Consider the following 42,886-nt stretch of genomic DNA (forward strand, 5'->3'; position numbering starts at 1 on the left):
TGCCGTAAGGCATGGAGCTGACTGTTACTAATCGGTCGAGGGCTTGACCTGAATGGTTGTGTTCACAGAAATGGAATGATAGATGTGTAGTGTATGCGGTTTTGAAGGTATATCGGAAAGGCCATCGGAGAGATCCGATGGCTTTTTGCTGTTAAAAAATAAAAGAAAGAGTGCTGTTAATGAGAAAAAATACTCATTAACAGCACTTTTCATTTCACAGAAAAAGCAGTATTATGAGGTTAGAAGAGTCTAACACAAAACAGACTCTTACACACTCAGGAAAAAAGATGCAGGGAGGAAAGTTATGTTTCTTGAGATTAATAACCTGAAGAAGAGTTTTGGAACCGGTGAAAGCCGTGTGGAGGTCTTAAAGGGAATCCAGTTTTCTGTGGAAAAAGGTGAAATCTGTGTTCTCCTCGGTCCATCTGGTTCCGGTAAATCGACACTGTTGAATATTATCGGCGGAATCGACGAGGCGGACAGCGGTTCGATCGTGATTGAAGGCGAAAAAATTGAGGATATGAATGAAAAAACGCTGACACGGTACAGACGAAAACATTTAGGATACGTTTTCCAGATGTACAATCTGATTCCAAATCTGACGGTGAAAGAAAATATGGAAGTCGGCGCATACTTAAGCGATCATCCGCTCGACATCAACGATCTGTTAAAGACACTGGGGCTCTATGACCACCGCGACAAGCTGCCGAACCAGCTCTCTGGCGGTCAGCAGCAGCGTACTTCAATCGGAAGAGCTATCATCAAAAATCCAAGCATTCTGCTCTGTGATGAGCCGACAGGTGCACTCGATTACCATACTTCAAAAGAAATTTTGAAGCTGATCGAGGACGTCAATCAGAAGTACGGCAACACCGTCATCATGGTAACACACAATGATGCGATCAAAAACATGGCAGACCGCGTGATTCGTCTGCGCGACGGCCAGATCCGTAAAAACTACGTCAATGAGACCAAAATCGCCGCCGGCGATCTGGACTGGTAAAGCGGGGTGGAAGTATGAAAAATCCATTACGAAAACGCCTGCTGCGGGAACTGAAGAACGATAGTGGAAAATATCTCGTTATTTTTCTGTTTATGACGGCGACGATTGGCTTTGTGTCCGGTTTTCTCGTTGCGGATGAGAGCATGCTGTATGCTTACGATGAAAGCTTTGAAAAATACAACGTGGAAAACGGAAATTTTACAACAGAACAGAAGCTCACCGACAACCAGAGAACACGGCTGGAAAAAGAGAAGGTAACGATTTACGAGAATTTCTATAAAGACGAAGATGCCGACACGGATCTGGATTCGGAACCAGAGAGCACGATCCGTCTTTTTAAAACCAGAACAGAGGTCAATCTGGTCTGCCTGATGAAAGGCGAAATGCCGCAGCAGAAGGATGAAATTGCAATTGACCGTATGTATGCGGACAATAATGACCTACAGGTCGGTGATGTGATCTCGGTTGATAAAAAAGAACTGACGGTTACCGGTCTTGTGGCACTTTCGGATTACAGTGCGCTGTTCAGCAATTCGAGTGACATGATGTTCGATGCGGTTAAATTCGGCGTGGGAATCATGACCAAAGAAGGGTATGATGCCATTACCGATGACCATATCAAATACTGCTATTCCTGGAAATATGATACGGAACCGAAAGATGAAAACGAGGAAAAAGAATGGTCCGATGATTTCGTCGAGGTTCTGGCGGCTCATTCCTCGCTGACGGGTTATCTGCCGCGCTACGGCAATCAGGCAATCAAATTTACCGGCGACGATATGGGCGGTGACAAGGTGATGGTGGAGGTACTGCTGTACATCCTGATTGCCATCATGGCGTTCATTTTTGCAGTTACGACAAACAATACGATTGTAAAAGAAGCGTCGGTGATCGGAACGCTGCGCGCATCCGGCTATACGAGACGGGAACTTCTGCTGCATTATCTGTCCCTGCCGGTACTGATTACGATTTTGTCGGCGGTGATTGGAAATATTCTGGGATACACCGTGTTTAAAGATATCTGCGCCGGTATGTATTATGGAAGCTACAGTCTGCCGACATATCAGACGCGGTGGAATGCCAATGCATTTCTGCTCACGACCGTAATTCCGGCAATTCTGATGTTTGTGATCAACGCGGTGCTGATTTCCGGCCGTCTGCGTCTGTCACCGCTGCGTTTTCTGCGCCACGATTTTGCAAAGAAAGGAAAAAGCCATGCGGTGCGTCTTCCGAACTTCCGGTTCTTCTCGCGGTTTCGTCTGCGGATCCTGCTGCAGAACAAATCGAGTTACTTTACCCTGTTTCTCGGTATCGTATTTGCCAATATTCTGTTGCTGTTCGGTATGATGATGAAACCGCTGCTGTCACATTACCAGACGGAGGCGGTGGAAAATATGCTGGCAGATTACCAGTATATTTTAAATGTCCCGGATCCGATCGATGAGGATGATGAGTACACGCTGATGGGAATTGTGCAGAAATTTCTGACGCCATCGCTGAAGACAAATACGGAAGGCGTGGAAACGTTTGCTCTTACATCGCTGAAAAATATTCCGAAAAACCGGGAGGGCGAGAGCATTTCGGTATATGGAATTCAGAAAGACAGCAAATATGTTTCCGCTGAACTGTTTGAGGACGGCGTGACGATTTCCGACGGTTATGCCGAAAAATATGGAATGAAAGTCGGCGATACACTGGAACTGAAAGAGCCGTATGAGGACAAAACGTACAGCTTTGAAGTAAAAAGCATTTATGCCTACCCGGGAGCCCTTGCAGTATTTCTGCCGATGGATGTCTTCTGCGAGGAATTCGATCATCCAGAGGACTACTTTAACGGCTATTTCTCCAACGAGCCGATCACGGACCTGGAGGAATCGTATATCGCGACGAAAATTACGGAAGATGATATGACAAAGATTTCACGGCAGCTCAATGTGTCGATGGGAGAAATGTTCCAGCTGATCAATGTTTTCTCGATTGTACTGTTCATGCTGCTGATTTATCTGCTGACGAAGCTGATCATCGAGAAGAATACGACTTCGATTTCGATGGTAAAGATTCTCGGCTACGAGAACAGGGAAATTTGGAGTCTGTATTTGACGGCGACAACCTGGGTTGTGATCGTCTCAATCGGTGTCAGCCTGATCATTGCCTCCGCGCTGATCCGCCAGATTTATGTCATTATGCTTTCCGAGTACAGCGGCTGGCTGACATACTATATTGATCCGGCAATTTACGGAAAAATGTATCTGATGGGCCTTGCGGCGTATGCTGTTATCGCTGTGCTGCAGTTCCGCCACATCCAAAAGATTCCGATGGACGAGGCACTGAAAAATGTAGAATAAAAAAAGTTACAGGAGAAATCTTGACAAGCCCGGGCAAAGTGTGGTATATTGCTCTCAAACTTGGTGTGGATTTTTCAACTTGTAATAAAGTTCTTTTCGCCACGCAATTATCGAAAGCAGATAATTGCGTGGCTTTTTTTGTGGCAATGGAGCAAAGTCCGTGCCTGCACGTAAGCCCACCAACAGAAAAGATCACAAATGGAGGTAATAATGAACGAAAACTTTATGAAAGAAAAGCCAGTATTTCCACTGCTGGTTTCGATGGCGCTTCCAATGGTAATCTCGATGCTGGTCAATTCCTTATATAACATTGTGGACAGCTTCTTTGTCGCACAGATCAGCGAAGATGCCATGACGGCGCTCTCCCTGGTTTATCCGGTACAGAATTTTGTAAATGCTGTTGCCATCGGTTTTGGAATCGGACTGAATGCGGTGATTTCGTATTATCTGGGAGCGGGTGACAAAAAGGCAGCCGGCTGTGCTGCAACACAGGGCCTTGCCCTTACCATGCTGCATGCGGTTATTTTAACGATCGGAAGCCTTCTGGTCATCGAGCGTTTCCTGCGGATGTTTTCTTCTTCCGAAACTGTCATCGATCTTGGTGTCCGGTATTCACGGATTATCTTTCTGTTTACCATAGCAATCATGGCAAACCTTTACTTTGAAAAGGTTTTTCAGGCAGTCGGCCGGATGAAAGTGACAATGACCGGTATGATGATCGGCTGTATTGTCAACATCATTCTGGATCCGCTCATTATTTTCGGAATCGGACCGTTTCCGCGTCTTGGAATTGAGGGTGCGGCGCTTGCAACCGGCATCGGTCAGGTGACACCGGTCGTGATTTACTGGATCATTTACAAGATCCGCCCGATTTCGGTCAAAATCCGTCCGGAATATTTAAAAGAAGGAAAAAATCTGGTCGGAAGACTGTACGCGATCGGCGTCCCGGCGATCCTGAACCTGGCGCTGCCGTCTCTTCTGATTTCCGCACTGAATGGAATCCTAGCCGTGTATTCCCAGAGCTACGTTGTCGTGCTCGGCATTTACTACAAGCTGCAGACGTTCATCTATCTGACAGCAAACGGCATTGTACAGGGCATGCGCCCGATTATCGGCTTCAACTACGGCGCAGGCGAGCATAAGCGTGTGCGGAAGATTTATGAGATCACCCTGATTATGTGTGCGGTGATCATGCTTATTGGAACCGGCATCTGCCTTGCCATTCCGGAACAGCTGATCGGACTGTTCAGCAGCAATCCGGAGACCATCCGTCTTGGCGGACAGGCGCTGACACGCATCAGCGTGGGCTTTTTGATTTCGGCAGTTTCCATCACATCCTCCGGTGCGCTGGAGGGACTCGGAAAAGGCGGATCTTCCCTGATCATTTCCCTCTGCCGAAATGTCATTGTCATTCTCCCGGCAGCTTACCTGCTGTCCCATCTGGGAGGCGGCGTTTTCGTATGGCATGCCTTCTGGATCACAGAGGTCATTTCCGCAGCGGTTTCTCTTGTGGTATACCGCCGCGCAGTACGAAGATAAAAAATATAAGAAGAAAAGAAAAGCGGCCTCTTGTGGAAGGAGGCTTTTCTTTTTATAATAGATAATACAGACGTAAGAATTAAGTAAAGATTTTTTTGAATATTCATGGTACCATTACGGTAGTTAAAAACAGAGAGGATGGAAACGACGTGGAAGAAACAAATATTTTAGTTGTGGATGATGAAAAAGAAATCGCGGATCTGCTGGAAATTTATCTGATCAGCGATGGATTTCAGGTATTAAAAGCGTACAGTGCAAAAGAGGGACTCCGCATTCTGGAGGAGAAAAAAATCGACCTGGTGCTGCTCGATGTGATGATGCCGGATATGGACGGTATTGCGATGTGCCGCCGCATCCGGGAGACGAACAACATTCCGATCATCATGGTAAGTGCCAAAACGCAGGATATCGACAAGATCGTCGGTCTGTCAACGGGAGCAGACGATTACGTGGCAAAACCGTTCAATCCGCTGGAGCTGATGGCGCGTGTAAAATCCCAGCTCCGCCGCTACCGCGAACTGAATCCGTCGAAGCCGCACGAGCGCCAGGAAGTGATTTCCTTAAAGCATCTGGAAATCAACAAGGTAACCCATCAGGTTGTCTGCTACGGAGAAAGCATCAAGCTGACACCGATTGAATTTGATATTCTGTATCTGCTGGCCTCCAACCCGGGCCGCGTGTTCGGTACAGACGAAATTTTCGAGCGCGTCTGGCATGAAAAATTCTATGAGGCGAACAACACGGTTATGGTACATATCCGCCGTCTGCGCGGAAAAATGAAAGACGACACAAGAGAAGATAAGATTATTACAACAGTCTGGGGAGTGGGATACAAAATTGAAGCCTGATTTTATAAAAAACTTCAGCCAGAGGATGGTCTTTGATCTGATTGTAAGTGCACTTGTCACGGTGCTTGTAGTGACGCTTACCGACGGGATTCTGACCTTTTTCGGCAATGGACTGATGAACATCGGTTACCGGAGCGCCTGGATCGGACCGGGAGGCCTCCGCCCATCGGTGCGGACGATGATTCTGACGGCGGCTGCGCTGCTTTCGTTCTGCCTGACCTTTTATTTCCTGATGCGCGAAACCATCCGATACATTGGGAAGATTCTGGAAAAGGTAAAGGAGATATCAGCAGGGGATTTTGATCATCCGATCGAGGTAAAGGGAAATGACGAGTTTTCTGTGATGGCGGAGAACTTAAATACGATGCAGCAGAATATCAAGGAAATTATGGAACGGGAACGGATCGCGGAGCATACGAAAAACGATCTTGTCTCATCCGTGGCACATGACCTCCGTACGCCGCTGACTTCGATTATCGGCTATCTCGGCTGGGTGCGCACGCGGACGGATCTGGATGAGGAGACGAGAAATCATTATATCGATATTGCCTATCAGAAAGCACTCCGTCTGGAGCAGCTCACGAACGAGCTGTTTGGATTCGTCAAGCTGGAGCACAAAGAGATGCAGCTGCATCTCGGAAAACTTGATCTGGTGCAGCTGATGGAGCAGATGCTCGACGAGATGACGCCGTCTTTTGTGAAAAATGAGCTTCAGGTGGAATTTCTGCATGCGGAACATGCGATTTTTCTCGAGGCGGACGGTGAGCTGCTGGCACGGCTCTTTGGAAATCTGCTGAACAATGCTGTCAAATACGGAAAAGAAGGAAAACAGATCCGCGTCTCAATGGAAAAAGAGGGCGAATATGTGGTCACGCGTGTCATTAACTACGGACGGATCATTCCAAAACAGGAACTGGATCATATTTTCCAGAAATTTTACCGGACAGAGCAGTCGAGGAGCCGCGATACCGGCGGGACGGGACTTGGACTTGCGATTGTACAGCAGATTGCGGAACTGCATCATGGACAGGTGCGGGTAAAAAGTGATCTGCAGGGAACCGTCTTTGAGGTGGAACTGCCGGTCGGAATGCCAAAGGGGAAGAAAGAGGACGAAAAGCGATGAACAGGAAAAGAAGAAGCAAAATCTGCTGTCTGTCCGGTATTTTGCTGCTGATTCTGCTTCTGGCGGGAGTTCAGAGGGTGTCTGCGATGACAACGCGGACAGAACTTTATCAGAACACGCCGTCGGATGGCGGAAGAAGCGGCGGGAAAGAAAAGCAGTTTCTTGCCAACAGCTACGCAGGGGAATACCAGATTGATTTTTCTTATGGATTCGAAGGAAACTATCAGGATGGGAATCACGTACCGATTCGTGTGACAATCACAAATGAGAGCGCTGTTGAATTTGAAGGATACTTTGTTTTTCAGATAAAAAACGCCGCGGAATCGATTTACCGCAGAAACAGTGGAGAAGGCATTCTCTCAAAACTGTTTTTGGGGGTCAAGCGGTCGGGCGACGGAAGAAACAGCCTTTTTACGTACCGTTTTCCAATCTATATTCCGGCGAACGGAACCGTTACAAAGACTTTTTCGGCAGGGCTTCTGGTGGAAAATACGTCTTTTTGTGTCCTGTGCCTGGAGAACAGCCAGAGGGACACGGTGTACAGTCGGGAAGAAACGATTTCGAGTGAAGGCTTCTTCCAGTCCAAGGTGGAAGTCTGCGTTGTGGAAGAAGAAACTAATTACGGGCAGCAGCTGAATGGAGTTACGCTGAACGACGGGATTTATGAGGTGGAAGCTGCATCTGTCCGGGCAGAGGAGCTTGTCGGGCTTGCGGAGTCGTATTCGCCGGATGTGCTGATCCTTCTGGAGCAGTCAAAAGAAGAACTGGATGAGACACTCCAGAAAGAAATTGATCTCTGGCAGGCAGAGGGAGGCCTTCTGATTACCTTTTCGGGAAACGAGACATTTGCGGAAAGCCAGCGCAGTGCGTTTAAAGAAGCGCCGGTAGATTTTCTGAAAAATATTCTGGACGAAGAGACCACCAGCCGCCTTCTGGCAAAACGAAATACGAATTATCAGAAATACTATACGATTTCCGATCTTCTGGAAAACACTAGGATCCGGAACCGTCCGAATACGGTGCTGTACGGCGGCCTGATTCTGGTCTATCTGGTTCTGGCAGGGCCGGGATTGTATTTCTTTTTGAAAAAAACAGGAAAACGTCAGTATCTCTGGGGGGCGATCTGTGCCTGCTCGGCCGTCTTTGTTATGCTGATCAGTCTGTTTGGCCAGAGCACGAGGCTCAAGGCCCCGGTGCTGACGTATGTAAGAGAAATCTGGCAGTACGATACATACCAGAAAGATTACATTAATTTCTGTGCACAGGCGCCGTACAATGCTTCCTATGAGCTGTATCTGGATCCGTCCTACGATCTGGTGACGTACAACCGTATGGACTATATGTCCAACAGCACGGCACAGCCGGAAACGGAGGATGCGGAATATGAAAAGACGGAGATCAGTTTCGGAGAACAGAAAAACAGGGCAGAAATTTCCAATCAGGCTGCATTTGCCCTGAATGAGTTCGGCATGCAGCGGATGGAAACGCTGGACGAAGGCGAAGGACTGAAAGGCACGTTTCATTTCTGGGATCAGAAGATCAGCGGAACCGTGGAAAATAAGACAGGCTATGATCTGGAGAGCTGTGTGATCGCCGTTCCAGGTTACTGTGCCCTCATTGGAGACATCAAAAACGGGGAGACGATCACGCTGGATGGAATAGAAGCGGACAGCGTGCGGGATTTCGGAAATTGGAGTGCGGCAGAAGATCTGCCGGAGATAGAGAAAAATTATCTGGACGGCGTCATCTATAATCACATGCCGAACCGGAGTGACAACTGCCTTTTCTTTGGAAAGCTGGCAGGCAATGACGATACGTTCCAGCTTGACAGCGGATACGAAGCGTATGGAATCTCGTATTACTATCAGGAAGTGTTTGTGGACATGAAAGAGGCCGGCGTTGTGTACTGTCCGTATGCGCAGGAGTACAGCGGATGGGACGGCGGAAACACGGTAAGCTTTGAAATGGGACCGAATTCCGGCGGAATCTCGGAAGAGGAAACAGAAGTAACGTATTATCTGAACGGTGTCTTTGAAAACAACAACATCTGGTGTCTGTATGGAATGTATGCTAAAGGCGTGATGCAGCCGGATTCCGAGGGAATCTATGATCCTGCATTCTGGCCGTATGCGATGACGGCGTTAGAAGATAAGATCCAGGCGGCAGAAACCGGCGGGGGAGGAAAACGGGGAACCATTCTTTCGCTTGCTTTCGAGAAAGCCCGCACGGAGGATGGGACCAAGATCCGGAATTTCAATGGAATCATTGATCTGTACAATTTTCAGACGGGAACGTATGATAAAATTTCCGACTGGGAGATCGATTTTGCGAGTGATCCGGCACTGGAGGCGCAGTATGTGAATGCGGACAACCAGATCCGTGTGCGGTACCGTCTTTCCGAAGAGGAAAAGGGAGAAGAGTATCATGAAAATTATGGATACTATGAGGCACCGAATCTGATCGTAAAGGCGAAAGAGATCCCACCGGAGCAATATCTGGAGAATCTGTTAACGGAGGAGCCAAATGCCGATACTGAAAATTGAGAAACTGACCAAAAAATACGGAAAAACATATGCCCTGAACGGTCTTGATATGGAAGTAAAAAAAGGCGATATTTACGGCTTTGTCGGACCGAATGGTGCGGGAAAAACAACGACGCTGCGCATTATTTCAGGGCTTTTAAAGAGCGACGGCGGCGATCTGTGGCTGGACGGCGTGCGGACGACAAAAAATATTCTGAAGCAGAAAAGCCTGATCGGCTTTGTGCCTGATTTCTTTGGCGTTTATGAAAACTTAAGCGTGATAGAGTATCTGGAATTTTTTGCCGCATCGTATGGAATTTACGGGCGGGCAGGAACCGTCCGTGCGCGGGAAGTGCTGGAGATGGTCGAACTATCGGGAAAAGAGGAGCAGATGGTGGATTCGCTCTCAAGGGGCATACAGCAGCGGCTCTGTCTGGCGCGCGCGATGATCCATAAACCGAAGCTTCTGGTGCTGGACGAACCGAATTCCGGTCTGGATCCGCGTTCGAGAAAGGATTTTCAGCTTCTCCTGCAGCGATTGGCGCGGGAGGATTATACGATTCTGATCAGCTCCCATATTCTTTCGGAATTAGCAGATCTGTGCACCAGCATCGGTGTCATCAACGGAGGTGTCATGGTACAGCAGGGAAAGCTGGAAAACATTATGCTTGCGATCGACAGCTCCAATCCGCTGCGCATCACTGTGCTGAACCAGGTGCCAAAGGCGCTGGAACTATTGCGGCAGGATCCGCAGGTCAGCCGCCTTTCTGTGGATGAAAACAAGATTGCGGCCTGGTTTTCGGGAAGCCGGGAGGAGGAGGCGTATCTGCTGCAGAAACTGGTGGATGCCGGAATCCTTGTGGTTTCGTTTGCACGGGAACACAACAGCCTGGAGTCCCTGTTCTTCCATCTGACCGGGGAAACGGAACAGAAGAGCCGAAACACAGAAACGTTCGGAAACACGATCGGATAAGGAGGGAACGAAACGTGCGGTTAAATCCTGTATTTGAAAAAGAAATGAAGCGGAACTCGCGGTCATCGCGGATTTCCTGGATTATTTTTGTCTGCAATCTGCTGCTTGCCGTGGTTGCGTTTGTCTGCTATTTCGGGGAGAGCAGCCAGCTTGGCTATCTGGCACCGGTCAGCTACAGCGTTCCGATGAACTGCTATATTCTGATGACGTATCTTCTGTTTATTCTCGTCGTTCTTTCAGTTCCGGCGGTTGCGGGAGGAAGCATTTCGCTGGAGCGTGAGAAAAAAACGCTGGATGTGCTGCTGACGACGAACCTGAACCCGTGGAGAATCATTACGGGAAAGCTGGAGGCATCGCTTGGCGTTGTTCTGATACTGACGGTTTCGGCACTGCCGGTGCTGTCCCTTGTTGTGGTGTTCGGCGGTATCGGCCTTGGCGGACTGCTTCTGATGGCGGGAGGCCTTCTTCTGACCGGAATTTTTGTCGGCAGTATCGGCATTTTCTGTTCGGTTGTTTTTAAGCGGACCACACTGGCGACCGTTCTTTCCTATGTCATTGTCGTTTTTCTGGTCGTAGGAATATGCGCCTGCACGGGGCTTGCCTACTACGCAGGACTGCTGCAGCAGGAGATGACGGCAGCTTATCAGCAGATCGATGTAGGAGGTGTAATTTACCTTCTTCTTTTCAATCCGTTTACCTCGTTTGCGGGGATCATCAGCCGCCAGCTTGGGAATGGAAGAGAGATGGAACAGCTCTGCTATCTGCTTGGAAATTACGGACAGAATCCGCTGATCCATTATCTGCCGGAGGCGAGTGCCGTTCTGCAGCTTCTGATATCAGCCGTTCTTCTTGTGACGGCGGGAAGAAAGCTGAATCCATTAAATAAATAACAGGAGTAAAAGAGAAGATGAAACCATTTTGTTTTAGCCTTTCCGGAATTTATGAGTCCGAAGGATATGCCTGGGAGCAGGCGGGAAAGATCTGGGATCTGAGAGAGCTCCGGGGAACTGACGGTTATCTCGATCCGGAGACGGAGCAGTTTCTGGAAGCGGAACTTGGCCGAAAAAAAGAAACGAAAGAGCTGCCGCGGATCCGCCTTCTGGATTCCGGCAATTATCACTATATGAGCAAATTGCTGCTGGGACTGGAAAAAGAAGATTTGTTTTTAGCCGTATTCGACCACCATACCGATATGCAGCCGCCGGCGCTTCTTCCGGTGCTCTCCTGCGGTTCCTGGATCCGGGATGCTGCCGGGGCGTATCAAAACATCAAAGGAATCTGTGTAATCGGCCCGCCGGAGGCGTTGGTGCGGGAAACGGAAGCGATGGAGCATGTCTGGTTTGTGACACAGGAAGAGCTCGACGACGGAAGCGGAGCGGCGAAGATCAAAGAGGTTTTTGCATCCCATGCGGGAACATTTCCGGTATATCTGTCGGTCGATAAGGACATTCTGTCAAAGGAGGAGCTTGATACGAACTGGGATCAGGGAAATGTGCGTGTGGATGAGCTGCTGTCCCTTGCAAAGGACTGTCTTGCGGGGAGAAAGGTGCTCGCGGTCGATCTCTGCGGAGAGCCGTCGGCGAACGCGCCGGAGGCGGAGTGCAGCGCGGCAAGTCTGGTAAACCAGAAGCTGTACGGCGCGCTTGCGGCAAAAATCGAAGATTGACAAAGCCTGGGCAAAAGAGTATCATAAATTCATACCCAGACGGGGTATATAGAGTGACGGAACACAAGGAGGAAACCTCATGGGTGAATGTTGTACACACTGCAGTGAATGCGACCGGAAAAAAGTGCGGGACGAAAAAGAATACAAAGATCTGATCCACCGTCTTTCGAGAATTGAAGGCCAGGTGCGCGGAATACGGGAAATGGTGGAGAGCGACCGCTACTGCGTCGATATCCTGACCCAGGTATCCGCGATCCAGTCTGCATTAAACAGCTTCAACAAGGTACTGCTTTCCAGCCACATCAAATCCTGCGTTGTGGAGGATATCCGGCAGGGAAAAGAAGGCGCCGTGGATGAGCTCTGCAAAACCATCCAGAAGCTGATGAAATAAGAAGGAGAAGAAGAAAATGAAAGCATATGAAAGATTACTGAATTATGTTAAAGTGCCGACACCGAGCGATGAAAGAAGCGGAACACATCCGTCTTCCGCGTGCCAGAGAGTCCTGGCGGAGCAGCTGGTAAAAGAAATGAAGAAGCTTGGCGTGTCGGATGTCCGCATAGATGAAAAATGCTATGTATATGGAAAGATTCCTGCAACGAAGGGATATGAGAGCAAAACAAAGCTGGGTTTTATCGCCCATATGGATACCGTATCGGATTTTGCGGACCATGCTGTAAACCCGGTGGTTCATGAAAATTATGACGGAAAGGATCTGAAACTGTCTGAAAGCGGCAGAACGCTGGAGACTGCGGTATTTCCGCATCTTGCATCCCTGGCCGGTAAAACGCTGATTACAAGCGATGGAACGACGGTACTCGGTGCAGATGATAAGGCAGGAGTAGCAGAGATTATGACGCTGGCAGAAGCGCTTCTTGCCGGAGAATTTCCACATGGGCAGATTTCCATCGCCTTTACACCGGATGAAGAGATTGGAGAAGGTGCTGACTTCTTCGATGTTCCGGGATTCGATGCAGAATTTGCTTATACCGTAGACGGTGGGGCAGAGGGAGAGATCGAGTTCGAAAACTTTAATGCAGCCGGTGCAAAATTTACCGTGACCGGATTTAATGTTCACCCGGGCAGTGCGAAAGATACGATGATTAATGCGATTGCTGTAGCGAGCGAGATTCAGTCTCTCCTGCCGGAAGCAGAGTCTCCGAGAAACACAGACGGATACGAAGGCTTCTATCACCTGACCGGAATGAGCGGTGATGTAGCACATGCCGAGTCGGAATATATCATCCGTGATCACGATGCAGAGAAGTTTGCAGCAAAAGAAGAGAATCTGCGCCGGATTGAAAAAGAGATGAATGAAAAATACGGGGCAGGAACCGTAAAGCTGGAGATCAAAGAGCAGTACCGCAATATGTCCGAGAAGATTCGTCCCTGCTACCATCTGATTGAAAATGCAGAAGAGGCAGCCAGAAGAGCCGGCATGGAGCCGATCATTCTTCCGATCCGCGGCGGTACAGACGGTGCGCGCTTAAGCTTCATGGGTCTGCCGTGCCCGAACCTTGGAACCGGTGGATATGCGTATCATGGACCGTATGAGCACATTACCGTCGAGGGAATGGAACTGGCGGTGGCAATGCTGAAAGAGCTGGTTAAGATTTACGCAGAGTGAAGCTGAAAAGAATAGAGAATGATAAAATAAAAAGTCCGACAGGAAAGCTGCCGGGCTTTTTCAAATAGACAGAATGCAAAGCAACAAAAAACGGAGCCGCACAGGCTCCGCTTCAAAACAGTTCGTAGGGGAATCGAACCCCTGTTTTCGCCGTGAGAGGGCGACGTCTTAGCCTCTTGACCAACGAACCATATGATATAGAACAGAATTTTTAAAAGAGAAGGAACTCTGTGAAACCTTCAACAGTTCGTAGGGGAATCGAACCCCTGTTTTCGCCGTGAGAGGGCGACGTCTTAGCCTCTTGACCAACGAACCGTATGATATAGAACAGAATTTTTAAAGAGAAGGGATTCTGCAAAACCTTCAGCAGTTCGTAGGGGAATCGAACCCCTGTTTTCGCCGTGAGAGGGCGACGTCTTAGCCTCTTGACCAACGAACCATGTCGCTTAAAACAGGATTTTTAAGAGAGAAGGCATCCTGCGAACCTTCAGCAGTTCGTAGGGGAATCGAACCCCTGTTTTCGCCGTGAGAGGGCGACGTCTTAGCCTCTTGACCAACGAACCGTACTCGCTTATAATACACGATGTCTGGAGAAAATGCAAGTGTTTTTTTGAAAAAAATTTAAAAAATTTCAAAAAGTAGCGAAATTCGCATTTTACTTGCATTTTTTGCCAGTTATGGTATGATAAAACAAACAAATGTTCTAAGAAAAACAGAAATACGTTCTAAAAAGAAAGAAAAAAGATTAGAATAGAGAAGGAGAAGACAAATGAAACAGTACAAAGGAGCCATTTTTGATCTGGACGGAACACTGCTCGACTCGATGTGGGTCTGGGATGACATCGATGTTGCATTTTTAAAGAAGAGAGGACTTGAGGTTCCGCCGGATTATCAGGAGGCGATTACACCGCTCGGCTTTCTGGAGGCTGCCCGCTACACGATCAGACGGTTCGGCTTTCCGGAAACGCCGGAAGAGCTGATTCAGGAGTGGCATCAGATGGCGGTCGACGCCTATACGTATGAAGTGGAGTTAAAAGACGGGGCAGCAGAATATCTCCGCTATTTAAAAGAAAAAGGAATCCGCATGGCGGTTGCTACCTCATCGAGCCCGGAGCTGTATGAGCCGGCCTTAAAGAGAAATGGGATTTATGAGTGTTTTAAAGCATTTGTCACCGTCTCGGAAGTAAAGCGCGGCAAGGGCTTTCCGGATATCTACGAGAAAGCGGCTGAAAAGCTGTCTCTTCCGCCGGAAACGTGTGTGGTATATGAAGATATCCTAGCGGGAATCCGCGGCGCCAAAATGGGCGGATTTGCGGCTGTGGGCGTGTATGACAGAAGCGGGGAAGGAAACCGCGCAAAGATGGAGCAGGAAGCAGACCGCTACGTGACTTCTTTTAAGGAGCTGATGAACGGAGGAGATTCTTTCTTCTAAAGAAAATCTTGCTATTCCGGGAAGAAAAATGATATAATAAAATACTGTGCCCCAAAAGGGGACAGACAGAAGTATTTTTAAGAGAAAAAGACAGTAACACATAAGTGAGGATAGAACAGTTATGCCAAAAAAAGAAACGTATGATGCCAGCAGTATTTCCGTGCTGGAAGGTCTCGAAGCAGTGCGTAAGCGCCCTGGTATGTATATCGGAAGTACCTCGCGGAAAGGCCTGAATCATCTGATTTATGAAATTGTAGACAATGCGGTGGACGAGCATCTTGCGGGCTACTGCGACACCATTCACGTAACACTTGAAGCAGACGGCTCGGCGACCGTGACCGACAACGGCCGCGGAATCCCGGTCGGCATGCATGAAAAAGGCGTTCCGGCGGAGCGTCTCGTTTTTACAACCCTGCACGCCGGCGGTAAATTCGACAACAATGCGTACAAGACAAGCGGCGGTCTGCACGGTGTCGGTTCTTCGGTTGTCAATGCGCTTTCCACCTATCTTGACGTACAGGTCAGCCTCGGCGGCTGGGTTTACCACGACCGCTACGAACGAGGTGTTGCCGTACAGGAACTCGATGAGGATGGGCTGCTGCCGAAGATCGGAAAAACGAAGAACAGCGGAACCCGCATCAACTTCCTGCCGGATCCGGAAATCTTTGAGAAAACGCGTTTTTCCGCAACAGAGGTCAAAAGCCGTCTCCATGAGACTGCATATCTGAACCCGGCGCTTACCATTTATTTTTCCGATCTGCGCGATGGAAAAGAGGAGCACCTGACGTATCACGAGCCGGATGGCATTGTTGGTTTTGTGCGCGATCTGAATAAGAACAAAGAGGCAATCCACGATCCGATTTATTTCAAAGGGGAATCTGAGGGCATTACCGTAGAATGTGCGTTCCAGTATATCAACGAATTCCAGGAAAACGTGCTCGGCTTCTGTAATAATATCTACAACGCTGAGGGCGGTACCCATATTTCCGGTTTCAAATCGACCTTTACGACGATTATGAACAGCTATGCCAGAGAGATCGGTGTCTTAAAAGAAAAAGACAATAACTTTACGGGATCGGATATCCGAAACGGTATGACCGCTGTTATTTCGATCAAGCACCCGGATCCGCGGTTCGAGGGCCAGACAAAAACGAAGCTGGACAACCCGGATGCGGCAAAGGCCGCCGGAAAAGTAACGGGCGAGGAGATTCCGCTGTATTTCGACCGCAATCTCGAAGTGCTGAAAAATGTTCTTGCCTGCGCTGAGCGATCTGCCAAAATCCGCAGAAGCGAAGAAAAAGCCAAGACAAATATGCTGACCAAGCAGAAATATTCGTTTGATACGAACGGCAAACTGGCAAACTGCGAGAAAAAGGATCCGTCGCTGTGCGAGATCTTTATCGTCGAGGGAGATTCTGCGGGTGGTTCCGCAAAGACGGCGCGTGACCGTAATTTCCAGGCGATTCTGCCGATCCGCGGTAAGATTCTGAACGTAGAGAAGGCTTCTATTGATAAAGTTCTGGCAAATGCCGAGATCAAATCCATGATCAATGCATTCGGCTGCGGCTTTTCCGAGGGTTACGGCAACGACTTCGATATCACAAAGCTCCGTTACGATAAAATTATCATCATGGCAGATGCCGATGTCGACGGTGCGCATATTTCAACGCTGCTGCTGACACTGTTCTACCGTTTCATGCCGGAGCTGATCTACGAGGGACATGTCTATATCGCGATGCCGCCTCTTTACAAGGCAATGCCGTCCCGCGGAAAAGAAGAGTATCTGTACGACGACAAAGCACTGGAAAAATACAGAAAGACACACAAAGAAAAATTTACGCTGCAGCGCTACAAAGGTCTTGGCGAGATGGACCCGGAGCAGCTCTGGGAGACGACACTGAATCCGGAGACGAGACTTTTGAAGCGTGTGGAGATCGAGGATGCCCGTATGGCCTCCGATGTGACGGAAGTACTGATGGGAACCGAGGTTCCGCCGCGGAAAGCATTTATTTATGAGCATGCAACCGATGCAGAGCTGGATATTTAACAGGAAGGACAAAGGAAGATGAAAGAAAAATCAGAAGATCAGATTATACGGACCGAATATTCTGAGGTCATGCAGAAATCTTATATTGATTATGCGATGAGCGTCATCATTTCCCGAGCGCTTCCGGACGTGCGGGACGGTTTAAAGCCGGTACAGCGCCGTACTCTGTATGACATGTATGAGCTCGGCATCCAGTACGACAAGCCGTTCCGAAAGTGCGCGCGTATCGTCGGCGATACGATGGGTAAATACCATCCGCACGGCGACAGTTCCATTTACGATGCTCTTGTCGTAATGGCACAGGATTTCAAAAAAGGGCAGCCGCTTGTGGACGGTCACGGAAACTTCGGGTCGATTGAGGGTGACGGTGCCGCTGCAATGCGATATACCGAGGCGAGACTGCAGAAAATTACACAGGAGGTCTATTTAAAGGATCTCGACAAAGACGTTGTCGATTTCGTACCGAACTTCGACGAGACGGAAAAAGAGCCGTCTGTTCTGCCGGTGCGCGTGCCGAACCTTCTGTTGAATGGCGCAGACGGTATCGCTGTCGGTATGGCAACAAGCATTCCGCCGCACAACCTGTGTGAGATTGTGGATGCGGTCAAGGCCTACATGAAAAACAACGACATCACCGTTAAAGGTCTGATGAAATACATCAAAGGACCGGATTTCCCGACCGGCGGTATTGTCGTCAATCAGGATGACCTGCTGTCGATCTACGAAAAAGGTGTCGGAAAGATTAAAATCCGCGGAAAAGTGGAAGTGGAGAAAGGCAGAAACGGAAAGCAGTATCTTGTGATCACCGAAATTCCGTACCCGATGATCGGTGCGAACATCGGAAAGTTCCTGAACGATGTGGCGGGGCTTGTGGAGAGCAAGAAAGCGCCGGAAATCGTCGACATTTCCAACCAGTCCTCGAAAGAAGGAACACGCATCGTGCTCGAACTGAAAAAAGGCGCGGATGTGGAGCGGATCACGAATCTGCTGTACAAGAAAACACGTCTGGAAGATACGTTCGGTGTCAACATGCTCGCCGTGGCAGATGGAAGACCGGAGACGTTAAGCCTTAAACAGGTGATCGAGCATCACGTTGATTTCCAGTTTGAAGTGGCAACCCGCAAATACCAGAACCTTCTCCGCAAAGAGATGGAGCGCCGCGAGGTGCAGGAAGGTCTGATCAAGGCATGCGATGTGATCGATCTGATCATTGAGATCCTGCGCGGAAGCAAGACACAGAAGCAGGTCAAAGAGTGTCTGATTATGGGAGTGACCGATGGTATCCGCTTCAAATCAAAGTCAAGTGAGCGTATGGCAGCACAGCTCTGCTTTACGGAACGCCAGGCAACGGCGATTCTGGAGATGCGTCTGCAGAAACTGATCGGACTGGAAGTGGAAGCACTCTTAAAAGATCATGAGGCGACTGTGGCGAAGATTACAAAGTACGAGGATATCTTAAATCATTACGACTCGATGTCGGAAGTTATTATGGAAGATCTGACGCAGATAAAAAAAGAGTACGGCCACAAGCGGAAAACGGCGATTGAAAATGCTGAGGCGATTGTTCTTGAGGAGCCGAAGGTCGAGGAGATGGATGTTGTCTTCCTGATGGACCGCTTCGGTTATGCGAAGACGATCGATACGTCTGCTTACGAGCGGAACAAAGAGGCTGTGCACAACGAGAACAAATATGTGTTCCAGTGCAAAAACACCGATAAGATCTGCGTCTTTACGGATCTTGGCATGATGCACAGCATCAAAGTAATGGACATCCCGTATGGAAGATTCCGTGACAAGGGAACGCCGATCGACAACCTTGGAAATTACAGCAGCCAGAAGGAGCAGATGATTTACGTCGATGCACTGGAAAATATCAAGAACAATAAGCTGCTGTTCGTCAGCGCGGCCGGTATGGTAAAACTTGTCGATGGATCCGAGTTTGATGTCGTAAAACGAACGATCGCGGCGACGAAGCTTTCATCCGAGGAGGACCGTCTGATTCTTGCCGAGGTCTGCCAGGAGCAGGAGTATGTGGTTCTGCAGACGAAAAACGGTGTCTTCCTGCGCTTCCTTACGAGTGAAGTGCCGGAGAAGAAAAAAGCAGCCGTTGGTGTGCGTGGTATCCGTATGGCAGAGGACGACGCGGTAGAGCATGCGTATCTGCTGGCAAGCCGGATGGATTACACGATCACGTATCACGACAAAGAGATTTCTCTGACAGCGAAGATTAAGCTGGCAAAACGAGATACCAAGGGAACAAAGATCCGGGTATAACGCAGAGTTTTGTTTATAACCATGAGAAGCACGCTCCGCGGGTTTTTCGAGAGATCACTTGGCAATAAAAGGACACCTGCCCGATACCAGAACGGTACGGGCAGATGTCCTTTTTGCATAATTTTTTAGTTATTTGAAAAACTGTGGGAAGTCTTTCTTGGGGTTCTTCTTTCAATGGCAACGTACGGACGATGATGACCGACATATTTATAAGCCGGACGGATGATCTTTCCTTCGTTGACAAGCTCTTCGATCCGGTGTGCGGACCAGCCGGAGATACGGGAGATAGCAAAGATCGGGGTGTAGAGCTCTTTTGGAAGGCCAAGCATTGTGTAGACGAAACCGCTGTAGAAATCAACATTTGCACAGACTGGTTTGAGCAGACGGCGCTTTTTGGCGATACACTCGCCGGCAATGCGTTCTACAGACTCATAGCGAGCAAATTCTTTCTCGCGGTGCTTCTCAGCGGAAAGCTTCTTTGCATATTCTTTCAGAATCACACAACGTGGATCGGACAGGGTATAAACAGCATGGCCCATACCATAGATAAGACCAGTTCCATCGAATGTTTCACGATCAAGCATTTTGGTCAGGTAGGTGCGCAGTTCGTTTTCGTCTTCCCAGTTTGTAACATTCTCTTCAATATTTTCAAACATCTCCATAACCTTCAAGTTGGCACCGCCGTGGCGCGGTCCTTTTAAGGAACTTAAAGAAGCCGCAACAGCAGAGTAGGTATCGGTTCCGGAGGAGGAGACAACGTGTGTCGTAAATGTTGAGTTATTTCCGCCGCCGTGGTCTGCGTGAAGAATTAACGCAACATCGAGAACCTTTGCCTCCAGAGCAGTGTATTCTCCATCCGGGTGAAGCATCTGCAGAATGTTTTCAGCCATCGACAGCTCCGGTTTCGGATTTCGGATGATCAGGTTCTGGTTTTCGTGGTAGTGGCGGTATGCATGGTAGCCGTAAACGGCGATCAGCGGCATTTTGGCGATCAAACTCAAAGCCTGGCGGAGGACGTTCGGAATGGAAATGTCATCCGGCTTTTCGTCGTAGGAATACAGGGTCAGCACACAGCGCTGCAGAGTATTCATCATGTTTTTGCTGGTGGCCTTCATGACAACGTCGCGGACAAAAGTGTCCGGCAGCTCGCGGTAGATACTTAAAATTTCGTTGAAATCATTTAACTGCGGTTCTGTCGGAAGAGAACCGAACAGAAGAAGATAGGTAATCTCTTCAAAACCGAAGCGTCGTCCTTCCATACCTTTGATCAGATCTGCGACGTTATAGCCCTGAAAATAGAGACGGCCATCGGTCGGAACTTTTTCGCCGGTGCGCTCATCAATATCGAAGCCGATAACATCGGAAATTTCGGTCAGGCCGGTGAGAACACCTTTACCGGTGGAATCACGCAGTCCCCGTTTTACATCGTACTCAGTGTATAAAGATAAATCAATCTTTCCGGAATCTTTCGTATACTCTACAAGCTGACTGAGCTTGTCTTCCAGATTATCGTATTGCATGGTCATGACAACAGCCCCTTTCTTCCTTTAGTTAAAAACTATACTTACTTTTTTGGCGGTTGTCAATGCTTTTCTTTCAAAATACATTAATTTTTATAAGGAAAAGTGATGGTTTTCCTTAATTTTTGAAAGCAAGGACAAAGTTTATGCATAAAATTTGCGTCAGGGATGTGAAAACAACAAGGATGAAAACGGCAGGAAATCAGTGGGGCGGAACAAATTCTAGAAAAAGATTCATAAATTTCAAAAAAATGCTTGCAATTTCAAAAAAATACGGTATAATAATGATTGTGTCATTCAGAAAATGAATTTCACAGGCCGAAATAGCTCAGCCGGTAGAGCACTTCACTCGTAATGAAGGGGTCGTCAGTTCGAATCTGATTTTCGGCTTATTCTTTAGAAACCCGCAGGACGTAAGGTTCTGCGGGTTTTCTGGTATCATGAGAAATATGACAGAAATACGAACGCCCTTTGCAGGAAAAAGATCTGCTGCAAAGGGCGTTTGCTGTTACAAGTTTCAGGAAAATCAGTTCGTACAGCATATCCTGACGGAGCTTTTGGCCGGACACTTCAAAGAGCACATCAGCTGTTGCCATTTTCCTGTGCTGCCACCCGTGCGTCGCGTTCCTGGCGGGAAAAGACGCAGCCGCAGTAGTCCTGGCGGTAGAGACCGTATTCATGGGAAAGTTCGATGGAACGCTGGTAGCCGCCCCGTTTCTTGAAATCTGAATTGAGATATGGGATCCCGTATTCGGCGGCAAGCCGTTCTCCGATTTCATTCAGCTTTTCCGCGTTTTTCAGCGGGCTGATGGAGAGGGTTGTTGTAAAATAGTCGAGTTTGAGCTGCTTTGCCATTTCGGCCGCTTCGCGGAGCCGCATTTCATAGCAGACAAAACAGCGCTCGCCGCCCTCCGGCACATTTTCCATCCCGCGTGTCAGCTCATAGAACCGGTCAGAATCGTACGGGCCGGGGCAGAAGGAAATCGGATGCACGGCGGGAAGAGAATGGATCAGACGCTGCTGTTCCTCCACGCGGTGCTCGTACTCCGTCGGCGGATAGATGTTGGGATTATAGTAAAAGAGCGTAATGGAAAAATACTGCGACAGATATTCCAGCACGTAACTGCTGCACGGCGCACAGCAGCTGTGCAGCAGCAAGGTCGGAACTTCACCGTGAAGTCCTGCAATCTTCGCATCCAGCTCCTTCTGGTAATTTCTTTTATTGGCCATAATGTATCTTCAAACCTCCTGGTATCTTTCAATCCTTTCTATTATAGCCTCAGCGCGGCTGGGATGCAAGCTGCATATGATATCTTATAGATAGAGGAGGATGCAAAAAAATGGATGATCAAATCCTGTCATTAGAGCATATATCACTGTCCTATCACACCATGAAAGGAGAAACACCGGCGCTGTGCGATCTGACCTTTTCGGTAAAAACGGGGGAATTTGTTGCTCTTGTCGGACCGAGCGGCTGCGGAAAGAGCACGATCCTGAACTTGATTTCCGGTCTTTTAAAGCCGGAGGCGGGAACTCTGCTGAGCCGCGGACGGCCGATCACGGAGGCGGATCTCCATATCGGCTACATGCTGCAGAGAGACCACCTGTTTGAATGGCGGACCATCTACAGCAACGTTCTGCTGGGCCTTGAGATTTCGCGCACGCTGACACCCGAGCGGAAAGAAAAAGTCGGGGAGATGATGGAGACATACGGCCTGAAATCCTTTTCCAATGCCCGTCCGTCCGAACTTTCCGGCGGTATGCGGCAGAGGGCGGCACTGATCCGTACACTGGCGATGGAGCCGGATCTTCTGCTGCTTGACGAGCCGTTCTCCGCTCTCGACTACCAGACGAGGCTGAACGTCTGTGATGATATCGGAAAGATCATCAAAAAAGAGGGAAAGACAGCAATTCTCGTGACACACGATATTTCGGAGGCCATCAGCATGGCGGACCGTGTGATTGTTCTGGCGGCACGGCCGGCATATGTGAAAAAAAAGATTCCGATCCGGTTTGCGATGGAGGAGCGCACGCCGATGAAAGCGCGCAGTGCGCCGGAATTTAAAACGTATTTCAATGCCATCTGGAAGGAGCTGAATGAAAATGCGTGAGCAGGCAAAAACGCCGGAGAGCAGCTTTCAGAGGGCGTATCTCCGGCAGAAAAAAAGAGAACGGGAGCGGGTGCGGGTGTTTCGGGCTTTGCTTCTCGTCAGTTTTCTGGTATTATGGGAGGTGGCGGCGGATCTGAGATGGATCGATCCGTTTATCTTTTCCAGCCCTGTGCGGGTGGGAAAAACGTTCGTGACCCTGCTGACGGAGCAGAACCTTCTGCGCCATATCGGGATCACGGTGTATGAGACGGGAATCAGCTTTCTGCTCGTCTCGGCACTTGGCATGGCGTTCGCTGTGCTTTTGTGGCTCTTTCCGCGCTTTTCTGCGGTGATGGAGCCGTACCTGGTAGTCCTGAACAGCCTGCCGAAATCGGCGCTCGCCCCGCTTCTCATTGTGTGGATGGGGGCAAACGTGAAAACGATCATCACGGCCGGCATTTCCGTTGCGATATTCGGCTCGGTGATCAGCATTTACAGCAGCTTTCAGAGTGTGGAGCCGGATATGCTCCGCCTGATTGCAACACTCGGCGGAACGAAGAAGGATATGCTGTTCCGCGTCGTGCTGCCGTGGTCGTTTCCGGGGCTGCTCGCCGTGTGGAAGGTCAACATCGGCCTGTGCCTCGTCGGTGTTGTAATCGGAGAGTTTATCGGGGCAAGAGAGGGGCTTGGCTATCTGATTATCTACGGCAGTCAGGTGTTCAGATATGCACACGCAAGAGAAGGGAGGATGACAGATGATTGGAATCGTATGTCTGGAAGAACGAAGAGGAATGCAGTTTGGCGGACGACGCGTTTCGCGGGACCGCGTGGTAACGGAAAAAATCTGCGAACTGTGTGAGGGGAAAACGCTCTGGATGAATCCGGCTTCGGAAAAGCTGTTCGCGGAGCAGAAGGAGAGTGGGAAGGTAACACTTCAGGCGGCGGCAGATTTTCTGGAGCAGGCAGGCGAAGGAGAATACTGCTTTGTGGAGAATACGGGACTGCAGGCTGTGGAAGCGAAGATAGAGAAAATCATCGTTTTCTGGTGGAACCGGCATTATCCGTCTGACCGGAAATTCGACCTGGATCTTTCCAAATGGAATAAAGTGTCCGAGGAGGAGTTTGCAGGCTATTCCCATGAGAAAATAACGAAAGAGGTATATGAGAAATGAAAAAACTAAGAAAACAGCTTCTGCTGCTGGCGGCGCTTCTTGCTCTGACACTGACCGGCTGTGAGGCGCAGGATCTTCTCTCGACGGAGAGAGCAGATTCCGGTTCGGAGGTTACGGCCGCTTATACGATGACGGAATCCCAGATTACCGATCAGGCACCGACGGCCGTTTCAGTTCTTGATGTTCCGGAGTTTTCCGGTGAACCGTATGTCGTTTTAAACGGAAATGAGCCGGATTTTACCGATGAGGAAAAGACGACCGAGTCGTACGAGCATTACAGCGATCTGGACAGCCTGGGACGGTGCGGCGTGGCAGAGGCGAATATTGGCCAGGATCTGATGCCGACGGAGAAGCGCGGCGCGATCGGCCAGGTAAAGCCGACGGGCTGGCATACGGTAAAATACGATCAGGTGGAAGGTAAATATCTGTACAACCGCTGCCATCTGATCGGATACCAGCTGACCGGTGAGAATGCAAACGAGAAGAATCTGATCACTGGAACACGTTATCTGAATGTCGAGGGCATGCTGCCGTTTGAAAACATGGTTGCCGACTACGTCAAAGAGACCGGAAACCATGTGCTGTACCGCGTTACACCAATTTTTACCGGGGACAACCTTGTAGCGGACGGTGTGGAGATGGAGGCACTTTCCATGGAAGATGACGGCGAGGGCATTTCCTTCCATATCTTCGCATACAACAATCAGCCGGGCATCTCAATTAATTATGCAACGGGAGACAGCACGTTAAGCGAAAGCAGCGGAACGATGACGGATCAGCAGGAATATGTCATGAACACATCCAGCATGAAATTCCACCTGCCGTCATGCTCCAGCGTCAGCTCGATTAAGGATGAAAACAAGGCGACATATCAGGGACCGCGCGAGGACCTGATCGCCGAAGGCTATGAGCCGTGCGGACGGTGCAATCCGTAAAAGAAATTACAAAAAGAGGGTCGGAACTTTCCGGTCCTTTTTTCTATATAGTAAAGAGAAGCATCTGGAAAGTGAGACAGGAGATGGAAGAGGAGAAGCTGCGTGCGGTTTATTATGCAAGGTGCAGCACCGAGGAGGAAAATCAGAAGGATGCGCTGGTAAGACAGGCGGCGGAGGCGGAAGAGGCAATCCGGGCAAGAGGATGGAGGCTTGTGGATGCCTACGTGGAGAGCCGCTCCGGTACGAGCCGGAAGGGCAGATGGGAATATAACCGCCTGTACGAGGATCTCGAGCAGAACCGGTTTGATGTCGTCGTAATCAAGTCGCAGGACCGCCTGATGCGGAACACGCGGGACTGGTATCTGTTCGCAGACCGCTTAAACTGCGCCGGAAAGCGGCTGTATTTTTATCTGGAGAACACATTCTATTCGCCGGAAGACGCGCTTCTGACCGGCATTAAGGCGATTCTGGCGGAGGAGTACAGCCGGGAGCTGAGCAAGAAGATGAATCTGGCGCACCAGAAACGGCAGCAGAATAATGGAAAGCCGGTGCTGACCTCAAAAAGTTATGGTTACCGGCGGACGGCAGACGGAGCGATTGAGATCATCCCGGAGGAGGCCGCAGTGAAGCGCCGTATGTACGAACTCTGTGCAGACGGTCTCGGCGGACGGAAAATTGCGGCGGTTCTGGCAGCGGAGGGCGTCCGCAGCCGCGCCGGAAAACCATTCTCTGGAACAGACATTATCCGCATGGTGCGGAATCCCATGAATAAAGGCACCGTAGTCATGAACAAGAAGCATTACGATTTTAACACCGGAAAAACGCTCCCTACACCGCCGGGCGGGCAGTACGTCTATGCGGGGAAAATTCCTGCTATCGTCTCTGAAGAGCTCTGGATAGCGGCAAATCGGGCGGCTGACGAGCGTCTCTGCCGCAAAAAGGTGGGCAAATCTGTTCAGACTTGACTGGGTAATCCTGTCCATCCTGATCCTCTGCCTCGTTGCGGCAGGATTGTACGGCATCTTGGGCTGGCTGGAAAAAAACTACACAAAACGCCGAAATTCGGGAAAGTAGGTGATTTGACTTGCAAAGGAAGGTTGGATGCTTGTATAATAATGCATGATAATTTAAAAAACTTACAGGAAAAGAGGAATGAAAATGGCACAGTTATGGGGCGGACGGTTCACAAAAGAGACCGACAAGTTAGTGTATAATTTTAATGCATCCATCAGCTTTGATCAGAAATTCTATAAACAGGACATCAAAGGCAGCATGGCACATGTAAAGATGCTGGCAAAACAGGGCATCCTGACAGAAGAGGAGAGAGACCAGATTCTTGCAGGACTGGAGGGGATTCTTGCCGATGTAGAGAGCGGAAAACTGGAAATCACCAGCGAATATGAGGATATCCACAGCTTCGTGGAGGCAAACCTGATCGACCGCATCGGAGACGCCGGAAAGAAGCTGCACACCGGAAGAAGCCGCAATGACCAGGTAGCCCTCGATATGAAACTTTATGTCCGCGATGAGATCACCGAGATTGATGCACTCGTCAAAGAGGTGCTGGTAACACTCGAAAAAATCATGGAAGAGAACATTCACACCTATATGCCGGGATTCACCCATCTGCAGAAAGCACAGCCGATCACACTGGCACATCACATGGGCGCATATTTTGAAATGTTCCGCCGCGACAGAGGCCGCCTTGCAGACATCTACAAGAGAATGAATTACTGTCCGCTCGGTTCCGGTGCGCTGGCTGGAACGACGTATCCGTTGGACCGCGCTTACACAGCAGAGCTGCTCGGCTTTGACGGCCCGACCTTAAACAGCATGGATTCCGTATCCGACCGTGACTATGTCATTGAGCTCCTCAGTGCTCTTTCTACGATTATGATGCATCTTTCCCGCTTCTCCGAGGAGATCATCATCTGGAATACCAATGAGTACCAGTTTGTGGACATCGACGACGCATACAGCACCGGAAGCAGTATCATGCCGCAGAAAAAGAATCCGGATATCGCAGAGCTTGTTCGAGGAAAAACAGGCCGCGTTTACGCAGCTCTGATGTCAATGCTCACCACTATGAAGGGAATCCCGCTGGCGTACAACAAAGATATGCAGGAGGATAAAGAGCTGACCTTCGATGCCATCGACACCGTAAAAGGATGCCTGGCTCTGTTCAATGGCATGCTTTCTACCATGCACTTCAAAAAAGACCGCATGGAGAACAGTGCAAAGAACGGTTTCACGAATGCAACGGACGCAGCTGATTACCTTGTTGGAAAAGGCGTTCCGTTCCGCGATGCACATGGCATTGTCGGCCGTCTCGTTCTGTACTGCATTGACAAAGGAATCTCCCTTGATGATATGAAACTCGAAGAGTACAAAGCGATCAGCCCGGTCTTCGAGGATGATATTTATGATGCCATCAGCATGAAGAACTGCGTAGAACGACGCAACACGATCGGTGCGCCGGGAGCAGATGCGATGCAGGCTGTCATCGAGCAGAATAAAAAATATTTACAGGAAAATTGAAAAAACAGTTGCAATTTTGAAAAAATTGGTATAGTATGACATGAGACGCACAAATGTACGCCACAGAAGAACAAGGAGATGAAACCAATGGAGCAGAAATTGAGAGTAGGAATTTTAGGAGCAACCGGTATGGTAGGACAGAGATTTATTTCTCTGCTGGAGAACCATCCGTGGTTTGAAGTTGTGACCCTGGCAGCAAGTCCGAGAAGTGCCGGAAAAACATATGAGGAAGCAGTCGGCGGACGCTGGAAAATGGATACTCCAATGCCGGAAGCAGTGAAAAAGCTCGTTGTGATGAATGTAAATGATGTAGAGCATGTGGCATCTACCGTAGATTTTGTATTTTCCGCTGTTGATATGTCGAAAGATGAGATCAAAGCGATTGAAGAAGCATATGCAAAGACCGAGACACCGGTTGTTTCCAACAACAGCGCACACCGCTGGACACCGGATGTTCCGATGGTAGTTCCGGAAATCAACCCGGAGCACTTCGATGTTATCGAGTTTCAGAAAAAACGTCTGGGAACCAAGAGAGGCTTTATCGCTGTAAAACCGAACTGTTCAATCCAGAGCTATGCACCGGTATTAACGGCATGGAAAGAGTTCGAGCCATATGAAGTGGTTGCAACCACATACCAGGCAATTTCCGGAGCAGGAAAAACCTTCAAAGACTGGCCGGAGATGGAAGGAAACATCATCCCGTTCATCGGCGGAGAAGAAGAGAAGAGCGAGCAGGAGCCGCTTCGTATCTGGGGTAAAATTGAAAACGGCGTGATCGTAAAAGCAACTGAGCCGAAGATCACCTGTCAGTGTATCCGTGTTCCGGTATTAAACGGACACACCGCAGCTGTTTTCGTAAAATTCCGCAAGAAACCGACGAAAGAGCAGCTGATCGAAAAACTGGAGAACTTCAAAGGCCTTCCGCAGGAGCTGAATCTGCCAAGCGCACCGAAACAGTTCATCCGTTACATGACAGAAGATAACCGTCCGCAGGTAACACTGGATGTCAACTACGAGAACGGTATGGGAATCAACGTAGGCCGTTTAAGAGAGGATTCCATCTACGACTGGAAATTCGTAGGTCTGTCCCACAACACGGTCCGCGGCGCAGCAGGCGGAGCAGTACTTTGTGCAGAGACATTGGTTGCAAAGAAGTTTATCGCTGCAAAATAATGCTTAGAATGATATAAAAAACGCCTCTGAAACGTTTTGTGTTCAGAGGCGTTTTTTGTGCATGGATCAAAAGAATATAGTTTGCAGGATATCGAAAGCAGCAAAAAAGAAGCGCCATACGGAAAATCCCGCGGCGCTTCTTTTCTGCTCAAATAATTCTATTTACGCAAGGTTTGGCTAATCTTAGAATTTGCCAGCTTTTGCTGCCTCTTCAACAGCAACAGCTACAGCAACAGTCATACCAACCATTGGGTTGTTTCCTGCGCCGATGAGACCCATCATTTCTACGTGAGCCGGTACAGAAGAAGAACCTGCAAACTGAGCGTCAGAATGCATACGTCCCATAGTATCGGTCATACCGTAGGAAGCAGGACCTGCTGCCATGTTGTCCGGGTGAAGAGTACGTCCTGTACCACCGCCGGAAGCAACGGAGAAGTATTTTTTACCAGCTTCGATACGCTCTTTTTTGTAGGTACCTGCAACTGGATGCTGGAAACGAGTCGGGTTGGTGGAGTTTCCGGTGATGGAAACGTCAACGTTCTCTTTCCACATGATAGCAACGCCTTCGCGAACGTCGTTAGCGCCGTAGCAGTTAACTTTCGCACGCGGTCCATCGGAGTATGCTTTTCTGAATACTTCTTTCAGTTCTCCGGTGTAGTAGTCATATTCAGTCTCTACATAAGTAAAGCCGTTGATACGAGCGATGATCTGAGCAGCGTCTTTTCCAAGACCGTTCAGGATAACACGCAGAGGTTTCTGACGTACTTTGTTTGCTTTTTCAGCGATACCGATAGCACCCTCAGCAGCTGCGAAGGACTCATGTCCAGCCAGGAATGCGAAGCACTCGGTGTCCTCTTCCAGAAGCATTTTACCAAGGTTACCATGGCCAAGACCAACTTTACGCTGATCTGCTACAGAACCCGGGATACAGAAGGACTGAAGTCCCTCACCGATTGCTGCAGCAGCTTCAGAAGCTTTGCGGCATCCTTTTTTGATTGCGATTGCTGCGCCTACAGTGTAAGCCCATTTTGCATTCTCGAAGCAGATTGGCTGAATGCCTTCGATCATTTTGTATACATCAAGGCCAGCAGCTTTTGTAACTTCTGCAGCTTCTTCGATGGAGTTGATTCCGTACTCAGCAAGCTTAGCCAGAATCTGTTTCTCTCTTCTTTCATATGATTCAAATAAAGCCATTTTCCTATCCTCCTAAATTATCTGATTACTCTTTTCTCGGGTCAACGATCTTAACAGCATCAGCAACACGTCCGTACTGTCCGCTTGCTTTTTCGAAAGCTGTGTTTGCATCATCGCCGGCTTTGATGAAGTCCATCATCTTTCCGAAGTTGATGAATTTGTAACCGATAATCTCATCATCTGCATCCAGAGCGATACCTGTTACATAACCGTCGGTCATCTCCAGGTAACGAGGTCCTTTTGCAAGAGTTCCGTACATGGTACCAACCTGGGAACGAAGTCCTTTACCAAGGTCTTCCAGGCCTGCGCCTACAACCAGTCCGTCCTCGGAGAATGCACTCTGGCTTCTTCCGTAAACGATCTGCAGGAAGAGCTCTCTCATAGCAGTATTGATAGCATCACACACAAGGTCAGTATTTAGAGCCTCAAGGATGGTAAGTCCTGGCAGAATCTCAGATGCCATAGCTGCAGAATGAGTCATTCCTGAACATCCGATAGTCTCAACGAGAGCTTCCTGGATAACGCCCTCTTTTACGTTCAGAGTCAGTTTGCAGGTACCCTGCTGCGGTGCGCACCAGCCAATACCGTGAGTGAATCCGGAAATGTCTTTGATTTCTTTTGCTTTTACCCATTTTGCTTCCTCCGGAATCGGAGCTGCACCGTGATGCACGCCCTGGGCAACCGGACACATCATTTCTACTTCGTGTGAATAAGTCATTGTTAAACTCCTTTCAAATATGTACTTATTTGAGCTTTTGTCTTTCGAACGGACTGTTTCCAGCCTGTTCACAGACCTATGGTTATTGTCTCACAAAATTGGTCATTCGTCCAGCATATTTTGATAAAAAATTGCAAAGACCACCGGAAAACGATAAAATTTCCGACGGTCTTTTAAATCAATCGGTTTGGTTTTCTCTCGATAAAAGAAAATTTTTTTAATTATCAGATTTTTTTGATAATTTCTTTCGCATTCTTAAAAATATGACCTGACGGGATCACACCGCGAACACAGGAGAGTGGATAAATGTTGGAATTTCTTCCGACAACCGTTCCCGGGTTCAATACGCTGTTACAGCCGACCTCAACTTCATCGCCGAGCATCGCACCGAATTTTTTCAGTCCGGTTTCGATCTGTTCATCTGCGCCTTTGACAACAACGAGCTTCTTATCGGATTTTACATTGGAAGTAATGGAACCGGCACCCATATGGGCTTTGTATCCAAGAACAGAGTCGCCGACATAGTTGTAATGCGGAACCTGTACTTTATTAAAGAGAATGACATTTTTCAGTTCGGTGGAGTTTCCAACGACAGCGCCTTCGCCGACGATGGCGTTTCCGCGGATAAAGGCACACTGACGGATCTCAGCGCCTTTTCCAATGATGCATGGGCCGTTAATGGAAGCGGTCGGTGCGATCACGGCATCTTTTGCGATCCAGACATTTTCGCCGCGTTTTTCGTATTCTGCCGGATCGAGTGTTTCGCCGAGTTCAAGAATAAAATCTTTAATGAGCGGAAGCACTTCCCATGGATACGTTTTGCCTTCAAAGATTTTTGCGGCAATGGTCTGGGTTAAATCATAAAGTTCAGAAATGGTTGCATCTTTCATGCGTGATTCATCCTTTCTTGTTTTAGTTCCTGTTTATCTTACCACATTTCAGGAGTTCTGTGCGCCTTTTTTTCCGGCGGTGGAATAGGACTTTGCAGAGGAGTCTTCTGCAGCGGTACGTTTCCCGGTACGGGAGCGCGTGGAAGAGGCTTTTCTGTAATACGGCGCGGACGCATCAAAGCTGCTCTTTAGCTGGAACTGATTCCGCAGCTGCTTCACATTTACCGTGTGGCGTGTCACAAAGTTTTCCAGTTTTCCCATATATTCCTCGGAGGTAATGGAGCCTTCCGCTACATAGGTAAGTCCCTTTTCCCAGCTTGCCGTCAGCTCCGGATTCAGAAGCGGGCGGATCGACTGGTGTACGACGTCGTAGATCATTTCGCCAAGCTGTGTCGGGGTGATAACCTGCGTCTTTTTGTTCAGAGCAAGATATTTGATAAAGACAAGCTTTTTCAGAATCTCAGCACGCGTCGCACTCGTTCCGATGCCGCTTCCCTTAATCTGTTCGCGCAGCTCCTCGTCTTCAATGAGCTGTCCGGCATTTTCCATTGCAAGGATCATCGAACCGGAGGTGTAGCGTTTTGGCGGAGAGGTTTCTCCTTCCTTGATAGAAAGGCCGAGAAGATTCAGCTCGCTGCCTTTCTGCAGCTGGGACAGCGCTGCAAGAAAAGAGGGATCGCAAGTCGTCTCGTCCTCCTTTCTGCCCTCGTCGTCCTCCTCTTTCTTACGGAAGAAAGAATACTGCATGGCTTTTAAATAGCCCTCCTGCACGAGAACGCGGAAGTTGGAGAAAAACTGCTCGCCGCCGATTTCGGTGACAAGAGCAACTTTCTGATAGACCGCCGGCGGATAGAAGATACCGAGAAAACGGCGGACAATTGTCTCATAAACTTTTGCGGAGAGTTCCGAGAGGTTCCGCAGATTGTTAAGGCCCTGTCCGGTCGGAATGATTGCATAGTGATCGGTAATCTGTTTATCGTTTGTATAGCGGGTGGAACCAATCTTTTTCCAGCTTTCACCCTGCAAAATTTCATTTGCAAGGCCGCTGCAGATACCGTACTGCTGCAGGCCGCGCAGGTTTTTGCTGATTTCCCTGGCAACGGCAGAAGAAAGCACACGGGCATCGGTTCGCGGATAGGTAACCAGCTTTTTCTCGTAAAGCTCCTGAACAACTTTCAGCGTTTCATCCGGACTGATTTTGAAAAAGCGGGCACAGTCGTTTTGCAGCTCCGCAAGGTTGTAAAGCAGTGGCGCATTTTTATTTTCCTTTTTTCGCTCCATTTTCAGGACATGCGGGATCAGAGGATTCTGCATGCTTAATTCCTCAATCAGTTTCTGTGCGTCCTCTTTTTTCTGGAAGCCGTTCTCCTTATAGAGAAGCGGAGAGTTGAAGTAGCGGCTGCCTTTTACGGCGCGCCATTCCCCCTCAAAATTGCGTCCATTTAAGGAAAGACCGGCGATGACACGGTAGAATGGTGTTTTCACAAAGCTACGGATTTCGCGCTCCCGGCGTACGACCATGCCGAGCACACATGTCATAACACGGCCGACGGAAATAGACTGATATTTAGTGCCGAGATACGATGCGACAGCGCTTCCGTATTTGAGCGAGAGAAGACGGGAAAAGTTAATGCCCATCAGGTAATCTTCTTTGGCGCGGAGATAAGCGGATGCCGAAAGATTGTCGTATTCACTTTCGTCCTTCGCTTCGCGGATACCGCGCAGGATTTCTTCTTCTGTCTGCGAGTCGATCCAGACACGCTTCTGTTTCCTGTCTTTGATACCGGCCATCTGCGCGACGAGACGATAGATGTATTCTCCCTCACGCCCGGAGTCGGTACAGACATAAATGGTTTCAATATCCTCCCGGTGGAGCAGGTTACTCACAATGGTGAACTGCTTTTTTACTTCCGGGATAATTTCATATTTGAAGTTTTCAGGCAAAAAAGGCAGGGTCTCGAGACTCCACCTTTTTAACGCAGGATCATATTTTTCCGGATAGCTCATCGTAACCAGGTGACCGACGCACCAGGTTACGACGGACTGATCCGACTCTAAGTATCCATCCCTGCGCTGCATATTCTGTTTTAACGCTTTTGCGAACTCCTGAGCAACGCTCGGTTTTTCCGCAATGTATAAAGATTTTGTCATTTATCTGCACTCATCATTCGAAGCGGCCAGGCAAGGAGCACACCGCCTCCTATTGCGTTTCCTATAGTTACAATGACCATGCTTTTCAATGCGGCAGTCAGAGAAATGCCGCCTGGGACCAGAAGTGCAGCGGTAACAAAGGTGGCCATATTGGCAACGCAGTGTTCAAAACCGGCAACAACGAATCCGGTGATGCAAAGTATAATCATGAAAAATTTGGCAACTTCATTTTTGCATTTCATGCCGCAGGCAACGGCAAGGCAGACGAAGAAGTTGCAGAGAATGGCACGGAAAAACATTTCTCCGGCAGGAATGGAAAGTTTATTTCCAATAAATCCTGCGTAATAATCGGCAGTACCGGAAGCACCTGCCAGTACGAAAATTACGGAGAGAATCAGGCATCCGACAAAGTTTCCGATGTAGCTTACCAGCCATACTTTTCCAACCTGTGCCCAGGAGACTTTTTTGTCATAGGCCCCAAATGCCATAACAAGATTGTTTCCGGTGAAAAGCTCTGCACCGATAAAAACGATCAGCAGAACCGCAATGGCAAACACAATACCGCCAAGCAGTTTTCCCCAGGCAGGATCTGTACTCTGGAACGTATTGCCTACCACGTTGGAGAAAATCATGGCAACCACGATAAAGAAACCGGCCATGACTGCACGGAGAAAGTATTTCCCCGGGTGTTCTTTCAGCAGCCTTGCTTTGTTTACGGCTGCCTCTGAAAATTTTTGTACGTCATCATAAGGCATAGAATAACTCCTTTCTTATGTCCCGTAGGATGGACATATCCCCTCTCTTTTTGTCCGGGGGATGGTCTTTTTTTCCGAAGCAGCTTGCAAATGCTTCGGATTTCGCGCTTTCAACTTTGGCTATTATAGCATTTCCCGGAAAGATTCGCAATGAAGGAGGAAGAAAAAAGTATATTTCCACAGAAATGTCAGAAAATAAGGGGTAAAACGACAGATTGTATGATGAACTCAGAGGGATTGAAACAAGGATTGAAAGCTTTTTTTATGTTCTGTTTTACAAAGATCTCGGACACAGTGAAATTGTAAACCATGATGATCCGGCGTTTGTGAAACTGGTTTATCATCTGCACTGATGTTCATTCTTAGCAAAAACCTCATCTGCTGTTTTCATACAAAAGATAAAACGGCAGGTGAGGTTTTTGTAATGGGCCTCTGGAAAGGATAAACTAAAGCCGTATAGTATCCATTACACCGGATTTTTTCCGGTATTCTAAAGGAGTCATATGATACTGTTTTTTGAATAAACTCTGAAAATGAGGCTGGCTGGAAAAGCAGAGATAACTGCTGATTTCAGCCAGACTTTTTGTACTGTAGGTTAAAAGCATTTTAGCTTCTTCTAATTTACATCTTGTAATGAAAGCACCTATGGTAAAGCCGAGCTCAGTTTTGAATTTTTTCATCGTGTAGGAAGTACTTTTCTGAATGGAATCCGCGACATCATTCACAGAGATGGATTCGTTTGTATGTGTACGGATAAAATTCATACAGGTATAAACTTCTCTTGAGATTCCAGCAGGGATTTTGGTTTCACCTGCCTGCTGACAAAAATCCAGAATCATGGAGTATTGCAGTGCCTGGATTTTTTCCAGTGACTGCAGTGCCTCGCATTCCTGAATATAAAGATCCAGAAGCTGATATGTTTTTTCAATATCTACTCCTCCCGGAATGGCACCAAGAACAGCGGTTTTGATTGCTGTCACGATAAAAAGATTTTTGGCATGGCGAATCGGGGTTTTTGCAAGTCTGCCTTCTTCTAATTGTAATGTATTATTCTTCAAAAAATTCTGCAAAGCATTTACATTTCCGTTTTGAACAAACTGAAAAAGTTCGCATTCAAACTGGTAAGTGTTATGCATCTTTTTATTTTCCATATTTTCTGTAATGGATTTCAAATGCTGCTGGCTCTGCCGCAATTGCTGGGGTGCACGCTGTCCCAATAATTTCAACACACTGATTTCCTTGTGGTTCACACATTGATGCAGGAAAACAAGATGCTGACAAAATTGGATATGTGATAACCGGGGAATGGAGGCGAGAGCCTCAGCGATTACTTCCTTGTACTTCAGGGGCGTGGCAGAGTCATGCATATAACTGCGGACGAGCTCATCTGTCACAGGAACGGAAAAAACTGGGCCTAAGATGATATATTCACCAGTAGTTTCAATTTGGACAGAGCCATATACAATGTCGGGAGATGCAAAACGAAATTCGGGATTATAATCGGATGGATAAAGCGGATAAGGGCTCTCGGTTGAGATGTGGAGCTGTTCTGATAAAGCAGAGTAAATAGCTCCTGCTTCAGTAATTAGATTCGTAGGAATTCCTGTAACGGCATAGTAATTTTTACAAAAAGTAACATAATTCATATGATATTCTCCTGGTATCTGTGGGATGCAGTGGATCAAATTTTCGTTTGAAAGTTTCTGCAAAGCAATTCACGATTCCTTCACTTCCAAATTTAAAGTATAAAATGGAAAAAGAAAAATAACAATACGAAAACATATAATTTTGTATGTTTTTATGTAATATCTTTCCTTTCATTTTTGATAAAGTGCGATTAGAAAAAAGGAAAGGCGGATCATACGTATGAGACAACCGATTAAAATTAATAAAACGAATCCAAATAAAGGTGTTCTCGATTATTCTTATCTTTTGGATGCACCAGCTGGAAAACATGGATTTGTAACGACAAGGAATGGCCATTTTTATTTTGAAGATGGTGTAAGGGCAAAATTTCTTGGGTTTAATGTGGCTGCAAGATCAAATACCCCGGATCATGAAACCGCAGAGAAACTGGCGGAACGTTTTGCGAGCCTGGGCGTGAATGTGATTCGGCTCCATGCAGCAGATGCCCCAGTCAGCGAAGAACCACGCAGCTGGTCCAGCTGTAAAGAAGCTCCACTTTTAGATTATGAAAAAGGAAACGGGAGAGAATTTCATCCGGAAGGTCTGGATCGATTTGACTATTTTGTCGCAAAATTGAAAGAGCGGGGTATTTACCTTCACATTGATCTTATCGTTGCAAGAGATTTTGTAGAAGGAGATGGACTGGACTACCCAGGAAATGCGGGAAGCTGCATCAAACGTTTTCCCATGTACAATAAACGGATGATAGAGCTGCAAAAAGAATATGCCAGAAAGATTCTCTGTCATGTGAATCCTTATACAGGTCTTGCACTGATTGACGATCCGGCGGTGATCACGGTTCAGATCAATAATGAAGATTCTGCGATTAAAGGAACGATGGACACAGATCAGCGGGAAGAGATGCAGCCATATCGGGATGAGGTACAAAATCGTTTTAACAGCTTCCTCTTGATGAAATATGGAACAAGAGAGCGTCTGAAAGAAGCATGGACGTTTGAAGGAAAATGTGCGCTTGGCGAGGAAGAAGATCCGGAGAAAGGAACTGTGCAGGGAGCCGCAGGTAATTTCTATCAGCCGGAATGCGACCCTTTGGGAAAATGGGAAGAAAATGAAAGTCCGGCCCGCTATGCTGATTTTATGGAATTTGGCATTACGATGAATCGTAATTTTTATCAGGATATGAAAGATTATCTTCATTCCCTTGGAGTAAAAGTTCCGATCGTGACAAGCAATCTGGTTGCCGGTGCAGCGGATGTATATGGCCATACCGACGGGGATTTTATGGAAAATAACAGCTATTTTAATCACCCGCTGCTTCCGATCCAGGAGGCAAATACCTATCTGGTTGCAGGGCCGGCCGAATATGTGTCAACGAACCCGCTGACCATGCAGACAGGAGTTGGTTCTATGGCAACAACACTTTTAAATCTTGCTTCCGTTGCCATTGTAAAAGGAAAACCTTTCATGCTCAGTGAGTGGAACGAATATGGGGAACATCCTTTCCATTCGACAGCATATGTGCACACGGTTGCCTATGCATGCTTGAACGACTGGGACGGACTGATTTTATACAATTATCATACGTCGGAAAAGGCGGACGATCAGCCGGACGATGAAATCTGGAGTGTTTTTGATGTATATAATGATCCGGCGGTTATCTGTCAGTGGGGATTTATGGCATCTGTATTTCTCAAAGGGCTGGTATCGGCGGCTAAAAACCGTGTAGATGTCGTATATACACAGAACGATTTGAAAACACTGCCGAAAATGCACGCAATGCCAACTACTTTTTTACCTTACATCACATGTATGCGAAATGTATTCCTGGACGGAGGGGATACCTATCAGGGAGACGCGGCTGTTGCAGTGAACGCAGGATTTTTGAATGGGGCAGATCTCTCGGAGGCAGAACACGGTGTGTATTATGCATGGTCACCGTATCGTGACGCATGGCGGAAATATAAAGACCACAACAGGCTGAAACAGGCAGCAAAGAATGCAGAAGAGATACGAGAAGGCGTGTATCTGGGAGCACAGGCACTTGTCTTTGATGAAATTCAGAAAATCGCAGGCACAGGAGATTATCGTGAATTTGCTGCAATTCTTGACCGGGCAATGAAAGAATGGAAGATACTTTCGGAGGAATGTGGTCTGGTAGATGGAAAACTGATTTCTGATACAAAAGAGCTGGTGTTTGATCCGGCACATGCCCGGTTCGCAATTCATACACCGTATTGCGGATATTTCAGTGGAAGCCCAGCAGAAAGTCTGCGGCTGTCTGAAAAAATTGAGATCCAGTCAGAAAATGAGCGGATTACGCTGGCACTTCTTCCAGTGGGAAAGGAAAAACTGGAGCAGGCAGAGGAATTTGTGATCACTGCGATGGGAACAACGGGAATGGACAAGACAACGTATCAGGAAGGTGCACAGATGATGGGCTTTCCGTTTACAGCAGTACACTTTCAGGGAAAATTATATGCCGAAACGCTGGAAGGAAGAATCTACGTAAAAGCTAAGGAGGCCGTTCTTACAGCATTAGATCCGACGGGAAATGAAATTGGAAGAATAGAAGGAAAAGAGACAGAAAAAGGAGTATGTTTTCTTTTGTCAGGCAATCTTCCAAGTGTTCAATATAATTTAAAAATAAAAAAAGAATGCCCAAATATATAATATTAAATTGCTATATGTAATAAAAGAAACAAAATACTTGATAGAATACAAGTATAAAACAGCGGCTGTAAAAAACGATGGGAGAAAAAGATATGGGAAAAAAGAAACAAAAAGTCCTCTATGATGCAGACGGGGCAAGAAGAGTTATGAGAAAAACAGATTATATGGCTGATATGGGAGGTCAGTTAGCATTAGGCGTGATGGCCAATCTGGTTGGCCAGCTTACTTACTTTTATACAGATAAAGTCGGCATGGCGGTAGGCGGAGTCGGAATTGCGATGATGATCGCTAAGATTATAGATGCACTGACGGACGTTCTGGTGGGAAATATGATTGACCACTCCAAAGGTGGGAATAAGAAATATTACTCCTGGATGCTGAAAATGGCGATTCCTGCAGCAGTCATCATCATTATGATGTTTACGGTCCCGATTCAGGCAGGACAGACAGCGGCATTGATTTATGTACTGGTTACCAATCTTCTTTTAACAGCAGTTATTTATACTATGATTGCCACACCGTTTTCAGCGGTTATGATTGTGCGTACCAACAGCCAGAGTGAGCGAAGCAATATGGGGCTGTTCCGTGCAGTCGGAAACTACGGTGCCGGAACAATCATTGCTATTATCACAATTCCGGTAACCAATATGCTGGGTGGTACACAGAGTGCATGGATCAAATATGGTGTTGCGCTTGCACTTGGCGTTTTATTACTTTTCCTGATCTGCTACAACAATGGAAGAAAAGCAAAATTTGCTTCGGATTATGAAAGCGAATCGGAAAACGCATCAGAAACAGCACCGGCAGAAACAGAAGAAGAGGAAGCAGTTCCATTTAAAGATGCTATAAAAATGTTATTGAAGAATAAATACTGGGTGATCGTCCTTCTGTTCAATTTGATTACCAATATTACCGCTGCAGTGGCAGCAGCCTCGGGTACATACTATGCAAAATGGATTTTTGGCAACGATAATCTTGTTGCAGTCATAGGAGCGGCAGGTATGCTGGCAACGGTAATCGGATTTGTGGTTTCCAAGCCGATCATTTCGAAGCTGGGTGTTACAAAAACAATTCAGCTTGGGTTAATGGGAGCTGCCATTCCATCCCTGATCCGCTGCTTTATTCCGGAAAACTTTATGGTTTATGCAGCAACCAGCCTTGTGGCGAGCTTTATCCAGATTCCACTGATGTGTCTGTACGGCGTATTAACAGCAATGACGGTAGATTATAACGAATGGAAATATGGAAAGAAATTAGTTGCAATGTCGGGCGGAGCCATAGGATTTGGAAGTAAAGTGGGAAGCGGCCTTGGATCTGTTATCTTATCCGCATTTCTTGCCATTGGCGGATATCAGGCATCTCTGGAAAGTGCAACTGCTTCCATGCGATATTCGATTTATGGATTTTCCAACTATCTTCCGCTGGTTGCAAACCTGGCTATGTTCCTGATTTTTACCAGATTTGATCTGGAAGAAAAATTACCAAAGATGCGGGAAGAAGTACTTGCGAGAAAAGAGAAAAAATAAACGGAGAAACTACAAGGTCGGTACAGGAAAGACTGTACCGACTTTGCAGTTGTCATTCAATTTACAGAAACTGCCAGTGGCAGGCTCTGTAGGTTAAAAATAAGGAGAATTGAAAATGAGCGATACATTATGCAATGAAAAAAAGAAACCTTATACATTTTCAGAAGATGGAAATTCCTGCATTATAACAGAAACCAGAACACCAAGATACTGGTATAATTATCTGTGGAATGAAAATCATTACTGTGCGCAGATTTCCCAGACAGGACATGGGCGCAGCTATTACCTCAGTGAAAAAGCAGATATGTGTATGATGAATCAGGACGATGCAAGATATATCTATCTAAGAGACGAGAAAAGCAAAGAATGCTGGAATATCGGCGAAGGTCCATTAAATACGGAAGTAGAAAATTATCAGTGCGTACACAGCATTGGATCTTCCAGAATCCAGTCTTCTTATCAGAATATTGCAAGTTCCTGGCGGCTGTTTGTACCGGAAGACGGATACCAGGAAGTGTGGACTTTGAAAATAAAAAATACAGGGGAAAGACAGCGCCATCTCAGCATATTTTCAGCAGTCAGCTTTTATCTGGAGGGCTTTTCTTATCCGCGATATTATGAAATGTATCGTTGTATGGAAACAGATTATGATGAAAAGTTAAAGGGTGTATATTGCAGATCCGCACATCCTTTCGCACCGCACAAAAGATACAACGCATTTCTGGCAGCATCAGAGCCGGCATACGCATATGATGGAAATCTGGAAGCATTTTGCGGGACAACCAGTACCATAACAAGGCTGGATGCATCAGCAAGCGCGCTCTTCCAGAGACCGGACATTGTCGTAAAGGGAAAAGACTGTACAAATTCCAAAGCGGCCCTTTTTATTCTGGGCGGTGTGCTGCAGCATAAAATTGTGCTACAGCCAGGAGAAGAAAAAGAATTACAGTTTGTATTTGGAATCAGTGAATCACTTGAAGAGGCAAGGGCGGTATCGGAAAAGTTTTCCAATTCTGCAGTTGTGGAAAAGGAACTTGAAAAAGCAGAAACGCATTATCTGGAAAAATATCGTTCGCTGACCGTGGAAACGCCGGATGAAAAAATCAATCACATGATGAATAACTGGGTGAAAAAACAGGTGGATTTTTGCATTGTCGGGAAAAAAGGAGTCCGCGATAATCTTCAGATTGCAGTTGGCCTGTTAAACTATCGGCAGGAAACAGCAAAAAAAGAGATTCTGGAATGTCTTCGCCATCAGTTTCGGGATGGTCATGGAGTTCTTACGTGGTATCCTTATGATGATACCCGGTATTCCGATCAGCCGTTCTGGATCATATGGGCTGTCTGCCAGCTGATAAAAGAAACGGGAGACTTTTCTATCCTGGATCTGGAGATTGAATGGCAGGATGGAGGGAAGGCGGCTGTTCTGGATCATGTGAAAGCGGCTGTGAATCGATTGCTGCAGGATAAAGGAAAGCATGGACTGGTACGGATTTATTTTGCGGACTGGAATGATGCACTCAATGTTACAACGGATGAATATGCGGAATCCGTAATGCTTTCCCATCAGTTCTGCCTGGCATTGAAGGAATTAGAAGCATTACTGAAGAAAAAAGGCGATCAGGTATATGCCGGAAAAATAGCAGAGGAATATCGTATCTTACGAAACAGCATTAATGCATATGCATGGGATGGAGCGTGGTACATGCGGGCGTTAAGTGATGTGGAGAATATTGGTTCCAAAAACAGCGAAGGAAGCAAAATTTATCTGAACGCGCAGACATGGGCTGTTTTAGGAGATGTTGCAGATGCAGAGAAATTACCAACGATATTAAAAGCAGTGGATTCCATGGAGCATGATTTTGGATTTCCGTTAAATCTTCCGCCGTATCAGAAGTATTCGCCCAATGTAGGGAGAATGTCCGGCATGCTGCCAGGATTGTTTGAAAATGGTGGTGTATACTGTCATGCTACAGGGTTTAAAATTCTGATGGACTGCAAGGTGGGGAGAGGAAGCAAAGCATTCGAAACACTGAAAAAAATTATGCCGGACAGTGATAAAAATCCATCCATGCAATCCGGAGCAGAACCATATGTTTTTACAAACTGTTATTCTACTAATCCCGGATATTATGGAAGATCCTACCAGTCCTGGACAACGGGAACTTCTGCGTGGTGCATGATGGGATTGTACGAAGGAATCCTCGGAATCAAACGGGATTACGATGGACTGCGGATCGATCCGTGTCTGCCGAAAGAATGGGAAAAGGCAGAAGTGACCAGACATTTTCGAGGTGCTGATTATCATGTAATCATCGAAAATCCAGATCATCTGGAAAAAGGAGTGCTTGAAATTAAGACAGATGGAGCAGTTTGCGATATGTCCGACAAAGCAGATGGGTTTGTGCTGCCTGATTTCAAGGATGGAAAAATGCATGAAGTCCATGTTATATTGCGTAAATGAAAAGTCTAATCCCCCAGCTATGCTGGGGAGAATAGAGTAGTCGGAA

At 47.6% G+C, this 42,886-nt stretch carries 32 protein-coding genes and 5 tRNA genes; 25 read left to right on the forward strand and 12 right to left on the reverse strand.

The features are described 5' to 3' along the window. Positions 1 to 304 precede the first annotated feature (304 nt). The 11 genes from DWZ44_RS16675 (at position 305) to pepT (ending at position 13,644) form a co-directional block, all read left to right on the forward strand. Positions 305 to 1,003: an ABC transporter ATP-binding protein gene (locus tag DWZ44_RS16675; RefSeq protein ID WP_055217670.1), complete on the forward strand. Its 699-nt coding sequence runs from the start codon at positions 305 to 307 to the stop codon at positions 1,001 to 1,003. A 14-nt stretch (positions 1,004 to 1,017) separates the two neighbouring features. Continuing rightward, complete coding sequence (locus DWZ44_RS16680; protein WP_117805358.1) at positions 1,018 to 3,348, forward strand: ABC transporter permease; 2,331 nt, start codon at positions 1,018 to 1,020, stop codon at positions 3,346 to 3,348. A 210-nt stretch (positions 3,349 to 3,558) separates the two neighbouring features. Next, on the forward strand, positions 3,559 to 4,887 hold the full coding sequence (locus DWZ44_RS16685) for an MATE family efflux transporter (protein WP_022462400.1): 1,329 nt from the start codon (positions 3,559 to 3,561) through the stop codon (positions 4,885 to 4,887). A gap of 149 nt (positions 4,888 to 5,036) precedes the next feature. Next, on the forward strand, positions 5,037 to 5,735 hold the full coding sequence (locus DWZ44_RS16690) for a response regulator transcription factor (RefSeq protein WP_022462401.1): 699 nt from the start codon (positions 5,037 to 5,039) through the stop codon (positions 5,733 to 5,735). Next, positions 5,725 to 6,858: a sensor histidine kinase gene (locus tag DWZ44_RS16695; protein ID WP_055228565.1), complete on the forward strand. Its 1,134-nt coding sequence runs from the start codon at positions 5,725 to 5,727 to the stop codon at positions 6,856 to 6,858. Before DWZ44_RS16690 ends, DWZ44_RS16695 begins: the two co-directional genes overlap by 11 nt. Then, positions 6,855 to 9,401, forward strand: a complete 2,547-nt coding sequence (locus DWZ44_RS16700; RefSeq protein ID WP_117510227.1) for a hypothetical protein — start codon at positions 6,855 to 6,857, stop codon at positions 9,399 to 9,401. The genes DWZ44_RS16695 and DWZ44_RS16700 overlap by 4 nt, the downstream gene beginning before the upstream one ends. Continuing rightward, positions 9,388 to 10,353: an ABC transporter ATP-binding protein gene (locus DWZ44_RS16705; RefSeq protein ID WP_117510237.1), complete on the forward strand. Its 966-nt coding sequence runs from the start codon at positions 9,388 to 9,390 to the stop codon at positions 10,351 to 10,353. Before DWZ44_RS16700 ends, DWZ44_RS16705 begins: the two co-directional genes overlap by 14 nt. A gap of 14 nt (positions 10,354 to 10,367) precedes the next feature. Beyond that, positions 10,368 to 11,243, forward strand: a complete 876-nt coding sequence (locus tag DWZ44_RS16710; RefSeq protein ID WP_055217680.1) for an ABC transporter permease — start codon at positions 10,368 to 10,370, stop codon at positions 11,241 to 11,243. A 17-nt stretch (positions 11,244 to 11,260) separates the two neighbouring features. Next, positions 11,261 to 12,019, forward strand: a complete 759-nt coding sequence (locus DWZ44_RS16715) for an arginase family protein (protein ID WP_117510226.1) — start codon at positions 11,261 to 11,263, stop codon at positions 12,017 to 12,019. Between the two features lie 79 nt (positions 12,020 to 12,098). Beyond that, positions 12,099 to 12,410 carry a metal-sensing transcriptional repressor gene (locus DWZ44_RS16720; protein ID WP_022463104.1) on the forward strand — a complete coding sequence of 104 codons (312 nt, stop codon included), beginning with the start codon at positions 12,099 to 12,101 and terminating at the stop codon, positions 12,408 to 12,410. A 16-nt stretch (positions 12,411 to 12,426) separates the two neighbouring features. Continuing rightward, positions 12,427 to 13,644, forward strand: coding sequence for a peptidase T (pepT, locus tag DWZ44_RS16725; protein ID WP_117510225.1), 1,218 nt, complete (start codon positions 12,427 to 12,429; stop codon positions 13,642 to 13,644). 118 nt (positions 13,645 to 13,762) lie between these two features. Here pepT and DWZ44_RS16730 read toward each other — a convergent pair. The 4 genes from DWZ44_RS16730 to DWZ44_RS16745 form a co-directional block, all read right to left on the reverse strand. Then, positions 13,763 to 13,834, reverse strand: a tRNA-Glu gene (locus DWZ44_RS16730). A 53-nt stretch (positions 13,835 to 13,887) separates the two neighbouring features. Next, positions 13,888 to 13,959 (reverse strand) — tRNA-Glu (locus DWZ44_RS16735). 52 nt (positions 13,960 to 14,011) lie between these two features. Continuing rightward, positions 14,012 to 14,083: transfer RNA gene (locus tag DWZ44_RS16740), tRNA-Glu, on the reverse strand. A gap of 52 nt (positions 14,084 to 14,135) precedes the next feature. Continuing rightward, positions 14,136 to 14,207: transfer RNA gene (locus DWZ44_RS16745), tRNA-Glu, on the reverse strand. Positions 14,208 to 14,413: 206 nt separating this feature from the next. Between DWZ44_RS16745 and DWZ44_RS16750 the strand changes: the two genes are divergently transcribed. The 3 genes from DWZ44_RS16750 to DWZ44_RS16760 all read left to right on the forward strand — a co-directional run bounded on the left by DWZ44_RS16750 (position 14,414) and on the right by DWZ44_RS16760 (position 19,397). After that, positions 14,414 to 15,076: an HAD family hydrolase gene (locus DWZ44_RS16750; RefSeq protein ID WP_117805359.1), complete on the forward strand. Its 663-nt coding sequence runs from the start codon at positions 14,414 to 14,416 to the stop codon at positions 15,074 to 15,076. A gap of 121 nt (positions 15,077 to 15,197) precedes the next feature. Continuing rightward, on the forward strand, positions 15,198 to 17,123 hold the full coding sequence (locus DWZ44_RS16755) for a DNA gyrase/topoisomerase IV subunit B (protein WP_117805360.1): 1,926 nt from the start codon (positions 15,198 to 15,200) through the stop codon (positions 17,121 to 17,123). Between the two features lie 18 nt (positions 17,124 to 17,141). Beyond that, positions 17,142 to 19,397: a DNA gyrase/topoisomerase IV subunit A gene (locus DWZ44_RS16760; protein WP_117761589.1), complete on the forward strand. Its 2,256-nt coding sequence runs from the start codon at positions 17,142 to 17,144 to the stop codon at positions 19,395 to 19,397. Positions 19,398 to 19,522: 125 nt separating this feature from the next. Here DWZ44_RS16760 and DWZ44_RS16765 read toward each other — a convergent pair whose 3' ends face one another. Further along, positions 19,523 to 20,923: a citrate/2-methylcitrate synthase gene (locus tag DWZ44_RS16765; RefSeq protein WP_117805361.1), complete on the reverse strand. Its 1,401-nt coding sequence runs from the start codon at positions 20,921 to 20,923 to the stop codon at positions 19,523 to 19,525. A gap of 311 nt (positions 20,924 to 21,234) precedes the next feature. Here DWZ44_RS16765 and DWZ44_RS16770 point away from each other — a divergent pair. Further along, positions 21,235 to 21,307, forward strand: a tRNA-Thr gene (locus tag DWZ44_RS16770). A 192-nt stretch (positions 21,308 to 21,499) separates the two neighbouring features. Here DWZ44_RS16770 and DWZ44_RS16780 read toward each other — a convergent pair. Further along, positions 21,500 to 22,147 (reverse strand): epoxyqueuosine reductase QueH, encoded by a 648-nt coding sequence (locus DWZ44_RS16780; protein WP_117510219.1) that lies wholly within the window; start codon positions 22,145 to 22,147, stop codon positions 21,500 to 21,502. Between the two features lie 110 nt (positions 22,148 to 22,257). Between DWZ44_RS16780 and DWZ44_RS16785 the strand changes: the two genes are divergently transcribed. The 7 genes from DWZ44_RS16785 (at position 22,258) to asd (ending at position 28,825) form a co-directional block, all read left to right on the forward strand. Then, the gene (locus tag DWZ44_RS16785; protein WP_117510218.1) at positions 22,258 to 23,028 is read left to right on the forward strand and encodes an ABC transporter ATP-binding protein; all 771 of its coding nucleotides are present in this window, start codon (positions 22,258 to 22,260) and stop codon (positions 23,026 to 23,028) included. Further along, positions 23,015 to 23,866, forward strand: a complete 852-nt coding sequence (locus DWZ44_RS16790; protein WP_243002135.1) for an ABC transporter permease — start codon at positions 23,015 to 23,017, stop codon at positions 23,864 to 23,866. The genes DWZ44_RS16785 and DWZ44_RS16790 overlap by 14 nt, the downstream gene beginning before the upstream one ends. A 16-nt stretch (positions 23,867 to 23,882) precedes the next feature. Further along, positions 23,883 to 24,179: a hypothetical protein gene (locus DWZ44_RS16795; protein WP_022463012.1), complete on the forward strand. Its 297-nt coding sequence runs from the start codon at positions 23,883 to 23,885 to the stop codon at positions 24,177 to 24,179. Further along, positions 24,176 to 25,114 carry a DNA/RNA non-specific endonuclease gene (locus DWZ44_RS16800; RefSeq protein WP_117510217.1) on the forward strand — a complete coding sequence of 313 codons (939 nt, stop codon included), beginning with the start codon at positions 24,176 to 24,178 and terminating at the stop codon, positions 25,112 to 25,114. Before DWZ44_RS16795 ends, DWZ44_RS16800 begins: the two co-directional genes overlap by 4 nt. Positions 25,115 to 25,185: 71 nt before the next feature. Next, the gene (locus DWZ44_RS16805) at positions 25,186 to 26,079 is read left to right on the forward strand and encodes a recombinase family protein (protein WP_055228577.1); all 894 of its coding nucleotides are present in this window, start codon (positions 25,186 to 25,188) and stop codon (positions 26,077 to 26,079) included. Positions 26,080 to 26,272: 193 nt separating this feature from the next. After that, complete coding sequence (gene argH / locus DWZ44_RS16810; protein WP_055228597.1) at positions 26,273 to 27,652, forward strand: argininosuccinate lyase; 1,380 nt, start codon at positions 26,273 to 26,275, stop codon at positions 27,650 to 27,652. An 87-nt stretch (positions 27,653 to 27,739) separates the two neighbouring features. After that, a complete protein-coding gene (asd, locus tag DWZ44_RS16815; RefSeq protein WP_022463016.1) occupies positions 27,740 to 28,825 on the forward strand; it encodes an aspartate-semialdehyde dehydrogenase in 1,086 nt (361 codons plus the stop codon). Between the two features lie 183 nt (positions 28,826 to 29,008). Here the strand turns inward: asd and DWZ44_RS16820 are convergent, their stop codons facing one another. The 6 genes from DWZ44_RS16820 to DWZ44_RS16850 form a co-directional block, all read right to left on the reverse strand. Further along, positions 29,009 to 30,019, reverse strand: coding sequence for a GGGtGRT protein (locus tag DWZ44_RS16820; protein ID WP_022463017.1), 1,011 nt, complete (start codon positions 30,017 to 30,019; stop codon positions 29,009 to 29,011). Between the two features lie 25 nt (positions 30,020 to 30,044). Then, positions 30,045 to 30,737, reverse strand: a complete 693-nt coding sequence (locus tag DWZ44_RS16825) for an iron-sulfur cluster assembly scaffold protein (protein WP_022463018.1) — start codon at positions 30,735 to 30,737, stop codon at positions 30,045 to 30,047. A 224-nt stretch (positions 30,738 to 30,961) separates the two neighbouring features. Beyond that, complete coding sequence (locus DWZ44_RS16830) at positions 30,962 to 31,627, reverse strand: acyltransferase (RefSeq protein ID WP_117805362.1); 666 nt, start codon at positions 31,625 to 31,627, stop codon at positions 30,962 to 30,964. Positions 31,628 to 31,675: 48 nt separating this feature from the next. Continuing rightward, positions 31,676 to 33,778, reverse strand: coding sequence for a DNA topoisomerase (locus tag DWZ44_RS16835; RefSeq protein WP_117805363.1), 2,103 nt, complete (start codon positions 33,776 to 33,778; stop codon positions 31,676 to 31,678). Further along, a complete protein-coding gene (locus DWZ44_RS16840) occupies positions 33,775 to 34,533 on the reverse strand; it encodes a formate/nitrite transporter family protein (RefSeq protein WP_055228581.1) in 759 nt (252 codons plus the stop codon). The genes DWZ44_RS16835 and DWZ44_RS16840 overlap by 4 nt, the downstream gene beginning before the upstream one ends. 446 nt (positions 34,534 to 34,979) lie before the next feature. Then, the gene (locus DWZ44_RS16850; protein WP_117510214.1) at positions 34,980 to 36,179 is read right to left on the reverse strand and encodes a helix-turn-helix domain-containing protein; all 1,200 of its coding nucleotides are present in this window, start codon (positions 36,177 to 36,179) and stop codon (positions 34,980 to 34,982) included. A gap of 220 nt (positions 36,180 to 36,399) precedes the next feature. Between DWZ44_RS16850 and DWZ44_RS16855 the strand changes: the two genes are divergently transcribed. The 3 genes from DWZ44_RS16855 (at position 36,400) to DWZ44_RS16865 (ending at position 42,840) form a co-directional block, all read left to right on the forward strand. Continuing rightward, a complete protein-coding gene (locus tag DWZ44_RS16855) occupies positions 36,400 to 38,850 on the forward strand; it encodes a beta-galactosidase (RefSeq protein ID WP_117805364.1) in 2,451 nt (816 codons plus the stop codon). Positions 38,851 to 38,942: 92 nt separating this feature from the next. Further along, positions 38,943 to 40,376, forward strand: coding sequence for an MFS transporter (locus DWZ44_RS16860; RefSeq protein WP_243002136.1), 1,434 nt, complete (start codon positions 38,943 to 38,945; stop codon positions 40,374 to 40,376). A 115-nt stretch (positions 40,377 to 40,491) separates the two neighbouring features. After that, entirely contained in the window at positions 40,492 to 42,840 is a 2,349-nt protein-coding gene (locus tag DWZ44_RS16865) for a GH36-type glycosyl hydrolase domain-containing protein (RefSeq protein ID WP_117802450.1), read from the forward strand. The last annotated feature ends 46 nt before the right edge of the window (positions 42,841 to 42,886 follow it).

This window comes from Blautia sp. AF32-4BH, from assembly GCF_003460565.1.
In the GTDB taxonomy this organism is placed as follows: domain Bacteria; phylum Bacillota; class Clostridia; order Lachnospirales; family Lachnospiraceae; genus Fusicatenibacter; species Fusicatenibacter saccharivorans.

Excerpts from the sequence above, each read along its gene's own strand:
- DWZ44_RS16675 (WP_055217670.1), top strand. The coding sequence starts at position 305 with ATGTTTCTTGAGATTAATAACCTGAAGAAGAGTTTTGGAACCGGTGAA.
- DWZ44_RS16680 (WP_117805358.1), top strand. The coding sequence starts at position 1,018 with ATGAAAAATCCATTACGAAAACGCCTGCTGCGGGAACTGAAGAACGAT.
- DWZ44_RS16685 (WP_022462400.1), top strand. The coding sequence starts at position 3,559 with ATGAACGAAAACTTTATGAAAGAAAAGCCAGTATTTCCACTGCTGGTT.
- DWZ44_RS16700 (WP_117510227.1), top strand. The coding sequence starts at position 6,855 with ATGAACAGGAAAAGAAGAAGCAAAATCTGCTGTCTGTCCGGTATTTTG.
- DWZ44_RS16715 (WP_117510226.1), top strand. The coding sequence starts at position 11,261 with ATGAAACCATTTTGTTTTAGCCTTTCCGGAATTTATGAGTCCGAAGGA.
- DWZ44_RS16720 (WP_022463104.1), top strand. The coding sequence starts at position 12,099 with ATGGGTGAATGTTGTACACACTGCAGTGAATGCGACCGGAAAAAAGTG.
- pepT (WP_117510225.1), top strand. The coding sequence starts at position 12,427 with ATGAAAGCATATGAAAGATTACTGAATTATGTTAAAGTGCCGACACCG.
- DWZ44_RS16750 (WP_117805359.1), top strand. The coding sequence starts at position 14,414 with ATGAAACAGTACAAAGGAGCCATTTTTGATCTGGACGGAACACTGCTC.
- DWZ44_RS16755 (WP_117805360.1), top strand. The coding sequence starts at position 15,198 with ATGCCAAAAAAAGAAACGTATGATGCCAGCAGTATTTCCGTGCTGGAA.
- DWZ44_RS16760 (WP_117761589.1), top strand. The coding sequence starts at position 17,142 with ATGAAAGAAAAATCAGAAGATCAGATTATACGGACCGAATATTCTGAG.
- DWZ44_RS16765 (WP_117805361.1), bottom strand. The coding sequence starts at position 20,923 with ATGACCATGCAATACGATAATCTGGAAGACAAGCTCAGTCAGCTTGTA.
- DWZ44_RS16780 (WP_117510219.1), bottom strand. The coding sequence starts at position 22,147 with ATGGCCAATAAAAGAAATTACCAGAAGGAGCTGGATGCGAAGATTGCA.
- DWZ44_RS16785 (WP_117510218.1), top strand. The coding sequence starts at position 22,258 with ATGGATGATCAAATCCTGTCATTAGAGCATATATCACTGTCCTATCAC.
- DWZ44_RS16790 (WP_243002135.1), top strand. The coding sequence starts at position 23,015 with ATGAAAATGCGTGAGCAGGCAAAAACGCCGGAGAGCAGCTTTCAGAGG.
- DWZ44_RS16795 (WP_022463012.1), top strand. The coding sequence starts at position 23,883 with ATGAATCCGGCTTCGGAAAAGCTGTTCGCGGAGCAGAAGGAGAGTGGG.
- DWZ44_RS16800 (WP_117510217.1), top strand. The coding sequence starts at position 24,176 with ATGAAAAAACTAAGAAAACAGCTTCTGCTGCTGGCGGCGCTTCTTGCT.
- argH (WP_055228597.1), top strand. The coding sequence starts at position 26,273 with ATGGCACAGTTATGGGGCGGACGGTTCACAAAAGAGACCGACAAGTTA.
- asd (WP_022463016.1), top strand. The coding sequence starts at position 27,740 with ATGGAGCAGAAATTGAGAGTAGGAATTTTAGGAGCAACCGGTATGGTA.
- DWZ44_RS16820 (WP_022463017.1), bottom strand. The coding sequence starts at position 30,019 with ATGGCTTTATTTGAATCATATGAAAGAAGAGAGAAACAGATTCTGGCT.
- DWZ44_RS16825 (WP_022463018.1), bottom strand. The coding sequence starts at position 30,737 with ATGACTTATTCACACGAAGTAGAAATGATGTGTCCGGTTGCCCAGGGC.
- DWZ44_RS16830 (WP_117805362.1), bottom strand. The coding sequence starts at position 31,627 with ATGAAAGATGCAACCATTTCTGAACTTTATGATTTAACCCAGACCATT.
- DWZ44_RS16835 (WP_117805363.1), bottom strand. The coding sequence starts at position 33,778 with ATGACAAAATCTTTATACATTGCGGAAAAACCGAGCGTTGCTCAGGAG.
- DWZ44_RS16840 (WP_055228581.1), bottom strand. The coding sequence starts at position 34,533 with ATGCCTTATGATGACGTACAAAAATTTTCAGAGGCAGCCGTAAACAAA.
- DWZ44_RS16850 (WP_117510214.1), bottom strand. The coding sequence starts at position 36,179 with ATGAATTATGTTACTTTTTGTAAAAATTACTATGCCGTTACAGGAATT.
- DWZ44_RS16855 (WP_117805364.1), top strand. The coding sequence starts at position 36,400 with ATGAGACAACCGATTAAAATTAATAAAACGAATCCAAATAAAGGTGTT.
- DWZ44_RS16860 (WP_243002136.1), top strand. The coding sequence starts at position 38,943 with ATGGGAAAAAAGAAACAAAAAGTCCTCTATGATGCAGACGGGGCAAGA.
- DWZ44_RS16865 (WP_117802450.1), top strand. The coding sequence starts at position 40,492 with ATGAGCGATACATTATGCAATGAAAAAAAGAAACCTTATACATTTTCA.